Genomic DNA, 57,030 nt, shown 5'->3' with positions numbered 1-57,030 from the left:
GGCAGTTTGTGCTGCCGGCACGAAGGGAACGAAGTTACCCCCGCTGCGTGAAGCCAAGGCCACAGAAATACAGTGTAAAAAAAGCCAATAAAAACAATGCCAGTCAGGCTTAACTGACTGGCATTAGACCCTGAGGTCGCCTTTTTACGCTGTCATCCAATGTCACAGACGGCCTGGTCGTTTGCTCGTGCCACCCCACAGGAATGATACGAGTATCCTTGGCCCTGGCTCAACACGACGCTCAGGAGAGCTTGCCATCCAGCTCGGCAATCTTGGCCGACCAGTAGGCCGGGCCTGTTTCGTGGATATTGTTGCCTTGAGAATCAACAGCCACCGTCACTGGCATATCTTCCACCTCGAACTCGTAGATGGCTTCCATACCCAAGTCTGCAAAAGCCACCACCCGCGACTTCTTGATCGCCTTGGCGACCAGGTAGGCTGCCCCCCCCACGGCCATCAGATAAACGGCTTTATGCTGCTTGATACTCTCGACAGTTTTGGGGCCACGCTCTGACTTGCCGATCATGCCGATGAGGCCGGTTTCCCCCAGCATCATGTCGGTGAACTTGTCCATTCGGGTGGACGTCGTGGGGCCGGCAGGGCCAACCACTTCGTCACGAACCGCATCGACCGGACCAACGTAGTAGATGAAACGGTTGGTGAAATCTACCCCTTCCGGCAGACCCTCGCCATTTTTCAACATGTCGGCAATGCGCTTGTGGGCTGCATCACGACCGGTAAGGATCTTGCCGGAGAGGAGCACTGTGTCGCCGCTCTTCCAGCTGGCGAGCTCCGCCTTGGTGATACCGTCAACATTGACACGGCGCACATTGGCCCCGGCTTCGCGAGTGATCTCCGGCCAATCGGCCAGTTTCGGCGGGGTCAACTCGGCCGGCCCCGAGCCATCCAGCTCGAAGTGGACATGGCGGGTGGCGGCGCAGTTGGGGATCATCACCACCGGCTTGGAGGCGGCATGGGTCGGGGCACTCTTGACCTTCACGTCCAGCACTGTGGTGAGGCCGCCCAGACCCTGAGCACCGATCCCGAGCTTGTTGACCTTGTCATAGAGTTCGACCCGCAGCTTCTCTTCGGTGGTCTTGGGACCACGGGCGATAAGTTCCTGAATATCGATGTGCTCCATCAAGGCTTCCTTGGCCAGCACGGCCGCCTTCTCGGCGGTGCCACCAATGCCGATGCCCAGCATACCGGGCGGGCACCAGCCGGCGCCCATGGTCGGCACTGTTTTCAGTACCCACTCGACAACATCGTCGGATGGGTTGAGCATCACCATCTTGGATTTGTTCTCGGAGCCGCCGCCCTTGGCCGCTATGCTCACTTCCACCTTGTTGCCCGGGATCATGTCGATATGCACGACAGCAGGGGCGTTATCCTTGGTGTTCTTGCGGCTGCCGGCCGGGTCGGCCAGCACGGAGGCGCGCAGCGGGTTGTCCGGATTGGTGTAGGCACGGCGCGTCCCCTCATCCACCATCTCCTGCACCGTCATGTCGCTGTCCCACTGCACCTGCATGCCTATCTTGACGAAGCAGGTAACGATACCGGTATCCTGGCACAGGGGACGATGCCCTTCGGCTGACATGCGGGAGTTGATCAGGATCTGGGCCAGGGCATCCTTGGCGGCCGGGTTGACCTCACGGTCATAGGCAGCCTTGGCGGCATGGACGAAATCGAGGGGGTGATAGTAGGAGATGTACTGCAGGGCGTCGGCGACGGAATCGATAAAATCCTGTTTTTTAATGATGCTCATATCATCCTCACTGGTCCTTGTCTCCGTCGTGGTGACAGAGCAAGGGCTTCCATATGAGCCGTGCTTCGGTGTCATAGTGTCAGGCGATATGCCTGTCGGCCCGATAGACAACGGCGTGTTTGTTCTAAAAATTCCGATGCCTATGATACGCTTGCCCCCCCATACCGGCTAGGGAGCAGGGTGCAAACTGTTGCCTGTGTAACAAAAAATGAAACCAACTCTTCATATCCACCACTTTGATCACCAGACAGCGCTGCATGCGTTGTTTGCCCGTCTGCATCATCAGCCCTGGGCCATGTTGCTCGAATCGGCCGGCCCGCAGGGAGCGGACAACCGCTTTGACATCATCAGCGCCGACCCGCTGGCAACCCTGCAGACAGAGGGGCCACTGACCTGGATAACCCGGGGCGAACAGTGTCTGTCGTTTGACACGGATCCCCTGACCCTGCTGGCACAATGGCAACGGGATCTGCTGGGCGAGAAAGCACCGCACTGTGACGAATTGCCCTTTATTGGCGGCGTCCTCGGGCTGTTTGGCTATGATCTTGGCCGTCGATTCGAGCGATTGCCGACACTGGCCGCACAGGATGTGTCCGTGCCGGACATGGCAGTCGGCATCTATGACTGGGCCCTGCTGCGCAACGTAGCAAGCGGCGCCTGGCAGCTGGTGCATTGGGGCGATGAAGCAGGCCTCCATCGCCGGCTGCAGTGGCTGGCCGCGCAGCACGAGATGCCAACACCGCCATTTGCCCTGCAGAGCGAGTGGCGCAGCAACATGAGCCGCGCCGAGTACGGAGAGAAATTTGCGCGGGTACAGGCTTACCTGAGTGCCGGGGACTGTTATCAAATCAACCTGACCCAGCGCTTCAGCGCCGCCTATTGCGGCGATGAGTGGCAGGCTTATCAGGTGTTGTCCCGCGCCAACCGGGCTCCGTTCTCGGCCTTTGTTCGCCTGCCACAGAGCGCCATTCTAAGCCTCTCCCCCGAGCGGTTTCTGCTGCTTGATGATCGTCATATCGAAACCAAGCCCATCAAGGGTACCCGCCCCCGACTTGCCGATCCGCAGCAAGACCAGGCCAGCGCCCTCGAACTGGCTGGCGCCGACAAGGACAGATCAGAGAATCTGATGATCGTGGATCTGCTGCGCAACGATATCGGCAGGGTGAGCCGTCCGGGCTCCGTCAGCGTGCCCAGCCTGTTTGCCGTGGAGTCGTTCCCGGCGGTGCATCATCTGGTGTCCACCATCCACGGCGAGCTGGATAGCCGCTGGCAGGCGGTGGATCTGCTGCGCGCCTGTTTCCCGGGCGGTTCCATCACCGGCGCCCCCAAGATCAGGGCCATGGAGATCATCGAGGAGCTGGAGCCCCAGCGCCGCAACGCTTACTGTGGCAGCATCGGCTATCTGAGCCAGCATGGCCGGATGGACACCAGCATCTGCATCCGCACTCTGATAGCGGCAGACGGCCAACTGCACTGCTGGGCCGGGGGCGGTGTCATCGCCGACTCCGATGTGGACAGTGAATATCAGGAAACCTATGACAAGGTGGCCCGCATACTGCCGTTGCTGGATAAGCTGAGAAGCTGACAGAATGGCTAACGGAGTGACCATGAAAGAGGCCCAAGCGCAGGATTGAGAGACGATTCGAGAGAATAAACAAGATGGACCGCGCCGAACTGCTGACCCGCTTTTTACTGCAACGCCCTGCCCCAGCCCATCGCCTGACGGTGGCAGGGCTCAAACCTGCCGCTGTCTTGCTGCCGCTGGTGGAGCGGGCCGACGGCTTGCAACTACTGCTGACCCGCCGCAGCGCACACCTGCGACATCACGCGGGACAGATAAGCTTTCCTGGCGGTCGGCAGGATCCGGGCGATCACACCCTGATCCACACGGCATTGCGGGAGACCTGGGAGGAGCTGGGCATCATACCGGCTCAGGTCGAGATCATCGGTACCCTGGCCCCCCTCAATACAATTTCCCAATACGATGTGTTGCCGGTGCTGGGGCTGGTTGCCGCCGATTATCAGCTCACCTTGAGCCAGGATGAAGTGGCTCAGGCCTTTGAAGTACCACTCCATCATCTGCTGGACCCACGCCACCACATAGCCCTGACCATTCCAAGGGCCAATCAGCTGCACACCATCTACTGGATACCCTGGCAGGATCACTTCATCTGGGGGGCGACTGCCAGCATGATCCGCCAGCTATCCCACCAACTTGCCACGTAACATTTTGCAAACATATTTCAGTGCAATATTTGCGCGTTAACAATAAACTAACGTATAGATTTCTAAAAAAAAATTGATTTTTTATTCTTTCGATCACATTTCTATAAAAGTGTGAGGGTTTATCCCTCGCAAAGGTGAATTTGATCAACATTTTTGATTAAAAAAACCGTATCCTTGCGCCGACTCAACAAAAAACACACATTCGGGGTGAGACACATGTCAAATACAGTCACAGGCGCACAGGACGTTGCAGCCGCACAGGAGCAAGGAACGAGCTCAATCCAATCTCGCGGTTGGAGCAAACAAGACTCTACCTGGGTTATCAGCCTGTTCGGCACTGCCGTCGGCGCGGGTATCCTGTTTCTGCCCATCAATGCTGGTATGGGTGGCTTCTGGCCACTGGTGGTCATGGCGCTGCTGGTCGGTCCCATGACCTATCTGGCCCACCGTGGCCTGGCCCGTTTTGTACTTTCGTCCAAGCGACCCAATGCCGACATCACCGAAGTAGTGGAAGAGCATTTCGGGGTGGGCGCAGGTAAATTAATCACCCTGCTCTACTTCTTTGCCATCTACCCCATAGTGCTGATCTACGGTGTCGGTATCACCAACACGGTCGAAAGCTTCATGGTCAACCAGTTGCAGATGGCTGCCCCTCCGCGCTGGATCCTCTCCATCGTGCTGATCATGGGCATGATGTCTGTGATGCTGGCTGGCGAGAAGCTGATGCTGAAGGTCACAGAGTTCCTGGTCTACCCGCTCATCGCCATCCTGGTCGGTATCTCCTTCTACCTGATCCCTGACTGGACGGGTGCCGCCCTGTCCCAGGTGCCGTCTGCCAAGGATTTCGCCACTACCTTGTGGCTGACCATCCCGGTACTGGTGTTCTCCTTCAACCACAGCCCTGCCATCTCCAGCTTCTCTTTGGCCCAGCGTCGTGATCATGGCGAACATGCGGTCGAGAAGTCCGATGCCATTCTCAAGCGCACTGCCACCATACTGCTGGGCTTCGTGATGTTCTTCGTCTTCTCCTGCGTCATGAGCCTGACCCCGGCCCAGCTGGCAGAAGCCAAGTCACAGAACATTGCCGTGCTCTCCTATCTGGCGAACCAGCACGCAAGCCCCCTCATCTCCTACTTCGGTCCGCTGGTTGCGTTTGTCGCCATCGTATCCTCCTTCTTTGGCCACTACCTGGGTGCCCGTGAAGGTCTGAAAGGGATGATCGTCCAAAACATGCGCAAATCCGGCAAAGAGCCGAACCACAAGAAGGTGGAGATGTTCATCATCGCCTTCTTCGTCCTCACCCTGTGGGGCACGGCCATTGCCAACCCCTCCATCCTGGGCATGATTGAATCTCTGGGTGGCCCCATCATCGCCACCATTCTGTTCATCATGCCGATGTACGCCATCAAACGCGTGCCAGCCATGGCGAAATACCAGGGACACATCAGCAACGCGTTTGTTGCTCTGATGGGTACCATTGCCATCTCCGCCATCCTTTACCAGCTGTTTGGCTAATCAACAGACCATAACGGTAAAGCAAATGCCCGCCTGTGATGGCGGGCATTTTTTATGCACAAATAACCCATTCCTGCAATGGTAAACCGCACTCTCCAGCGGCAATGCCGCTATCCACGAACGCAATAGACCCAGCCCTTGGCGATGCGGGACTCGGCTCAGCCAGGGTGCCTTCGAGATACACGGCTCGGCCAGCTCTTACCGCATTGCCTGTCCGGCGCGCAGCTTGTCTCCCTTGAACACCCCAGCCACACTCCTTGCTCCTTTCATGACAGGATCCCCTGGCCGGACATGGAAAGCGGCTGACAGCTAGCCCATCCGGCGGGTATGTCTGTTGGCAAGCTAGCCCCTGTTTACGCCATGACCTTCAGCCCACACGCTTCCATCCCATCGAAGGGATCTCATATCCTGATGCACTCGGCCAGCGATAGCACACATAAAAAAACGCCCTCACAAGAGGGCGTTTTCAATGGTTTGATGAAGCTGACTATCAGGCTTCGCGGCTTGGCAGCGGCGCGGTATCCAGCAGGGTTTCATCTTCGGCCATACAGGCAGCTGCGGTGAACAGCACGTCGGTGGAGCTGTTGAGGGCTGTCTCGGCAGAATCTTGCAACACACCTATAATGAAGCCCACGGCAACGACCTGCATGGCGATGTCGTTGCCGATGCCAAACAGGCTGCACGCCAGCGGGATCAGCAGCAAGGAGCCACCAGCCACACCGGAGGCGCCACAGGCACTGATGGTGGCCACCACAGAGAGCAGCACAGCGGTAGCCAGATCCACTTCCATCCCCAGTGTGTGCACCGCCGCCATGGCAAGCACGGTAATGGTGATAGCGGCGCCGGCCATGTTGATGGTGGCGCCCAGCGGAATGGAGACCGCATAGGTATCTTCCGGCAGACGCAGTTTTTCACACAGCGCCATGTTGACCGGGATGTTGGCGGCGGAGCTGCGAGTAAAGAAGGCGGTCACGCCGCTCTCTTTGAGGCAGGTCAGCACCAGCGGATAGGGATTGCGTCTGATCTTCCAGAACACGATGAGCGGGTTGACCACCAAGGCGATGAACAGCATGCAGCCAATCAGCACCAGCAGTAGCTGGGCGTAACCGAACAAGGCATCGAAGCCGGTTTCGGCCAGAGTGGATGCCACCAGCCCCAGAATACCGAGGGGCGCGCAGCGGATCACTACCTTGACGATGGCAGAGACACCGTGGGAAAGGTCGGTGATCAGGGCCTTGCTGCTGTCATTGGCGTGACGCATGGCGATGCCCAGGCCGATGGCCCAGGCCAGAATGCCAATATAGTTCGCATCCATCAGCGCTTTGATCGGGTTGGTCACTATGTTGAACAGCAAGGTTTGCAATACGTCTGTGATGCCCCCTGGCGGCGTGATGTCCGCCGTGTTGGCCACCAGATGCAGGGTGGTGGGAAACAGGAAGCTCGCAATCACCGCCACCAGGGCCGCGGCGAAGGTACCGAACAGGTAGAGGGCCAGCAGCGGGCGAATATTGGTTTTCTGGCCCTGCTTGTGGCCGATGATCGCCGCCATCACCAGCACGAATACCAGCAGCGGCGCGACCGCCTTCAGTGCACCGACAAACAGGCTGCCGAGCAGACCGACTGCTTTGGCCCATTCGGGCATGAACATGGCAAGGAGGATACCGAATACCAGACCGACCAGGATCTGGCTTACCAGACTGGTGCTGTTGACCAGTCTCATGAGGGGGTGTTGTTGTGTCATCAAATAGTCCCTGAGCACCGAAGTGCGTGAATCATTAGTCCTGTTGGCAACCACTACACCAGGCGACACCCATGTCACAGGCTGGCGTCGTCTGCCCCGGCAAGCCTTCTATTGAGCCAGTCCGGAAACACACGGGGTTACGGACAAGGAATATCCCATCTGCAATCGCTTTTTTCCACATAATCACTGAAAAATATCCGGTTTACCTCACAAAAAAACCACAGCAATGCGATAACACAATATCAACAACGCCCAAATGGACGCTGTTTTCCTCTGAAGGGCCGTTCAGGCATTCCCCGGCGGTGATATCATGGCAGTTTTGCGCTGGAGTCCTTGCCATGATCTCATCCCTCTTGACCCGTCACTTCGGCTTCGACCAGTTAAGGCCCGGTCAGGAGGCGGTGATCAGCCGGTTGCTGGCAGGCCAGAGTGCGGCTGCCATCTTCCCCACCGGCTCCGGCAAATCCCTCTGTTATCAGCTGCCTGCCCTCGCCCTGCCCCATCTGACCCTGGTGATTTCCCCGCTGATCGCGCTGATGCACGACCAGCTCGCCTTCTTGCACAGCAAGGGGATCGCCGCAGCTACCCTGGATTCGAGCCAGACGCCGGAAGAGAGCCGCCGCGTGATGCAGCAGGTCAGTGACGGTCAGCTCAAGATCCTGATGATCTCGGTAGAGCGACTCAAGAACGAGCGCTTTCGTCGCTTCATCCAGCAGGTGCCGCTGTCGATGCTGGTAGTGGATGAAGCGCACTGCATCTCGGAGTGGGGCCACAACTTTCGACCCGACTATCTCAAGCTGCCCGCTTATCGCCACGAGCTGAAGATACCTCAGGTACTGTTGCTGACCGCGACCGCCACCCCGGCTGTCATGGCCGACATGCAGGCCAAATTCGACATCGAGGATGAGGGACTGGTCGTCACCGGTTTTTATCGCGCCAACCTGGATCTGGGGGTCGTGCCGCTGCCCGCCGAGGCGCGTGATGACTGGCTGCAAGCAGAAGTACGACGAGAGCCTACGGCCCCCACCATCGTCTATGTCACCTTGCAACACACGGCGCAGCATTGTGCCGACCTGCTGCGGCGGGCAGGGATCAGGGCAAGTGCCTATCACGCCGGGCTCGACTCGACCCTGCGCAGCCAGATCCAGCATGACTTCATGGCTGGCAAGGTGGACTGCATTGTCGCCACCATCGCCTTTGGCATGGGGATCGACAAGGCGGACATTCGCCGGGTCATCCACTATGACTTGCCCAAATCCATCGAAAACTACAGTCAGGAAATTGGCCGTGCCGGCCGGGATGGACACCCTTCCCGCTGCATAGTGCTGGCCAATCGCGCACAGCTCCCCGTGCTGGAGAATTTCGTGTACGGGGATACGCCCGATCGCGCCGCCATAGTGACGCTGCTCGAGATCCTGTCGCAAAGTGGCAGCGAGTGGGAGTTTGGTCTGCTGCGTCTCTCCAACGACACCAACATCCGCCAGTTGCCGCTCAAGACCCTGCTGGTCTATCTGGAAATGGCGGGTGTCATCATGCCGGCCTACAGCTACTTCGCCGAATATCGCTTCAAGTTCGTGCTGGACAAGGCCGAGATCCTGACCCGTTTCAATCCCGACCGACGCCAGTTTCTGGAGCAGCTGTTTGCCTGTGCACCGCAGGCCCGCAGCTGGTGCACCATGGACTTCGATGCCCTCTGGCAGGGTTATCAGGGGGAACGGCACCGTGCGGCAGCAGCCCTGGATTATCTGCAACAACAAGGCTGGATAGAGCTGGAGAGCAAGCAGATGACCGATGTCTATCGGGTGCTGCGCCAAGATGTTGATGTCAATGCATTGGCAGACGAGCTCTATGCCCTGTTCGAGAAGAAGGAACTGAGTGAACTGGCCCGGCTGCAAGCCTTGCTGGCCTTTTTTACATCAAGCCACTGCCTGAGTCAGGAGCTGGCCCGATATTTTGCCGACGAGCAGGCACCGGGCCAGTGCGGACACTGCTCCGTCTGCCGTGGCGAGGTTGCCGTACTGCCGCCATTGCCGACCCTCACCCTGCCCAACGAAAAGGGGTTGCGTGCCTGGTGTGATCCCCTGATAGCCTTGTGCCACACCAACCATCCTCGCATTCTGACCCGTTTTCTGTGCGGTATCGCCACGCCATTGACCACCCGGGTCAAGGCAAAAAGCCTGGCTGGATTTGGTCAGCTGGCGGCGCATCCATTCGCCGAGGTGCTGGCAGCGGTATCACGGTTCTACCCCACCCCTGACAGTTGATCATGCCAGTGCACATCTACAACCCGCTGAAAAAATAAGACCCTCGCATATGCGAGGGTCAAGCCAACGGAAACGTGCTTAAACAGAGCTTTGTATCAGCAGCCATCACTCTCTTGCTAAAGCGATGGCTGCCGACACAGGGCCAATCTAGAGCAGCAAAAATGTAGCGTCAATGTAAAAATTAGAGCTTTAACACCAAACAAGCATCATTCCGCTGACGTAAACGTAATGGTCATTTCCATTCGCTTTTCCTCCTTCCCTTGCCCCGTCTGCGTTACAGCCAACTGACCCGAACAATGCGTTGTCCTTTCCATTTTCTGGCAAACATTTATTTTTTATCTCTTTGACATTTACCTCACTATCGTGGCAAAAATAATTTAACAGTCAGTAACATAGGTGTGTCACTGATTGCGCCTTCCCGCATCAGGATCGGGAAGTACCCTTGCAAATTTAAACCAATAGATGGTGATGGATTACTGGGGGCTGTTGACTAGGCTTAATGAGGTAAACAGAACAAAAGTAGTGATCCACTCTTTTCAGGGTAAGCGACTATAACGAGGGCAAAGTTATGGGCATCTTCGAGCATTATCAACAGCGATACGAGAAAGCCAGGGAAGAGGAGTACAGCATCCAGGAATTTCTGGATATGTGTAAGCAGGACAAAGCCTGCTACGCCTCCGCTGCCGAACGCTTGCTGGTCGCCATCGGCGAGCCGGAAATGATCGATACTTCGGTCAATCCCAGACTCAGTCGCCTTTTTTCCAACCGCGTCGTTGCACGCTATCCCGCCTTCAAAGATTTCTACGGCATGGAGGAAGCCATCGAGCAGATCGTCTCCTACCTCAAGCACTCGGCCCAGGGGCTGGAAGAAAAGAAGCAGATCCTCTATCTGCTGGGGCCGGTTGGCGGCGGCAAATCCTCGCTGGCTGAGAAGCTCAAATCCTTGATGCAAAAAGTGCCTGTCTATCGCATCAAGGGCTCGCCGGTCAATGACCACCCCTTCTGTCTGTTCGACATCGAAGAGGATGGCGAGCTGCTGGAAAAAGAGTACGGCATACCGCGCCGTTATCTGCGCCCCATCATGTCACCCTGGGTGGCCAAGCGACTGCACGAGTTCGGTGGCGACATCTCCAAGTTCAAGGTAGAGAAGGTCAACCCCTCCATCCTCGATCAGATTGCCATCGCCAAGACAGAACCGGGTGATGACAACAACCAGGATATCTCCTCTCTGGTCGGCAAGGTCGACATCCGTATGCTGGAGCATTATGCCCAGGATGATGCCGATGCTTACTCCTACTCAGGTGCGCTGTGCAAGGCGAACCAGGGGATCATGGAGTTCGTGGAGATGTTCAAGGCCCCCATCAAGGTGCTGCATCCTCTGCTGACCGCGACCCAGGAAGGGAACTACAACGGTACAGAGGGGCTCTCCGCCCTACCCTTCGACGGCATATTGCTGGCTCACTCCAACGAATCAGAGTGGCAGCAGTTCCGTAACAACAAGAACAACGAGGCCTTCCTCGACCGGGTCTATATCGTCAAGGTGCCTTACTGCCTGCGTGTCTCGGAAGAGGTGAAGATATACGAAAAACTGCTGATCAACAGCGAACTGACCGATGCCAAATGTGCCCCGGGCACACTGGAGCTGCTGGGTCAGTTCTCCGTCCTCTCGCGTCTGAAAGAGCCGGAAAACTCCAGCCTCTACTCCAAGATGCGGGTCTATGATGGCGAGAGCCTGAAAGACACGGATCCCAAGGCCAAGAGCTATCAGGAGTACCGTGACTACGCCGGTGTGGATGAGGGCATGAATGGTCTCTCCACCCGTTTTGCATTCAAGATCCTCTCTCGCGTTTTCAACTTCGACCACGCGGAAGTGGCGGCCAACCCGGTACACCTTTTCTATGTGCTGGAGCAGCAGATAGAGCGCGAACAGTTCCCGCAGGAGCTGCACGATCGCTACCTTGAGTTCATCAAGGGTTATCTGACTCCGCGCTATGTGGAGTTCATCGGCAAGGAGATCCAGACCGCCTACCTCGAATCCTATTCGGAGTACGGCCAGAACATCTTCGATCGCTACGTCACCTATGCCGACTTCTGGATCCAGGATCAGGAGTACCGTGACCCCGAGACCGGCCAGCTGTTTGACCGCGCGTCGCTCAACAGCGAGCTGGAGAAGATTGAAAAACCCGCCGGGATCAGCAACCCGAAAGATTTCCGCAACGAAATCGTCAACTTCGTGCTGCGAGCCCGGGCCAACAATGCAGGCCGTAACCCCAACTGGACCAGTTACGAGAAGCTGCGCACCGTGATCGAGAAGAAGATGTTCTCCAACACGGAAGAGCTGCTGCCGGTTATCTCCTTCAACAGCAAAACCTCGGCTGAGGAGCAGAAGAAGCACGATAACTTTGTCGAACGGATGATGGAGAAAGGCTACACCCGCAAACAGGTGCGACTGCTCTCCGAATGGTATCTCAGGGTACGCAAGTCATCCTGACCCTGCCGTGGTTCAAGGGGGAGTTATGGCGCATTTTATCGACCGCAGGCTCAACGGCAAAAACAAAAGCGCTGTCAATCGGCAGCGCTTCATCCGCCGCTACAAGAAGCAAATAAAACAAGCGGTCTCGGATGCTGTCTCCAAGCGCAGCATTCAGGACGTGGACAAGGGCGAGAGCATCAGCATACCGACCAAGGATATAGGCGAACCTCATTTCCATCAGGGGCAAGGCGGTAAGCGGGAAATGGTGCATCCCGGCAATGACCAGTTCGTCTCCGGTGACAAGATTGACCGTCCCAAAGGAGGGGGCGGTGGTCAGGGTGCGGGCGAAGGTCAGGCATCCAATCAGGGCGAAGGCGAAGATGACTTCGTGTTCCAGATCTCCAAGGATGAGTATCTGGATCTGCTGTTTGAAGATCTGGAGCTGCCCCGCTTGCAGAAAACCCAGCTCAACCAGTTGATGGAGATGAAGACCTACCGGGCGGGTTACACCTCCAACGGAGTGCCAGCCAACATCAACGTGGTGCGTTCTCTGCAAAACTCGCTAGCGCGGCGCATGGCGCTGCAAGCCGGCAAGAAACGCCAGTTGCATGAACTGGAAGAGAGGATGGCTCTGCTGGCCACCGATCCCAACGAGCATTTCGCCGAAATCGCCCTGCTTGAGAAGGAGATCCGAGAGCTGAAACGGCGGATCTCAGCTGTGCCCTTCATCGACACTTTCGATCTCAAATTCAACAACTTTGTCAAACGGCCCGTACCGTCCAGCCAGGCGGTGATGTTCTGCCTGATGGACGTGTCGGGTTCCATGGATCAGGCCACCAAGGAGATGGCAAAGCGCTTCTATATCCTGCTCTACCTGTTCCTGAGCCGGACCTACAAGAACGTGGAAGTGGTCTACATTCGCCATCACACCCAAGCCAAGGAAGTGGACGAACACGAGTTCTTCTATTCCCAGGAGACGGGCGGCACCATCGTCTCCAGCGCACTCAAGATGATGAACGACATCATCAACGAGCGTTACCCGGCCAACCAGTGGAACATCTATGCGGCGCAAGCATCCGATGGTGACAACTGGGCTGATGATTCGCCGCAATGCCGGGAGATCCTGACCCGGGATATCATGCCGCGGGTGCGGTACTACTCCTATATAGAGATCACCACCCGCGCCCACCAGACCCTGTGGCACGAGTACGAGTCGGTGGCCAGCCAGTTCCCCCACTTCGCGATGGAGCACATTCGCAAGGTCGATGATATTTATCCGGTATTCCGGGAGCTGTTCAAGAAGCAAGCGGCGTGAGGGAAGTCATATGGTAGAAACCGCAAGAAAAATACCGCCACTGGACGATGGCCCGGATTGGAACTTCGATCTGCTGGAGACTTATCATCAGGAGATAGCCCGGGTCGCCAGGTTCTATCGACTGGATACCTACCCCAATCAGATCGAGGTGATCACCGCCGAGCAGATGATGGATGCCTACTCCAGTGTCGGTATGCCCATCGGCTATCAACACTGGTCATTTGGCAAACGCTTCATCCACACCGAGCGCAACTACAAGCGCGGCCAGATGGGGCTGGCCTATGAGATCGTCATCAACTCGGATCCCTGCATCGCTTACCTGATGGAGGAGAACACGATGCCGATGCAGGCACTGGTCATGGCGCACGCCTGTTATGGTCACAACTCTTTTTTCAAAAACAACTATCTGTTCAAAACCTGGACCGATGCCTCCTCCATCATCGACTATCTGCTGTTTGCCAAAAACTACATCACCGAATGCGAAGAGAAACACGGCATCGATGCGGTGGAAAAGTTGATCGACTCCTGTCATGCCCTGATGAACTTCGGAGTGGACCGTTACAAGCGGCCCCAGAAGATCTCGCTGGCAGAGGAGAAGCGTCGCCAGAAGGCACGGGAAGATTATCTGCAGACTCAGGTGAACGAGCTGTGGCGCACCCTGCCCAAGCAGCACAAGGCCTCCGGTGTTGAAGACAGACGCTATCCGGCTGAGCCCCAGGAGAACATTCTCTACTTCATCGAGAAGAATGCCCCTCTGCTCGAACCCTGGCAGCGCGAGATAGTGCGCATAGTGCGCAAGATCAGCCAGTACTTCTACCCGCAGAAACAGACTCAGGTAATGAATGAAGGCTGGGCCACCTTCTGGCACTACACCATCCTTAACCACCTGTATGACGAGGGCAAGATCAGCGATCGTTTCATGATAGAGGTGCTGCACAGCCACACCAACGTGGTATACCAGCCCCCCTACAACAGCCGCTACTACTCGGGGATCAACCCCTACGCCCTTGGCTTTGCCATGTTCACTGATCTGCGCCGCATTTGCGAAAACCCGACCGAGGAGGACAGATACTGGTTCCCCGATTATGCCGGCACCAACTGGGTCGATACCCTGCATTTTGCCATGCAGAACTTCAAGGACGAGAGCTTCATCAGTCAGTTCCTCAGCCCCAAGGTGATGCGGGAGATGAAGCTGTTCGCCATCGACGATGATGACTTGAAGAACTATCTCAAGGTATCTGCCATTCACAATGAGGAGGGTTATCGGCTGGTACGCAATACCCTGTCAGCTCAATACAACTTGAGCAACCTGGAGCCCAATATTCAGGTCTATAACGTGGCGGTCAAGGGAGATCGCTCATTGACCCTGCGCTATGTGCCGCACAACCGGATCCCCCTTGGAGATTCACGCCACGAGGTGCTCAAGCATCTGCACCAGCTGTGGGGATTCGATGTGGTGCTGGAGCAGGATAACGGCGATTTGCCTGCCGACATCATAGGTCGCTGCCCTGACAAAAAACCGCTCTGAGACCACATTCAACCATAAAAAAACGCGCCAGAAGGCGCGTTTTCTCTTTGCATCAACAATCAGTTGTCACACAGATTGCTCGGCATGTCCTGGCGCAGACGGGTCCACAACTTGCCAGACTCGATACCGTACTGGCGTACCGTCATGAACACGGCTTCATGATTCTTGGTCTCGGCCAACCCCAACAAGACCTTGTAGTAGGCATCCGCCGTTTCACGAGCCTGCTTGTCAGAGAAATAGTAACGCCCGACCCGGCTATACAATCCCTTGAAACCATTGAGGATCAGGGCATAGATAGGATTGCCGGAGGCAAAGGCGAGCTGGTGATGCAGACGATAATCAAACTCCGCATACGCTTCCGGGGTACTGTCTACCGCATTGGCACCGCGCAGTATCTCGGCTGCTTGATCCGGGTTGTTGCGAATGGCACCACGAATGAAGATGGTGCAGATATTGGTACGTGCCGACAGCAGCTGGGCCACCAGATCCGGCACCTTGTCCTGATCCAGACGGGCCAAGGTTTCCAGGATGTTGAGACCCGAGGTCTCCCAGAAATTGTTTACCTTGGTCGGCTTGCCATGCTGGATAGTGAGCCAGCCATCGCGGGCCAGACGCTGAAGCACTTCGCGCAAGGTAGTACGAGTCACCCCGATAAGCTCGGACAGCTCACGCTCGGCCGGCAGTATGGATCCTGGAGGAAAGCGATTGTTCCAGATGGACTCGATGATGTATTCCTCGGCAAACCCTGCAGGGCTCTGCGCTTTTATGACCATGTAGTGACTCTGTTTAGTGCGTAAAAAGGCCCACGAATAATAGCAAAGCAGAAAAGGCTGGCAAGCAGAAGGTCAGTCCTCTGCTCACATAAGCAGAACTTGATGTTAAATAAATGTATTGAATGTCGAGAAAGGTGCCAAGCAACGCCACCCCCTGTCGATAAAACAGACATTATCTTGGGCAAGGGGCACTATGTTATTTATAGTTAGTGCTCTTTTTGATTAAAATCATGAAGAATCAATCTGATATGGGACAGCATCCGGATATTTAAGGACGAGTCTGTCTTGACTGCACAGAAGCAGACACCAACAACGAAACAGAGATCCATTATTATGCCAATCAGCTTAGGGAACGCATTTGCCAAGAACTTTTTGGGTCATGCGCCAAAGTGGTACAAGAGCGCAATTCTGTTATTTCTGGTGATCAACCCGATCGCCTTTTATCTCGATCCCTTTGCTGCCGGCTGGCTGCTGGTCGTCGAATTTATCTTCACCCTGGCAATGGCGCTCAAATGCTACCCACTGCAGCCCGGCGGCCTGCTGGCCATTGAAGCCGTGCTCATCGGCATGACCTCGGCAGAGCAGGTCAAACATGAACTGGTTGCCAACATTGAAGTGCTGCTGCTGCTGGTATTTATGGTGGCAGGCATCTACTTCATGAAGCAACTACTGCTCTATGTGTTCACCAAGATGCTGATCCGGATCCGCTCCAAGACGCTGCTCTCTCTGGCGTTCTGTCTGGTGTCAGCCTTTCTGTCAGCCTTCCTTGACGCCCTGACCGTGATCGCCGTGGTGATCAGTGTGGCGACCGGTTTCTACGCTATCTACCACAAGGTGTCGTCTGGCAAGAGTTTTGGTCATGAACATGACCACACCCATGATCAGGAGGTACAGGAGGATCACCATCAGGCGCTCGAGCAATTTCGTGCCTTTCTTCGCAGCCTGATGATGCACGCAGCCATAGGGACGGCACTGGGAGGGGTTTGTACTCTGGTGGGTGAACCGCAAAACCTCATCATCGGCGAGCAGGCGGGTTGGTATTTTGGTGAATTCGCTATTCGTATGGCCCCCGTATCTCTGCCTGTTTTTATCTGTGGTCTGCTTACCTGCGTGCTGGTGGAGAAGATGGGATGGTTTGGCTATGGCGCCAAATTACCCAACTCGGTACGCATGATCATGGAAGAGTACAACCGTCATGAGGATGCCAAACGCACTCCTCAGGACAAAGCCAAGCTGATGGTACAGGCGCTGATTGCTATCTGGCTGATCATCGGCCTTGCCATGCATTTGGCCGCCGTTGGGCTGATCGGGCTGTCAGTCATAGTGCTGGCAACCTCACTGACCGGCATTACCGATGAGCACTCGCTGGGCAAAGCATTCCAGGAGGCGCTGCCCTTCACCGCCCTGCTCGCCGTCTTCTTCAGCGTGGTCGCCGTCATCATCGATCAGCAGCTGTTCAGACCGGTTATCCAGTGGGTACTGGCCGCAGAGCCGGACGATCAACTCGCCCTCTTCTATCTGGCTAACGGCCTGCTCTCCATGGTCAGTGACAACGTCTTCGTCGGCACTGTCTACATCAACGAGGTCAAGACAGCCCTGCTCAACAAGGCTATCAGTCGCGAACAGTTCGACCTGCTGGCGGTTGCCATCAATACAGGAACCAACCTGCCCTCAGTGGCGACCCCCAATGGTCAGGCTGCCTTCCTGTTCATGCTGACCTCGGCACTGGCACCCCTGTTACGACTCTCCTATGGTCGCATGGTGTGGATGGCGCTGCCCTACACCCTGGTGCTGGGGCTGGTCGGTTTCTTCGCGGTGGAACTGCTGCTTACACCTACCACAGAGTGGTTCTATCAGGCCGGGTGGATCCTGCCTCACAGCGTTGCACCTGCTGCGCTACCTGCACTGCACTAAAGACCAAGGGCCCCTGCGGGGCCCTTTCTTTTTTGGCTATGTCCCAATTACGTGTTGCACGGGGTGCCCCAGTACCTCGTGCAAACACGCTTTGATATTTCCCCCCTTCCGTAACGTTCCAGCATCCTGCGCCAACCCGGATAATTTCACAGGTAATGGGTCGCCACGCCATGGCATCACTCAATCCGTTCTTTCAACTGACGGTGCTACTTGTTCACATGTTGGATCTGGTATCCGCTCAACTTGACGGTTACGCGCTGTCTTCAAAGCAATCACCTGCCAAGATAAGCCTTACAACACACAATGGATTCGTCTCACCATGCGGGATTGGGACAGCACCTTTCTTTTTATCCCCTGCTCTGCTCTAATTCAGCCACTGTTTTTTCTGTGAGATCAACCAGATGATTGAGTTCCTGCGTCGTATTGCCGCCCATCGACTGGCATGGGGTCTGCTTGCCGCGTCCGCTTTGTTCCTTGAGTTGAGTGCCCTCTTCTTCCAATATGTGCTGGGTCTGCACCCGTGCGTCATGTGCGTGTACGAGCGCCTCGCCATCCTGGGTGTACTCTCGGCAGGCTTGCTCGGCATGGTGGCACCAGAGAAGTGGTATGTCCGCTGGAGTGCCCTCTTGCTCTGGGGCTACAGTGCCTTCCGTGGCCTTCAGCTGGCACTGAAGCACGTGGATTATCAGATGAATCCTTCCCCATTCAACGTCTGCAGCCCTTTTGCGGATTTCCCCAGCTGGGCTCCTCTCGATCAGTGGCTGCCCTGGCTATTCTTCCCGGATGGAGATTGCAGCGAGATCAGCTGGCAGTTCCTGAGCTTCTCCATGCCTCAATGGCTCGTTGCCATCTTCGCCGCCTACCTGCTGGTGTTTGTGGTCGTGGCCATCGGCAATCTGGTCAAGGGGCGATGCTGCAGCTAATGCCGAGTTGCATATATAAAGAGGGGAGCCATTGGCTCCCCTCTTCAATCAACGTCTATGACCTCATCCGCTGCCAACAACCCTTCTTCATGGGGCTGAATAGCATCTTTGCCGCCTGCCTCTGGCGTTTGTGATCCTGGCCATCGGCAACCTGCTCAAGGTGCACCACTGCGGCCGAGCCAGTGTTCACACAATAAAAATGGGAGCCAGTGGCTCCCATTTTTATGACCTGCCCGTCAGCGATGCGCCGATCAGGATGCTGCCTTGCTGGCGTGCATCCTGGCCTTTGCCATGCCGATGACCATGGGCAACAAGGAAATAAAGATGATGCCGAAGATGAGCAGCGTAAAGTTCTGACGCACCACGGGCAAGTTGCCAAAGAAGTGGCCGGCATACACGAAGGAAATAACCCACAGCAGCCCCCCCACCAGGTTGAATACCAGGAAGCGCGGATAGGTCATGGCCCCCATGCCTGCAACGAAGGGAGCAAAAGTGCGCACGATCGGCAGGAAACGGGTGATGATAATGGTCTTGCCACCATGGCGGTCGTAAAAGGCGTGAGTCTTGTCCAGATAATCCCGACGGAAGATTTTGGAGTCAGGGTTACGGAACAGCTGCTCGCCGAAGAAGTGACCAATGGTGTAGTTGACCACGTTGCCCAGCACGGCAGCGATGATCAGCAGGGCCGCCAGGGTATGTACATCCAGCACACTGCCCACTGTGAGGGCACCGGCAGCAAACAGCAGTGAGTCACCCGGCAGGAAGGGAGTGACCACCAGCCCTGTCTCGCAGAAGATGATCAGGAACAGGATGGCATAAACCCAGACGCCATAGTTTTCAAAAAGCTCTCTCAAATGCACGTCAACGTGCAGAATAAAGTCAATCGCAAACAGGATCAGATCCATTTTTTCATACTCATGAAGTGAACGGCGTGGAGTCTACGCCAATGCATTCAGGGTCACAATCCTTCCCATTGCGCTCTTTTTAATCAACGAAAGGCGAAACTCAATCGATTCCCTTTTTATCCAAAAAATCATAAATAACCAACGCCTGTTCACCCCTGATTAAGAGGGAAACTGATTCAGTCTCGTTTATCCAGTGTCAGCCTGACATGTTCGGGCAGGCACTTCTCCCATCCCCACAATAAAAGCAGCAGCAGGGTCAGGTCATCGCACCAGCCAAGCAGGGGGATCACATCGGGGATGAGATCCAGCGGGCTGAGGCCATAGAGCAGTATGAGGATCACCAGCCCCTTGGCCCACCAGGGAGTGGCAGGATGGCGAAAGCCCTGATAGAGACGGCGCATGCGCCGCCAGATGAGCCAGCGTTTGCCATTCGGCTTATTGTTCAACTCTCGATCAACTCGTGGCGCAACTGCTGGATCTGGTCTCGCAGCGCCGCTGCCTGTTCGAACTCCAGATCCCGCGCATGCTGGAACATCTGCTCCTCCATCCGCTTGATCTCTTTTGCGATCTCGCTGGCGGAGCGAACATGGTACTCCCCTTGTGGCTCGGCAGCCTTGCGACCTCCCCTGCCCGTCTTGCCTGCACTGCGGCTGCCCCCCATGTCCATCACATCCCCCACCGACTTGTTGAGCCCTTTTGGGGTGATGCAGTGTTCGAGGTTATGGGCATGCTGCAGGGTGCGACGACGCTCCGTCTCCTCAATGGCTACTCTCATGGAGTTGGTGATGGAATCCCCGTACAGGATCACCTTGCCGTTGAGGTTGCGGGCGGCGCGGCCAATGGTCTGAATGAGGGAGCGCGTGGAGCGCAGGAAGCCCTCTTTGTCCGCATCCAGGATGGCCACCAGAGAGACCTCCGGCATGTCGAGGCCCTCTCGCAGCAGGTTGATGCCGACCAGCACGTCAAACTTGCCGAGGCGCAGATCGCGAATGATCTCCACCCGCTCTACGGTGTCGATATCCGAGTGCAGGTAGCGCACTCTAACGTCATGATCCGCCAGATATTCGGTCAAATCCTCCGACATTCGCTTGGTGAGGGTCGTCACCAGCACCCGCTCCTCCACCGCGACCCGCAGCCGGATCTCGGAGAGCAGATCGTCCACCTGGGTGGTCACCGGGCGCACTTCTATCTCGGGATCGAGCAAACCGGTCGGGCGCACCACCTGCTGCACCACGTCATCGCCAGATTTGCCCAGCTCGTAGGGGCCAGGGGTAGCCGAGACAAACACCGTCTGCGGCATCAGGGCCTCGAACTCATCGAACTTGAGGGGCCGGTTGTCGAGTGCCGAGGGCAGACGAAAGCCGTACTCCACCAGCGTCTCCTTGCGGGATCTGTCCCCTTTGAACATGGCGCCGATCTGCGGCACCGTCACGTGGGATTCGTCGATGATGAGCAGGCCATCCCCTGGCAGGTAGTCAAACAGGGTGGGCGGCGGCTCCCCCGGTGCACGACCGGAGAGGTAGCGGCTGTAGTTCTCGATACCGGAGCAGTAGCCCAGCTCCTGCATCATCTCCATGTCGAACTGGGTGCGCTGGCTGATGCGCTGCTCCTCCACCAGCTTGTTGAGAGACAGCAGCTGTTCCCGGCGGCTTTTCAACTCCTCCTTTATATGTTCGATGGCACCCAGAATGGTTTCGCGCGGGGTGGCGTAGTGGGTCTTGGGATAGATGGTGTAGCGCACCACCGTCTGTTCGATGGCACCGGTCAGGGGATCGAACTGGGAGAGCCGCTCCACCTCTTCATCAAACAGCTCCACGCGCAGCGCCAGCTTGTCCGACTCGGCAGGATAGATGTCGATGACCTCCCCCCTCACCCGAAAGGTACCGCGCTGGAATGCCATATCATTGCGGGTGTATTGCAGCTCGGCGAGACGACGCAGTATATCCCGCTGGTTGATCACGTCCCCGACTTTGAGGTGCAGCATCATGCTGAGGTAAGCCTGGGGATCTCCCAGACCATAGATGGCCGACACGGACGCGACTATGATGACATCCCGCCGCTCCAGTAGCGCCTTGGTGGCCGACAACCGCATCTGTTCGATGTGATCATTGATGGAGGCATCCTTCTCGATGAAGGTGTCCGTGGTCGGTACATAAGCCTCGGGCTGGTAGTAGTCGTAGTAGGAGACGAAATACTCCACCGCATTCTCGGGGAAAAACTCCTTCATCTCGCCATAGAGCTGGGCAGCCAGCGTCTTGTTGGGGGCCATGATCATGGTGGGGCGGTTCAGGGTCGCGATCACGTTGGCCATGGTGAAGGTCTTGCCCGAACCTGTCACCCCGAGCAGGGTCTGATGGGCCAGGCCGGACTCGATGCCATCAAGCAGACGGGCGATCGCCTCTGGCTGATCCCCTGCGGGTTGAAACTGGCTGGCCAACTGAAATAACTTGCTCATGACGACTCCCGGCAAAAAACGGCAAGGAAGAAGTGTACTCCGAGTTGGGGTGGCCTGGGTATCCACTCTCCTGCCCAAGCGGCTATTGACCTCAAAAAGCGACCTCTGTATGATGCCCCTCCTTGCCTGATGTTCCCCCGTAGTTCAGTCGGTAGAACGGCGGACTGTTAATCCGTATGTCACTGGTTCAAGTCCAGTCGGGGGAGCCAATTCCTCACCATCTCGGTGCAAGTTATCCACTTTAGTGCTTTCCTCTGCCGATTTTAATGCACAAGCCGCTCACTGCGGTGACATCCCCCATTTGTCTCCCTGTCCATGCCAGTAGCGTTTTGTTCTGTTGCGCCTAACTATTTGATTTTTATAGAAACATTTTTCTTCCGGTATTTTTTGAACAGCCCTTGCAACCCAGTATTGGCGCGGCCTGCAGCCTGATCGCCAAGTTTCACACACAGGGTTATCCACAGAATCTGTGGGTAAGTCAGTCAAACCCAGTCACTGCCTAGCTTGGCAGGCCATTGCCATCGACCGGCTCCGATTTCTCTTCCCAACCTCATTTTCTGCTGTTTTTGAATGCCCCCCTAAATGGGTCGACACTCCGGCCATCAGATGCCTTTTCCAGATATCTTTTCGCTATCCCGCGAACAGTGGGTCAGCATCCGTACCTGCCCCTTGAACCGGTTCCTGACTCCTCCCCCGCTCTTCAGTCAGATATGCTGAAAAACCGCGAAACGACTCTCCCAAACAGCAGGGAATAAATTTTCAAGCCGGTCATGCGGACAAGGATCACAGATAGCAGGAATCACTCATTGACAGCGGGGCAGACAGCGCGAAATAGAGCGGATCTTCCTGGTTGCCCCGTGTTTTCCCTCAACCAAGGGGCAGCAAGGCAGCTTGCTACCGATTAATCCTCCTTTGGCGCTTCTTTATTGGTAAGGGATCCGGCACAATATCGACCCCACTTTTTTCCTCGGTTTTTCCGGGCATGACCATAGATTTCGTGACACTGTTACATCAAAGCGACTCCCTGCTGCTGTTCGTGGTACTGGCCTTCGGCCTGTTGCTCGGCAAAGTCAGGCTCGGCAATTTCCAGATTGGCAACACCATAGGCGTGCTGTTTACCGCCCTGCTGTTCGGCCAGATGGGTTTCGAGTTCACCGCCACCACGGAGAACGTCGGCTTCATGCTGTTCATTTTCTGCGTGGGGATAGAGGCGGGGCCGCACTTTTTCAGCGTCTTCCTGCGGGACGGCATTCACTACATCACCCTCACTCTGGTGATCCTGCTGACGGCACTGCTGCTGACAGTGGGGCTGGCCAAGTTCTTCAACCTGGGGCCAGGCATGGCCGCCGGGATCCTGGCGGGCTCGCTCACCTCAACCCCGGCCCTGGTTGGTGCGCAGGATGCCCTGCGCAGCGGCCTGCTCAACCTGCCTCACAAGACAGACATGCAGTCCGTGCTCGACAACATGGGCATTGGCTATGCGCTGACCTATCTGGTCGGCCTGGTAGGCCTGATGCTGGTGGTGCGCTACCTGCCTTCACTGGCCAGGCTGGATTTGAGCACAGAAGCGCAGAAGATCGCCCGTGAACGTGGTCTGTCGGACAACGAAAGCCGCAAAACCTACCTCCCCATCATCCGTGCCTATCGGGTCGGCCCCGAGCTGGCAGCCTGGATTGGTGGTCGTACTCTGCGGGAAACCGGTATCTATCCCCACACTGGCTGCTATGTGGAGCGGATCCGCCGCAACGGCATACTGGCAAGCCCGGATGGTGATGCCGTCATCCAGGAAGGGGACGAGATCGCCTTGGTAGGCTATCCGGAAAGCCACGAGAAACTCGACGTCAATTACCGTAACGGTAAAGAGGTATTCGACCGCAACCTGCTGGACCTTCAGATAGTTACCGAAGAGATAGTGGTGAAAAACGATGGAGTAGTCGGGCGCCATCTGGTGGAGCTCAACCTCACCGAGAAAGGCTGCTTCCTCAACCGGGTGGTACGGTCCCAGATAGAGATGCCGTTTGATCGCAACATCATGCTGCAAAAGGGTGACGTGCTGCAGATCAGCGGCGAGAAGCAGCGGGTCAAGCTGCTGGCCAACAAGATCGGCTTTATCAGTATCCACAGCCAGACCACGGATCTGGTCGCCTTCACCACCTTCTTCGTGCTGGGTTTGCTGATTGGCTCCGTCTCCCTGGTATTCGGCCAGCTCGAGTTTGGTCTGGGTAACGCCGTCGGCCTGCTGCTGGCAGGGATCCTGATGGGCTACCTGCGCGCCAACCACCCCACAGTCGGCTATGTGCCGCCCGGGGCATTGCGTCTGGCCAAGGATCTGGGGCTCGCCGTCTTCATGGTGAGCACGGGTCTGAAAGCCGGTGGCGGCATCCTCGACCACCTGAGTGAAGTGGGTATGGTGGTGCTCTTCTCCGGCATGCTGGTGACCACCTTGCCGGTGCTGGTGGGCTATCTGTTCGGGGTCTGGGTGCTGAAGATGAACCCGGCACTGCTGCTGGGTGCCATCACGGGGGCCCGCACCTGCGCCCCGGCCATGGACGTGGTGAACGAAGCGGCCAACAGCTCCATTCCGGCGCTCGGTTATGCGGGTACCTATGCGGTGGCCAACGTCATGTTGACCCTGGCGGGGTCCTTCATCATCGGCTTCTGGTTCTAACGCCACATCGGATTTGCTGCAATAAAAGGGGAGCCGTTATGGTTCCCCTTCTACATTTCACTGTTTTCCCATTCCCTATCCTCTGCCAGATACCGCAACATCTCGTGTCCGCAATCATCCGCATCACACCTCTGCCCCAACAGGCATGCTTGACCATCTCGAACGAGACGGCTGCAGCACCACAAAATAGAGCCAATGGTGCTATCTGACACATTGGGCCAAATTCAATGAGCTAAGTAGCCCCTTGCCTGCCACTTACACTCAATGAAAAGAGTGAGGTACTCATCATGAAAAGGTTATGGATCATCCTGGGCTGGATGCTCTGCTGCCTGGCGCCGGCCACGGCGGCTGAATCGACTGCAGCGCCCGACGAAGTGCCGGCGTCCCTGGCATTTAGCGCAGAGGAACTGTCCCGCCCCCTGTTTGGCGACCTCGATGACATGCTGGAACGACGCACCATCCGGGTTCTCACCACCTACAACAAGACCGGCTACTTCATCAACAAAGGGGTCCAACGGGGCGTAACCTACGATGCTTTCATGCAGGTAGAAAAACGGCTCAACGATCAGCTGCGCAAACAGAAGGCCATCAAGCGCCACCTCAAGCTGCAGTTCGTCTTCATTCCGGTTGCCCGTGAAGCCCTGCTGCAAGCCCTGATCGACGGCAAAGGTGACATAGCGGCAGCCAACCTCACCATCACGGATCAGCGCAAGAAGCAGGGCGTGGAGTTTACCAATCCCTTATTGGAAAACGTGCGGGAACTGCTGATCTCGGGGCCTCACTCACCCAGGGTGGAGAGTGTCGCCGGACTCGGCAGCCAAACTGTCCATGTGCGCCCCTCTTCAAGTTACTTCGAGAGCCTCATCGCCTATAACCAGGCCCGCAAAACCGCGGGTGAGCCCCTCATCGACATAAAGCCTGCCCCGGAATCCCTGGAAGATGAGGATCTGGTGGAGATGGTCAATGCCGGCCTGCTGCCCTTCATCGTCATGGATGAGCACAAGGCTCGCTTCTGGAAGAAGATTTTTCCCGCCATCCAGATCCACGAACAACCCGCATTCCGTGAAGGGGGGGTCATCGCCTGGGCAGTACGCAAGGAGAGTCCCAAGTTGCTCGCCATGCTCAACGAGCAGATAGCAGCCCAGCGGGGCAAGGCCACAGGAGAGGACATCCTGGCCCGTTATCTCAAGCAGAACAAATTCGTCAAGAGCGCTGCCGCCGAGACTGAGCGCAAGAAATTCCTGCAGCTGGTAGACCTGTTTCGCCAGTACGGCGATCGTTTCGATGTGGACTGGCTGCTGATCGCGGCTCAGGGCTATCAGGAGTCGGCACTCAACCACAAGGCGCGCAGCCCGGTCGGCGCCATCGGCATCATGCAGATCATGCCCGCCACCGGCAAAGGTCTGAAGGTAGGCGACATTCGCCAGCTAGAACCCAACATCCACGGTGGCGTCAAATACATGCGCTGGATGATCGATCACTACTACGCCGACGAGCCCATGACGGCCCTCGACAAGGCCTTGTTTTCATTTGCTTCCTACAATGCCGGCCCCGCCCGGGTGGCACGACTGCGGACAGAGGCCAAGAAACGGGGACTGGATCCCAACATCTGGTTTCATAACGTCGAGTATGTGGCGGCTGAGAAAATAGGCCCAGAAACAGTGACCTACGTGGGCAACATCTACAAGTACTACATCGCCTACAAGCTGGTGATGGAGCAGCTGCAGCGCAAACAGCAGGCCACTGAAACCACCAAACAGCAGGAGACCATCGGCGACAAGGTTTCCTCAGCGGCAAAAACGTAGCGGCGACCAAGCCGCTGCCAGCACGAACCAGGCTCCCCACTTTTTACGCGGGGAGCCTAATGTTTTTTACCTCCAGCGCCTTGCCAACGCGACATCAAGCCATCTTTCAGCAACAAAGCATCTGCCCATGACCAAAATGCACAAAATGACCAGAACAGCCTTAATAGCCATTACGGTCAGATTGTTCTCCAACCCGACATGATTAATTAACCTCTTTGCAACAATCACAAGGAGTACATCATGTTGCAAGGAACCCTCAAGCGCACCCTGCTCTGCTGCCTGCTTGGCGCCAGCCTCGGCGTACAGGCCAAAATAGATGACATCCACTTTCTGATCCCCGGCGGTGCCGGCGGTGGTTGGGACAACACGGCCCGCGGCACCGGCGAGGCGCTGACCAAATCCGGCCTCATCACCACCGCCTCTTACCAGAACATCTCCGCCGGTGGCGGCGCAAAAGCCATCGCCCATTTGATCGAAACGTCGGCCCAGTCCGACAAGACACTGATGGTCAACTCCACCCCCATCATCGTCAAATCCCTCTCCAAAGAGTTGCCGCAGTCCTTCCGGGATCTCACCCCGGTCGCCGCCATCATCGCCGATTATCAGGCACTGGCCGTACCGCTGGACTCCCCCTACCAGAATTGGTCCCAACTGTTGGCAGCCTATGAAGCCAACCCGGCCAAGGTGAAGATAGCCGGCGGCTCCGCCCGTGGCAGCCTGGACCATCTGGTGGCCGCCATGACCTTCAAGAATGGGGGAGCCGATGCCAGCAAGCTGCGCTATGTGGCCTATGATGCAGGCGGCAGCGCCATGGCCGCAGTACTGGCAGGAGAAACCCAGGTGCTCTCCACCGGGTTTGGCGAGGCGATGGAGGCGGTCAAATCGGGCCAGATGCGGATCCTGGGCGTGACTGCCGCCGAGCGGATGCCGGGGGCCAATCAGGTGCCCACCTTCAGTGAGCAGGGCAACCCAACCGTGTTTGCCAACTGGCGCGGTTACTTCGCCTCTCCCGACATCAGCCCGGAGAAATCCGCCGAGTTTGCCGCCCTGCTCAAGCAGATGTATGACAAGCCGGAGTGGGAAGTGGTTCGCGCCCGCAACAGCTGGACCAATCTCTATCAGTCCGGCCCCGACTTTACCGCCTTCCTCAACAGCCAGGAGCAGCAGATCGGCGGCTTGATGCGCGAGCTCGGCTTCATCAAGTAATCCTCGTTGTCACATCACAGGCGGGCCTGGCGCCCGCCGTCCATGCTGGAGAGACAGACATGAATATCACCAAGGAGCGACTGGGAGGCCTGCTGTTTTTGCTGCTCTCCCTAGCCTATGGCTATTACGCCACCAAGATCCCCGGTTACCCCGGTGACGAATATGAACCCTTCACCGCCAGCACCCTGCCCTATGCCCTGGCCGGGCTGGGTGCCCTGTTCTCCCTGCTGCTGGTTCTCTCCCCGGGCGGCGAGCCCCTGCGCAGGGAATCCGGTGACTGGCGCCGGGTCTTCATCCTGCTCGGACTCATGGTCATCTATGGCCTGGGATTGACCTGGTTTGGCTTCGTGCTCTCCACCATCGCCTTCCTGACCGTGGGCATACGGGTATTGGGTAAGCCCAGCCTGCGCTATGGCCTGATGATCAGCGTCCCCTTTTCCATCGGTTTCTGGGCACTGCTCACCAAGGGACTCAATGTCTATCTGGAGCCGGGTCGGCTGTTTACCCTGCTCGGGTTTTAAGGAATCACCATGTTAGACGGAATCTTGCAAGGACTCGGCACAGCACTGCTGCCAGTCAACCTCATGATGGTGGTGCTCGGCTGCTTCGTCGGCACCTTTATCGGCATGCTGCCGGGTCTGGGCCCGGTCACTGCCATCGCCCTGATGATCCCCATCACCTACGGGCTGGATCCAGCCTCCGGCATCATATTGATGGCCGGCGTCTATTACGGCGCCATCTTTGGCGGCTCTACCTCCTCCATCCTGATCAACGCCCCCGGCTGCTCGGCCACAGTGGTGACCGCCTTTGACGGCTACCCCCTGGCGTGCAAGGGCCAGGCGGGCAAAGCGCTGGCCATCGCCGCCTACGCCTCCTTCACTGGTGGCACCCTCTCGGCCATCATGCTGATGGTGGCGGCGCCGCTGCTCGCCAAGGTCTCCCTCTCCTTCCAGTCGGCGGACTATTTCGCCCTCATGGTGCTGGGTCTGTCGGCCGTGGCCGCCTTTGCCGGCAAGGGACAGGTACTCAAAGCGCTGATCATGGCGTTGTTTGGCATCATGATCTCCACCATCGGCATCGACCGCAGCGTCGGGGTGGACAGATTCACCTTCGGCCTGCCGGATTTGCGCGATGGCTTCTCCTTCCTGCTGCTGGCCATGGCCACCTTCGCCCTGGCGGAGATACTGATGACGGTCCTGCGTCCGGGCAAGGACAATAGCGAAGAAGAGGCTAGGCAGATGAAGCATCTGGGCAGCCTCAAGCTGAGTCGGGAAGAGATACGCGAGATAGCACCGCCCATTGCCCGCTCCTCCGTACTTGGTTTCCTGATCGGCGTCTTGCCGGGGGCCGGTGCCACCATAGCGGCCTTCATGGCCTATGGTGCCGAGCGCAACATCGCCGGCAAGCAACATCAGGATCAGTTCGGCAAGGGCAGTCTGCGCGGCCTGGCCGCACCGGAAGCAGCCAACAATGCCGCCTCCACCGGCTCCTTCGTGCCACTGCTGACCCTGGGGATCCCGGGGTCCGGTACCACGGCGCTGATCCTGGGAGCCCTGGTTGCCTACGGCATTCAGCCGGGCCCTCGCCTTTTCATGGAACACCCAGAGGTGTTCTGGTCGGTGATCATCTCCATGTATCTGGGCAACGTGGTCCTGCTGGTGCTCAACCTGCCACTTATTCCTTACCTGGCAAGGGTACTGGCAGTGCCGCGCCCCGTGCTCATTCCCATGGTACTGCTGTTCTCTCTGACCGGTGTCTATCTGGTCTCCTTCAATACCATGGACATTCATGTGATGGCACTGGTGGCGCTGATCGCCATCGGCCTGCGCCTGCTCAACTTCCCCATGGCCCCCATGCTGCTCGGCTTCATTCTGGGTGGCATGCTGGAAGACAACCTGCGCCGCGCCCTGGTCATCAATGACGGCTCCCTGAGTTTTCTGTGGGAGCGTCCCATCACCCTCGGCTTCACGCTGGTGACCCTGATGATGCTGCTGTTGCCGGTGTGGCGGTGGTGGCAAGCGCGCAGGGCGCCTGTGGAGACGCTGTACTCGGAGCTGACCTGATCCCCATGAACCCGCAATGAAAGAGAGCGCCAAAAGGCGCTCTCTTTATGACATCAAGGACGAACACAAGATATTGGCGCGTCAGCATTGACGGTAGCGCCGCTCCGGCCGACCAACTGTGCCGTATTCCAGCTCAGGGCTCGCCAATTGCTGGCCCACCAGAAACTCCAGATAACGGCGCGCCGTGGTACGGCTCACCCCCACCCGGTTGCCTATCTCCTCGGCACTGGCTCCCACCCCCGTCAGCGCCGCCAATACCCGTTGCAGGGTGAGTGCATCTATCCCCTTGGGCAGGCCGCCGGCCGCCACCTGTTGCAGCGGAGTACCGAACAGGGCATCCACCGCCTGCTGATCGATGTCAGCCAGCGCCGCCAGCGCGGCGCGGCTCTGACAATAGTTCTCAAGGGTATCGCGCAGCCGTTCGAACACCACGGGTTTGAGGATGAAGTCAACCACCCCGAGCCGCATCGCCTCCTGCAAGGCGTTGGCCTCACGGGCGGCAGTGAGCAGGATGACATCCAGGCTTGCCCCGGCCTGACGCAGCTCACGCAGCAGGGTAAAGCCCTCACCATCGGGCAGCCACACATCCAGCAGCACCAGATCGGGTTTGAGAATGTCTATCTGCTCTCTGGCATCAAACAGGGTGAGCGCCACCCCCAGCACCTCGAAGCCCGCCAGCCGCTGCACAAAGCGACGGTGGATCTCGGCGATGGCCGGATCATCTTCGACGATCAGGATCTTGATCACTCACACCTCCTTGGGAATGTAACAAACGACGCAACTTCCCTGCGTCGTGGCTTCTATGGTAATGGTCCCCTGCAGGGCATCCAGCGTCTTGCGCACCAGCGCCAGCCCGATACCGTGACCGGGCTCGACCTTGCTGCTGACCCCGCGCTCGAACAATCTGTCCGCCAAGGTAGGGTCTATACCACCCGCCCCATCCTCCACCTCCAGGATGAGATCCTGGCCAAGATCGCTCAATGAGACCCGGATCGGCTGGTAAGGCGCGCCGTGGCGACGGGTCGCCTCGAAGGCATTGTCGATGAGATTGCCCAGCAGTGTCACCAGCTGGGAGCCGCTCACACGAAGGGGTATGTCGTGCAGACGGGCGTCTGGGTCCACCACCAATACCAGCCCCAGCTCATGGGCCCTGTGATACTTGCCAAGCAGCAGGCCTGCCACCTTGGGCTTGGCAATGGCCCCCATCAGGAAGCTGAGCAAGGTTTGTTCGGTAGCAGCTTCCCGCCCGATGAAGGCGAGCGCCTCCTGGGTAGCACCGAGTTCTATCATGCCGGCTATGGTGCCGAGCTGGTTGTTGTGTTCGTGGGTCTGTACCCGCAACAGGTCACTGTATGCCTGCACCTGGGAGAGCTGGGCGCTGAGCTCGGCCAGCTCATCCTTGCGCCGAAAGCTCGACACGGCGCCGATCAGTTTGCCATCCCGCACCAGCGGCAGCCGGTTGACGATGAGCTGCTGGCCATTGAGCACTATCTCTTCGTCATACTGGGGGCGCGGATCCTGAATGAGGGAGAGCATGCGGCTTTCAGGCAACAGTTGGGTGACGGGTTGGCCGATGGCCGCCCTGGCAGCCTGCTCATCGAGGCGCAGCAGCCGGATGCCGTTCGGGTTGAGGGAGGTAAGTCGGCCTTGCTCATCTATGGTGAGGATCCCCTCGCGTACGGTGCGCAGGGTGCAATCCAGCTCGGCATAGAGGCGCCCGATCTGCTCGGGTTCGAACCCGAGAATCGCCCGCTTGTAGCGCCGCGCCAGCCAGGCGGCAGCAGCGCTGTTGAGCAAGACGATAATCAGGGTCATTCCCAGACCGAAGCGCAGAAAATCCTGCAGATCTGCGTCTATGTCGCGCACCAGATAACCGACCGACACTACGCCGATGACCTGTCCCATCTCGTTGCGGATCGGCCCCTTGCCGCGCACCGAGACACCGAGCGACCCCTGGGCACGGGAAATATAGGCCTCTCCTTGCAGGGCTCGGGCAGGATCGTCCCCCACCATGGGCTTGCCGATACGATCCGCATTGGGGTGCACCAGCCGCCGCGCCTCGCTGTCACCGATGACAATGTAACTGGCGCCGACCTCGGCGCGGATCTGCTCAACCAGCACATTGAGCCGGGCTGTGTCGCCCCGCTTCACCCCGGCAATGACGCCGGGCTCACGGGCCACCAGTCGCGCCACGTCAAGGGCCTGATCGCCTACCTCCTGGTAGCGCTGCTCGGAGACGTAGTAGTAACTGGCCCCGCTCAGCAACACCAGTTGCAGCAGACTGACCAGACAGAGCATAAGCAGGAAGCGTCCTTGCAACCCGAGCGTCATGCCTCCTTGTCGCCTCGCAACAAGTCCAGCAGCAGACTGCCATCGCGCAGGGCCTTGTGCACCTGTACCGAGGTGGGCTTGGTGGGATCTTCGTAGAAATGGGTGGATTCGATTTGCAGCCGCACCAGGTATTCGGCTGGCAACTGGCTGGCCAGGGACTGGTGCAGCATGGGGAACAACAAGCGATCGGCGCGGGTTATTTCCCCCCCCAGCAGCAGCTTGCCCGGATTGAGCAGACAGATGAGGTTGGAGAGCACCCGGGAGAGACGACCGGCCGCCTGATGGAGAATGTCCTGACACAGGCTGTTACCCGCCAGCGCCAGCTCGCACAACTCGCGGATGGTGACACTTTCCGGCAAGTCATACTCCTGCATGCGCTCGCGCAGCTCCCGATATTGCGCCTCCAGCGCCTGATTGGTCACCAGGGTACAGGCGCAGCCAAAGCCGCCGCAGTAGCAGCGCTGACCATAGGGTTCGAGCTGCAAGTGGCTGAGATCGCCGAGCAGGGCCGACTCACTCTCGATAAGCTGACCATTGACCACCATGCCGACCCCTATGTCGTTGTGGACGAACACCAGCACGGCATCGGCACAATTTTTGGCTGCGCCCCATTCACGCTCGGCCTGGATCCAGGTGCGCACGTCGCCACTAACCAGCACGGGCACCGCGAACGCCTGCTGCAGGGTCGGGCCAAGGGGCCAGTTGCGCAGATCATAGAAAGGGAAGTGTTTCACCATACCGGAGTGGCGCTCCACCTGCCCGGGCAGACAGAGGGCGATACAGGCAAGGCGCAACGCCTTCTTTGGCAGGAAACCCTCAATGGCTCGCACCAGACTGGCCAGCAGATCGGCACGTTCCACTTCGCTGAACGTATGACGATGACGGGCGAGAGAGCGACCGGCCAAATCGAACAGGGCCATGTCCACATAGCCACGGCCGAGGCGCATGGAGAGAAACTGGAAGCGGCGTTCGTTGATGCGCAGCAGGGTCTGACGGCGACCACGCCCCACCGAGCTTTCGCCACAGGTCACCACCAGACCGCCATCGAGCAGTTCACGGGTGATCTTGGTGATGCTGGCCGGAGAGAGGCCGGTCAAACGGGACAGATCGGTACGGGACAGCTCCTTGTGCTCCTCCAGGCTGGCGTAGACCAGGCCATAGTTGAGCTGACGGATCAAATCGATACTGCCTTTCACGATCTCATTCATAGGGTACGGGTTAACGAAAGGAACGGATGGCAGCAATTTTCCCACATTCTCTGCCGATCCCCAAATTTGCCGTCTGGAAATGACATCCAGACGGCAAAAATGCGATCAATAACGGAATTGGGAGACGAGTTTACGCAATTTGTCACCCGTGCTGGCCAGGTCGCGGGTGGTGCTGTTGGACTCCACAGCCGCATCGGTCAGCTCGCTGACGATCTGCTGGATAGCCACCAGGTTCTTGTTGATCTCTTCTGACACCGCATGCTGCTCCTCGGCGGCGGTGGCAATCTGGATATTCATGTCGTTGATGGTGCTGACCGCCATCACCATGCTGTCGAGAGAGGTGGCGATATGGCTTGCCTCCTGTACCGTCTCCTGGCTGCGCTCCTCGCTGGCCTGCATCACGTCTACCGCCTGTTTGACGCCACTTTGCAGCCGTTGAAGCATCTCGTTGATCTCCTTGGTGCTCTGCTGGGTTCGGCCCGCCAGGGAGCGCACTTCGTCCGCAACGACCGCAAAGCCGCGCCCCTGCTCACCGGCCCGGGCCGCTTCGATGGCGGCGTTGAGCGCCAGCAGGTTGGTCTGCTCTGCAATGCCGCGAATGACCTCCACCACAGAGCCAATCTTGCCGGTTTCATGGGCTAGCTGCTCGATGACCCCGGAGGCGGTATGCACTTCCCCCACCAGCCGGTTGATGCTGTTGATGGCGGTGCCCACCACGCCACGGGCAGCGTCGGACTCCCGTGCCGCGTCGCTGGTGGCCGTCGCCGCGTTGGAGGCACTGGCCGCCACTTCCTGCGCAGTGGAGCTCATCTCGGTCACGGCGGTGACCACCTGATCCGTCTCTCTGCTGTGGCCCTGCATCTGGTGATCATAGTGTTCGCTCAAGCTGTGCAACTTCTCCACGGCACTTAACAGATGGTTGCTGGTTTCCCCCACCTGGCTTACCACCGACTGGATCCGCTCGACGAAGCGGTTGAACGCCGTGGCCAGCTGGCCAATTTCATCATTGCTCTGCACCTTGAGGCGCTGGGTCAAATCCCCCTCACCGTCTGCGATGTCATTAAGTGCCTGAACTGCATCTGCCAGCGGCCGGGTAACCCGGTTGCCTATCACCACTGTCGCCACCAGAGTGATACCCAGTATCACCAGGATCAGCAGCACACTGCTCTGCAGGGAGCCGTGCATGTTGTTCTCGCGCTCGGTGCGCAGCGCCGCCAGCTCGTTGTCTATGTCGTCGATATAAAAGCCGGTGCCGATAATCCACTCATATTTGTCGAGCACCAGGTTGAAGGAGAGCTTGGGCGCATCCCGCCCGATAGAAGGCTTGGCGGTCCAGTATTCGGAGAAACCATCTCCCTGACGGGCGGCTTTGACGATCTCCTGGATCAGCAGCTTGCCCTTGGCATCCTTGTCCTGCCAACGGTTCTTGCCTTCCATATCGGGGCGAGTCGGCAACAAGACGGTATTGCCCTGAAAGTCGTAAACGAAGAAATAGCCATCGCTGCTGTAGCGCAGCGGCCGCAATATTTCGGCTACCTGCTTGCGCACTTCCGGGGTATCTGGCTGATTGTAGACAGTGTCGACAGCCGTCTTGGCGAGCATCAGATAGCTGCTGAGCAGCGCCTTGCGCTCCTTGATCGCATTCTCCCGCGCAACGATCAGATCGGCTTCGAGATCGCTCTTGGAGATCATGTAATTGCTGAGGTTGACGACCAGAGCCATCAGGAGCACGGGGACGGCTCCCAACAACAGAATTTTCTGTTTTAGCGTCATTTTTCACATCCTTGCTGCTGTTTTTATTGGTGTTCCGTTCCTACCTGACCAGTATAGGACGCTGGTCGACGGGGACCCGCTTTCGCTACAATCCCCGCACCTTTATCTATCGACCCTGATGGGCTGACACATGAACAAATGTCCTTGCGGTTCCACTCTTTCTCTCGAACTGTGCTGTGGATCACTGCACCAGGGGGCCGAGGCCCGCACACCGGAGCAGCTGATGCGCTCCCGTTACAGTGCCTTCGTGCTGGGGCTGGGCGACTATCTGGTACACAGTTGGCACCCTGATAATCTGGGTGGGTTGACGGCAGATCAACTCTCCCAGACCGACACCCGCTGGGACGGGTTGGATATCCTCGCCGCTCAGGGTGGTCCGCTGGACGACACCGGCATGGTGGAATTCAAGGCCTGGTTCCGGGAGGGAGATGAGCGTCTCTGCCTGCATGAGCGTTCCCGCTTCGTGCGCCATCAGGGGCGCTGGGTCTATGCCGATGGCGAGCAGGATCCGGCACCGCTGCAGGCAGGGCGCAACGATCCCTGCCCCTGTGGCAGCGGCAAAAAGTTCAAGAAGTGCTGCGGTTAAAGGCTCGACCATCCAGCTTTTGGGGCGCTCGGCGCCCTTTTTCTTTGTTCACCGGTGACGCCTGCGGCTGTCTCTTGTGACTCCCGTCACATAATGCTCATATCCTTGTCATTTATGCGCGTTTACGAACATTAATTTGGCCCATATCAAACATTTCATCCCATGAGTAAGGGACACTGTTCCCATCTGGAAGAGATGAGACGGGCAAGAATGAAAAGAATAACCACACAAGTCGTCATCATAGGGGGTGGCGCAACCGGAGCCGGCATCATGCGCGATTGCGCACTGCGCGGCATCGACTGCATCCTGCTGGAGCGCGATGACATCGCCGCCGGCACCACAGGCCGCAACCACGGTTTGCTCCACTCTGGCGCCCGCTATGCGGTGACGGATCCGGAATCCGCCCGCGAGTGCATTCAGGAAAACCGCATCCTCAAGCGGATCGCCAGCCACTGCGTCGAGGACACGGGCGGCCTCTTCGTCACCCTGCCGGAAGATGACATCCATTTTCAAAAAACCTTTATGGATGCCTGCGCCCTAGCGGGCATAGATACACGCCAGCTGGATCCGGCCGATGCGCTGCGCCTCGAGCCCAACGTCAACCCGGCCCTGATAGGGGCTATTCAAGTACCGGACGGCACTGTGGATCCTTTCCGCCTCGCCGCCGCCAACGTACTGGATGCCAAGGAACACGGCGCGCGCATTTTCACCCACAGCAAGGTGCTGGGGCTGCTGCGCAATCAGGACAGGGTCTATGGCGTCAAGGCCATCAACACCCGCACCGGTGAAGCCTTCGAAGTGGAGGCCCAGGAGGTGGTGAACGCTGCCGGGATCTGGGGCCAGCAGATCTGCGAGTACGCCGATCTCGGCATCCGCATGTTCCCGGCCAAGGGTTCGTTGCTCATCATGGATTACCGCATCAACCAGATGGTGCTCAACCGCGCTCGCAAACCCGCGGATGCGGACATACTGGTGCCTGGCGATACCATCTCCCTCATCGGCACCACCTCAAGCCGCATCGACTATCACAAGATTGACCAGCTCACCGTGGATCCGGACGAAGTGGAGGTGCTGCTGCGCGAGGGGATCAAGCTCGCCCCCATCATGGCCCGCACCCGTCTGCTGCGCGCCTACGCTGGGGTTCGCCCCCTGGTGGCGGTGGATGGCGACGAGACCGGGCGCAACATCAGCCGCGGCATAGTGCTGCTCGATCATGCCGAGCGCGACGGGCTACAGGGTTTCAACACCATCACCGGCGGCAAGCTGATGACCTACCGGCTGATGGCCGAGTGGGCCACCGATCTTATTGCCAGGAAGATAGGCAACACCAAGCCGTGCCGCACCGCCGAACTCAGCCTGCCCGGCTCGCGGGATCCGGAGAAGGTCTCCGCCCCCGGTCTGTCGGCCCCGGCAGAAGGCTCGGCCCAGTATCGCCACGGCGAGCGGGTCATCGCCTTCTTTCGCGACAACCCCAAGGCCAACGCCCTCATCTGCGAATGCGAGATGGTGACAGCCGGCGAAATCGAATACGCCCTGCGGGAGCTGGACGTGGACAACCTGGTGGATCTGCGCCGCCGCACGCGCCTCGGCATGGGCCCTTGTCAGGGTGAGCTGTGCGCCTACCGGGCCGCCGGCCTGATGCAGGAGTATGGCAAGGCCGATGGCCGCGAGGCCTGTGTCATGTTGCGCCAGTTCCTGGAAGAGCGTTACAAGGGTACCCGCCCCGTGCTGTGGGGCGATGCCCTGCGGGAAGCGGAATTTACCTACTGGATCTACGAAGGGCTGTTTGGTCTGGGAGAGTGGACGGCGCCCCATCTGGTGGCCGAGCCCCCCTTTCCCCTCGACCCTGTGACCAGGACAGAGGATCACAGCCAGGCCACATTGACTCAAGGAGTGCAGTCATGAAATTCGACAGTATCGTGATAGGTGGCGGCATGGCGGGTCTCTCGGCGGCGCTGCGCCTCGCCGAAGCGGGTCAGAAGACGCTGCTGATGGCCTCTGGCCAGAGTGCCTTGCACTTCTCTTCCGGCTCCATCGATCTGCTCGAGACCGAGGGGGATCCCCGCGCCGCCCTGCCTGCCTTCATGGCCGAGCACCCGGATCACCCTTACAGCAAAGTAGGTCTGACCAACATAGAGGCGAGCCTTGCGGATCTGCAGCGCCACTGCCACGAGCAGGGGCTGCCCCTGTTTCGCCAGGAGACCAACCACCAGCGGCTGACCCCCATAGGCACCCTGAAATCCACCTGGCTGTCGCCCCACACCTGCGCCTGCCAGACGGATGCGCCGGCCCCCGATGCCATCTTGCTGGCGACCCTGGAAGGGTTTCGCGACTTTCACCCGGCGCTCGCGGCCGCCAATCTGGCGACCCATCCGCGCTTCGCCAATTGTCGCATCATGACAGGGGAAATTCGCCTGCCCCAGCTAGCCGAGTTCAGCCGCAATCCCCACGAGTTTCGCTCCGCCGACATAGCCCGCCTGTTTGACAAACAAAAGGGCGACCAGCCCGATCTGCTGGCAGATCTGGCCCGCGAAATCTGCCGCATGGTGCACGAGAGCAGCGATCCCGGCTGCCGCCATGTGGTGCTGCCCGCCTGCCTGTCACTGGGGCTGGTCGGCCCCCGTCTGGCGGAACTGGAAAAACGCACCGGCTGCACCATCAAGGAGGTGGCGACCATGCCGCCGTCGCTCATCGGCATGCGTATGCAAGAGGCGCTCAAGCGTCGCTTCCAGGCCCTGGGCGGTACCTTCCTCACCAGCGAGCGGGTGCTTGGCGCCCGTTACGAAGGGGACAAGGTGCTCGGTGTGCACAGCCAGAACGGCGACGATCAACTGTTTGAAGCAGATCACTTCGTGCTCGCCTCCGGCAGCTTCTTCAGCCGCGGCCTCGAATCCCGTCTGCGCGGCATTCGCGAGCCCATCTTCGATGCCGATGTGCTGAGTCTGGAGGAGCGCGATGCCTGGGCTGGTCGCCGCCTGTTCGACCACCACCCCTTCATGGGCTTCGGGGTCAAGACCGACGACAACCTCAGAGTGCTGCGCGGCGGCAAACCGCTCACCAATCTCTATGGCGCGGGCAGCCTGCTGGCTCACTATGACCCCATCAAAGAGGGCTCCGGCTCCGGCGTGGCGGTTGCCACCGGCTGGCAAGCCGCTGGCCATATTCTGGCGGGGGTGTGAGATGAGCCACACACCTTCATTCGCACAACACAACGTGCTGGCCCACTACGATGCCCAATCCCGTGAAGGTTCCGGCTCCGGCGTCGCCGTTGCCACCGGCTGGCAGGCCGCTGGCCATATTCTGGGCGCGGCCCAATGATTACTTCGTCCCATATCCCGTGTCTTCATCATCGCCGGGAGGAGAACTGACATGCTACTGGATCACGCCAACCAAACTTTCGATCAGTGCATCAAATGCACCGTCTGCACCGCCTACTGCCCTGTGGCCAAGGCCAATCCCGCCTACCCTGGCCCCAAACAGGCGGGCCCGGATGGCGAGCGGCTGCGCATCAAGAGCCCGGAGCTGTTCGACAGCGCCCTCAAATACTGTACCAACTGCAAGCGCTGTGAAGTGGCCTGCCCGAGCGGCGTGCGCATCGGCGACATCATCGCCAAGGCCAAAGACAAGTACAGTGGCTTCAAACCCGGGATCCGCGAGTTCGTGCTCTCCCACACCGACCTGATGGGCGGCATGTCCACCCTGATGGCCCCCGTGGTCAACTTCACCACCGGCCTCAAGCCCATGAAGCAGGTGCTGGACAAGGCGCTGGGGGTCTCCTCCCACCGTGACCTGCCCAAATACTCTCAGGGCACCTTCCGCGGCTGGTACAAGAAGCAGAAAGCCACACAGGCCCAATATGAGCGCCAGATAGCCTATTTTCACGGCTGCTACGTCAACTACAACCACCCGCAGCTCGGCAAGGAGCTGGTGCAGGTGCTCAACGCCATGAACATTGGCGTGCAGTTGCTTGAGCGGGAGAAGTGCTGCGGCGTACCGCTGATTGCCAACGGCTTCATGGATAAGGCCAAGCAGCAGGCGGCTTTCAACATCAGGCAGCTTGAGAACACCCTGCTCGGCAACGAGATGCCGCTGCTGGCCACCTCCTCCACCTGCGGCTTCACCCTGCGGGACGAATACCCCCACCTGCTGGAGCAGGACAATCACAAGGTGCGGGATCGCATCTCGCTGGTGACCCGCTTCCTGTGGAACGAGTTTTACAAGGGCAACAAACCGGCCATGAAGCCGCTGGACCTGCACATCGCCTACCATACTCCTTGCCACATGGAGAAGATGGGCGGCGTCATCTATACCCTCGAATTGCTGCGCGCCATTCCCGGGGTCAAGGTGACGGTACTGGAGTCCCAGTGCTGCGGCATCGCCGGCACCTACGGCTTCAAGTCCGAGAACTACGAGACCAGCCAGGCCATAGGTGAAGGGTTGTTTGATCAGATAAACCGCCTCAAGCCTGATCTGGTCATCACCGACTGCGAGACCTGCAAGTGGCAGATCGAGATGAGCACAGAGTTTCGCTGTGAACATCCCATCCACTTGCTTGCCCAGGCGCTGGCATAAGAGAGCAAAGTGACAGATGGATATAGAGATGAGCACTCCGACTTTCCGCTGTGAACATCCCATACTACTGCTTGCCCGGGCGCTGGCATAAGGAACCACAGTGGGGGATGCAACACGCTGATGGATACAGAGATGAGCACTCCGATTTCCCGCTGTGAACATCCCGTCCATCTGCTTGCCCAGGCCCTGGTCTGATCGCAGATCACCAAGACAGACACGCAATGAGCCGGCCATGCCGGCTCTTTCATTTCAGCAGGTCCATCAAACGTACCCGGTGCGAATAAACTGCCGCGAATGACAGGCAGAGGCGAGATGATTGAATCTGGTTCTCCTGTGCCTCTCACCGGGTTCAAAACCCACCCAAATACAGAATAAATATTCACTGCCCAATCTATACCCATAAATAGATAAGTCACATGCTCGATTTCAAGCCAACCCTTGCCACATCAGGCATACCAGCCAACATTGCCAACAGGGCACAACGACATGCTGGCAAAGCGCGTCAATAAGTTGAGTTTCCTCATTATTTAACCGGGATCTCATTTCCGGCACTTGCTCCCCCAGGCAATTGATCTAGCGCAAGCTCAGTCCTGATAAATCATCATCCATTTTACCCATTTGGTAATATCCAACCCGAGCAATCGCATAATTACATGGGTTTTATTCACTAATAACAATTAATCGGCCTGCCTGCTCCTGCCTAGTGCGGGGGCTGATGCCCACATCCAGGATGGAACGGTCAGGCTTGGCAATGAGATCGATTCGGGAGTGATGATCGTGAGTTCACACAACAGACTGACCAGACTGGGCCTCGCCGCCCTGCTGCTTACCACCTGCTTTGGCGCCAGTGGCTTGGCACAGGCCGATGAGGCCAACTCCAAGGGCAAGATAGAGGCACGCAGCGAGCTGTTCGCCAAGGATCACGTCGACCAGTTCAGTAGCTGGAAAAGCACCAGCGAGAGCGCGACGCGTACCGACGCCCTGGCCGAAGATCCGCAGATGGTGGTGCTGTGGGGGGGGTATCCCTTCTCCAAGGATTACAACAAGCCCCGCGGCCATTTCTATGCCCTGACCGACGTACGGGAAACCCTGCGCACCGGCGCTCCCAAGACCGCCGAGGATGGCCCCCTGCCCATGGCCTGCTGGAGCTGCAAAGGCCCGGATGTGGCCCGCGTCATCGATGAAAAAGGCGAAGATGGCTACTTCAAGGGCATGTGGGCCAAGGGTGGGCCGGAAATCGTCAACACCATAGGCTGCGCCGACTGCCACGACACGGCGTCGAAAGAGTTCAAGGAGGGCAAACCCGCCCTGCACCTCTCCCGTCCCTATGCCGACCGCGCCATGACCGCCATCGGCAAGCCGTTCAAGGAGCAGAGTCGTTTCGATCAACAATCCCAGGTGTGTGGCCAGTGCCACGTGGAGTACTACTTCAGCGGCCCCACCAAGGCGGTGAAATTCCCCTGGGACAAGGGCACCACGGTTGAGCAGATGGAGCAGTACTACGACGAGATTGGTTTCGCCGACTGGACCCATGCCCTCTCCAAGACCCCCATGCTCAAGGCCCAGCACCCTGAATACGAAACCTGGCGCGCCGGCATTCACGGCCAGAACAACGTCGCCTGTGTCGACTGCCACATGCCCAAGGTGCAAAACGAGCAGGGCAAGGTCTACACGGATCACAAGGTCGGCAACCCCTTCGATCGCTTCGAGCAGACCTGCCGCAACTGCCATACCCAGAGCAAGGAGATGCTGCAAGGCATAGTCCAGCAGCGCAAGGATGCGGTGACCGAGATCAAGTTGAAGGTCGAGAAGCAGCTGGTGCACGCCCACTTCGAGGCCAAGGCGGCCTGGGATGCAGGCGCCACCGAGACGCAGATGAAAGACATACTGCAAGACATCCGTCATGCCCAATGGCGCTGGGACTTCTCCATCGCTTCCCACGGGGTGCAGATGCACGCCCCGGAAGTGGCACTGCGCATGCTGGGCACAGCTCTGGATAAAGCCGCCGATGCCCGCACCAAGCTGGCACGCCTCTTGGCGACCAAGGGGATAAGCCACGAGATCGCCCTGCCGGACATCTCCACCAAGGAGAAGGCGCAAGCCGCCCTTGGCATGGATATGAAACAGATGAACTCAGACAAGGCCCAGTTCCTCAAGACCACAGTTCCCGCCTGGGATGCCGAGGCCAAGGCGGCCGGACGGCTGGCACAGTAACGGCGCCTGCGGGCCCGGCCCCAAGTCGGGCCCGCAGCTGATGGAGGCTTCCTATGGGTGATTTAACAATGGATTTTTTACGACTGATGCTGATGGCAGCCATGCTGCTCACCAGCCTGCAGGGACAGGCGGGCGATGCCGCGAGCGAGCCCGCCGCCATGCCCGCGACGCATGAAGTGGAATTTTTGCGCAGCCCCGACAAGGCCTGCACCGACTGCCACAAAGAGCAGGCAAGCGGCATGCACGGCAAACATGGCCAGGCAACCAACCCCAACAACCTGGCGCCGGTCACCTGCACCAACTGCCACGGCCAGCCCTCCCCCCAGCACAGGGAAGGGGTCAAGGATGTGATGCGGTTCAGTGACAGCTTCAACCCTCCGCAAGGCAAGGAAGCTTACCCCCTCGCCGAGCAGAACGGGGTCTGCATGAGCTGCCACGAACCCAAGCCATTGCGCGAGGCGCTCTGGGCCCACGACGTACACGCTACCAGGCTCACCTGCACCAGCTGCCATGCGCTGCACCCGGCCAAGGAGCCCATGGTGGGCATACCGGAAAAGTCCCGTATCAAGCTCTGCGTCGACTGCCACAGCAAGCAGCATGAGGCCAAGGCAACCGCTCAGCAGGCGAGCGTGAGCAAGGAGGCACAATGAGCTGCTCTCGTCGTGACTTTATGGCGGGCATGAGCGCGGGGGCGCTGATCATGATGGCAGGCCCCGTGCGTGCCAGCACGGCCATCCTCGCCCACAGCCAGACCATAGACGGGGTACGCTACGGCATGATCCATGACGAGGCGGCCTGCATCGGCTGTACCGCCTGCATGGATGCCTGCCGGGAGGTGAACCAGGTGCCGGAAGGGGTCTCGCGGCTCGAGATCATCCGCTCCGGCCCCATAGGCACATTCCCCGATGCCGAGTACCACTTCTTTCGCAAGTCCTGCCAGCACTGCGACAACGCACCCTGCGTGCATGTCTGCCCGACCGGTGCCTCCCATATCAGAGCGGAAGATGGCATCGTCGATGTGGACCCGGACCTCTGTGTCGGCTGCATGTATTGTCTGGCCGCCTGCCCCTATCAGGTGCGCTTTATCAACCCTGTGACCAAGGTCGCCGACAAGTGTGATTTTTGCCGCAAGACCAACCTGGCCCAGGGCAAGGAGCCGGCCTGCGTGGCCTCCTGTCCCACCAGGGCGCTGGTGTTCGGCAATCTGGATGATCCGGACAGCCCCATCGCCAAACGGCTGGTGAAAGAGACCACCTATCGCTACAGGCAGGCGCTCGGTACCTCGCCCAAGATGTATCGCGTGCCCAAAGGGGAGATAACGTCATGACCATGCAAGCGGCAGTAACCCAGGGAGGGAATGACTATGTGGCATGACGCATTTCATTTTCCTTCCCTTGTCTGGGACTGGCCCATCGCCATCTACCTCTTTCTGCTCGGCATCTCCGCCGGGGCCACCAGCCTCTCGGTGTTGTTGCGCCGCAAAGGGGCTGGCAGCGAGAGCGGCATCATCAAGGCGACCGCCATTCTGGCACCGCTAAGCGTGATATTGGGGCTCTTGATCCTCATCTTCCACCTGGCCCGCCCCTGGACCTTCTGGAAGCTGATGTTCCACTACCAGTTTGACTCAGTGATGTCGATGGGGGTCATGCTGTTCCAGGTCTACATGGCGGTGCTGTTTGCCTGGCTGGCAGTGGTGTTCAGAGCCGACATTGAGGCGGTGCGCCGTCGCCTGCTCAAGGAGAGGTTCGCCTTTGTCGATGGGCTGATTGCTTGGCTTGCCCGCTTCGAGCCACTGCTGGCGCCACTGCTGTTGCTGCTCGCCGTGCTGCTGGGGGCCTATACCGGCTTTTTGCTCTCGGCGCTCAAGACCTATCCGCTGCTCAACAACCCTGTGCTGCCGGTGCTGTTTCTGGTCTCCGGCATCAGTTCAGGCATCGCCTCCACCATCCTGCTGGCTGTCACCCTGTTCAAAGAGAACCACCACAGCCAGGGGGTGAGCTTTGTGCACGGCTTCGAGCGACCCGTGCTGGCGGTGGAGGTGCTGCTGCTGGTCTGCTTCTTTACCGGCCTCTACTTTGGTGGCGGCCAGAAAGAGGTGGCCATGTGGGCGGCCATCGGCAGCGGCTTCTGGGCCCAGGTGTTCTGGCTTGGTGTGGTGGGTATCGGCATGCTGCTGCCCCAGTTGCTCTCTCTGCTACCAGCACAAATACGCCAGCGCAACGGTCATCTGGTGCTGGTGTGCAGCCTGACCCTGATGGGCATACTGCTGTTGCGCTACTTCGTGCTCTATGCAGGTCAGATGACGGTGGTATAAGAAACAGGTCACAAGCGCCAGCCGCCTTGGACGACTGGCGCTTGTTTGTTCTAAGCGAATGGTTTTCTGGTTATACCCCAACGCCCTCCTGCTGCGGACGCTGCGGCATAACATGAACCCATGATGGAACCGGAGGTTGTGTGCTGGCGGAGTTCGGCTATCTCTCACTGTTGCTGGCAACGGCGCTCTCTCTGGTGCAAGGCACCCTGCCCTGGCTGGGCCTGAGGCTGGCATCGCCCCCTCTGCTCGGCTGCGCCAAACCGCTGGCGCTGATCAATACCGCCCTGCTCGGGGCTGCCCTGCTGCTGCTCGCCAGTTGCTTCGGGCTCGATGACTTCACCCTGGTCTATGTGGCCCAGCACGCCAACAGCGCCCTGCCCATGGGCTTCAAGCTGGCGGCGGTCTGGGGCGGCCATGAAGGCTCCATGCTCTTCTTCGTGTTTGCGCTGGCGCTCTGGGGCGCCCTGGTAGCGCTCTGTTCGCAGCGGGTCGACTCGCTGATCCGTGCCAGGGTGCTCGCCATCTTGGGGCTGATAGTGGGGCTGTTTGGACTCTATACCCTTGTCTTCTCCAGCCCATTTGACCGGCAGTTCCCTGGGCCCCTGGAGGGGCGCGATCTCAACCCCATGTTGCAGGACATAGGCCTCATCATTCACCCGCCCCTGCTCTATCTCGGCTACGTGGGCTTTGCGGTCAACTTCGCCTTCGCCATGGCGGCGCTGCACTCGGGCAAGCTGGACGGCGCAGTGGCCCACTGGAGCAGACCCTGGGCGCTGGGCTCCTGGGTGTTTCTCACCGCCGGCATCCTGCTCGGCTCCTGGTGGGCCTATTACGAGCTCGGCTGGGGTGGCTGGTGGTTCTGGGACCCGGTGGAAAACGCCTCCCTGCTGCCCTGGTTGCTCGGCACCGCCCTGCTTCATGCCCTCATCGTCTGCGAAAAGCGCGGCGCTTACGGCCACGGCGTGCTGCTGCTCTCCATCTTCACCTTCGCCCTGAGCCTGCTCGGCACCTTCGTGGTGCGCTCCGGCGTGCTCACCTCGGTGCACGCCTTCGCGGTGGATCCCAATCGCGGCCTCACCCTCTTGCTGCTGCTCGGCCTGTTATTGACCACGGCGCTCACCCTGTTTGCGCTGCGGGCCGATACCCGCGCCCCCTACGCCCGCTTCGGCTTCTGGTCAAAAGAGGGACTCTTGGGCGCCGCCATCCTGTTGCTCAGCGTGGCCTGCGCCTGCGTGTTGCTTGGCACCTTCTACCCCATGGTGTTCCAGTCGCTTCATCTGGGATCGCTCTCGGTGGGGGCGCCATATTTCAACACTGTTTTCGTGCCGCTGGCCCTGGTGCTGATGGCACTGATGACCCAGATCCCGCGCCTGCGCTGGCAATGTCTTGCGGCCAGCCCCCCCATCAAGCGGATAGTGCCGCCTCTGCTCGGCCTGCTCGGGGGCGGCCTGCTCAGCCTGGGGTATCGCGATCTTGGCGCACTCAGTTGGGTTGGCCTTGTCGCCAACGTGCTGAGTCTCTGGCTGGTGGCAAGCCTGTTGCTCAACTTCTCATTCAAGACCCATGGCCTGAGTGCCAACCGGCTGGGGAGTGTGCTCGCCCACTTGGGAGTCGCCATATGTGCCCTTGGCATCAATCAGGTGAGCCACTACAGCCAGGAGGGGGGCACAGTATTAAAAGCGGGCAGCCCCTACCAGCTTGGCGCCTATACCTTTCGCTATGAGGGGAGCGAGCCCATGCTCGGCCCCAACTACACTGCCGAGCGCATTACGCTGAGCGTGCACAAAGGCGCCAAGGAGGTGGCGCGGCTGATGCCGGAGCGGCGCCACTACAGCGTGCGCACCATGAACATGAATGAACCGGGCATCGCGTGGGGGCTGTTTGGCGATCTCTACGTGGTGCTCGGCGAGAAGATGGGGCCGGACGCCTACGCCATGCGCCTTCACTACAAGCCACTGGTGCGCGGGATCTGGCTGGGGGGCATGCTGATGATGGCGGGGGGAGCACTGCGTTTGCTGGGGCGCCGCCCTTTGCTGGCGACCCAGCCAACCTCCGTCACCGTCCCGCACAAGCAGCTCGAACAGGAGCCATCATGAGCGCCCGCCTGCGTCTTTTTATCCCCTTGCTGCTGACCCTGGGCCTCGGCACCCTGCTTTGGCTGGGGCTTGCCAACAATCCATACCGCCAGGACGAGGCGACCCTGGGGCGTACCCTGCCCCAGTGGCAGAGCGAAAACCTGCTGGATGGGGGGCTTGTCCACACCGACCAGCTCAAGGGAGAGCCCTTTGTGCTCAACGTCTGGGCCAGCTGGTGCCCCAACTGCCGCGCCGAGCACCCGCTGCTCGCCGAGCTGGCCAGCACGGTTCCCCTCTATGGGCTCAACTACAGAGACAAGCACGAAGCGGCACGCGCCTGGCTTGGTGAAGCAGGCAACCCCTATCGCACCGTACTGGCGGACTCGGACGGCAAGCTGGCGCTGGAGCTCGGCGTCTACGGCACGCCGGAGACTTATCTGTTTGCCGCCGATGGCACCCTGCTCAGCCGCCACACGGGCGAGCTGACTGCCGATATCTGGCAGCGCCAGTTTGCGCCCAAACTCAAACAAGCCCGCACTGCGCCCTTGCCATCTCCCGCGCCCGCCCGGCAGGAGGGCAAACCATGAAAACCCCTGTCATCCTCTGCACCCTGCTGCTTGTACTCGGTATGAGCGTGGGCACCCTGGCCAGCGGGGTCGATACCTATCAGTTCCAGCACCCGGAGCGACAGAGCCGCGCCCAGGATCTCGCCCGCGCCCTGCGCTGCCCCCAGTGCCAGAACCAGAACCTGGTGGAGTCCAACTCCCCCATCGCCCGGGATCTGCGGCTCGAGGTCTACCGCTGGGTGGACGAGGGGCAGAGCGACGAGGAGGTGATTGCCCGCATGACCAGCCGATTTGGCGACTTCGTGCGCTACGATCCCCCCTTCAAGGCCAGCACCCTGCTGCTCTGGGCTGGTCCCCTCCTGCTGCTGGGACTGGCGCTGACCACTCTGGGACGCCGTCTGAAGGCCAAAGGGGATCAGGCCATCCCGCTCAACGGCTCTGCCAGCAGGCAATCCGCCGACCCGCGCAGTGAGTTGAATCGCCTGATCATGCTCAGGGAGCAGATCTGTCTTCCCCCAGAACATCCCCTCTATCAGAAGCTGACCGCAGCCAATCTTGACAATGCCACGCCGGCAGCGGAACTGGCCCTGCGCGAGCGGCTGACCCACCGATCTGGTAACTCCGGCAGCCACACGCAGCACACGGGCATCCTTCTGCTGCTCGGAATCGTGATGGTCGGCGGGCTCGCCGCCTTTTATGCCGGCAGCGGCCGCTATCAGGCATGGCAGGCTTATCAGTCACGCCCCGATCCGCTGGCGGGGCTGAGTCCGCGGGATCTGCAGGACAAGGAGCTGGGGGATCTGCATCAAACCCTGCAGCGCAACCCGCAAGACCTCGACAGCTGGGCTGCGCTGGGTCAGCTCTATCTCTATCGGGATGAATACGACAACGCCTGGCTTGCCTATCAGCGCCTCGCCCTGCTTGAAGGGGGCGTCAGTGCCGCCACCTTGGCCGCCCAGGCGACTGTGCGCTACTACCAGGCAGGCCAGCAGATCACCCCAGAGGCTCGCCACTTGCTCGACAGCGCCCTCAAGCAGGATAAAGGGGAAGTGAGCGCCCTGATGCTGCTCGCCTCCGATCACTTCCTGCACGGCCGCTACCGCCAGGCCATCGCCCTGTGGCAACAACTGCTGGATAGCGAGCGCCCCCGTATCAACCGTGCGACACTGATTGAGGCGATCCAGACGGCGAGAATGATGGGGGGCTGACGGGTTGGAGGAGCCATCCTTCACCCTGTTGTCCAGGCCAATATCAACAGGAAATGGCTTGCCATCACACCAATCCAGGACAAACAATACGAGCCCCTTTATTCCACCGCCGGAGCCTTCCCCATGATCCCCATTCGCTGTCACGCCGTCTCCGGTGTGGCGTTATCGGAAATCGATGGCCAGGCCAAAATACTGCTGATGAAGCGGGTCAAGGGCGGCTTCTGGTGCCATGTGGCGGGCACGGTTGAGGCGGGTGAAACCGGCTGGCAGACCATTATTCGCGAGATGGGTGAAGAGACAGGCATCGCCGTCACAGCGCTATACAGCGGCGAATACCTTGAGCAGTTTTACGAGTCGGCCTCGAATACCGTGATGGTGGTGCCGGTCTTTGTGGTCTATTGCCCACCCAATCAAGCGGTCACCCTCAACGACGAGCACACCGAATATCGCTGGTGTTCGCTGACCGAAGCCAAGTCGCTGGTGAGCTTTCCCGGGCAGAAGGCGCTCTATAACCACATCTGGCACTATTTTGTCGAAAACAGCCCCTCGGCACTGATGAAAGTGACTATCCCTTCGTAACCGCAGAGGGGCTCTTCTCGTCTGCGCCATCACACAACTCCGACGATGAGATACCGCCAGCGGCCTGCCTGTTGAGCGTTGCCCGCTGGTACCGTTTTACCCGGCGCCAGGGTGATAAACAGGCTGTCGGGAGCGACAGCCCCCTCCAGGGCACAAAAAAGTGGTAACGAATGGCCATAACAGGCATATAGTGCGCCACCATAGCACGTCACAATGACAGCGGGTTCTGACGACCATCAGACCCATACATGGCTCGATACTTCATGGAACTGGTCGCGATATAGCCCCGAACGTGGGTATATCAAGGCGCAAGGCCCCATAAAAATGAAATATCGGGCCGTTAAACGTTGTGAAGCGTCAATTACCGTCATATAACTAGCCAAATACCCCTGTCAGTCGTACGGAAGCGTCAAATCATGATTATTCGCCCTTTTCTTACCCTGTTGCTCGGTGCCTTCCTCGTTCCCGTCAGCATGGAGAGCGTCCAGGCCAACCCGTTTTCAGCAGCATCTCCCTCCCCCAATCGCTTTCTCGAACAACGCAGCGATCTGGCCCTGAGTTCGGCCTCCTTCGTGGTCGCCAACCCGCGCACCGGCGAGGTTCTCTCCGAGCGCAACGCCAACCGTGTGATGCCGATTGCCTCCATCACCAAATTGATGACGGCACTGGTGGTGCTCGATGCCAATCAGCGTCTCTCCGAGACGCTCACCGTTACCATGGCCGACGTAGATCGCCTCAAGGGCACGGGTTCACGGTTGGCGGTAGGTTCACGCCTCAGCCGCGCCGACATGCTGCATATCGCCTTGATGTCGTCGGAAAACCGCGCCGCCTCGGCCCTGGCAAGACACTACCCGGGAGGACAACGCGCCTTTATCGAAGCGATGAATGCCAAGGCCAGCATGCTTGGCATGTGGAGCACCCAGTTTGCAGACAGCACTGGCCTCAATCCGCGCAATGTCTCCAGCGCCCATGATCTGGCCAAGCTGGTAGCGGCCGCTTCGGCCTACCCGCTGATCCGGCAATACTCCGCCACAGAGCAGCGCATGGTACGCAATGGCAAGCGCCAGCTGCACTATCTCAACTCCAACCGACTGGTGCGCGAAGGCAGCTGGCTGGTCACCCTCTCCAAGACGGGCTACATCCGCGAGGCGGGTCGCTGTCTGGTGATGGCAACCCAGATCAACCGCGAACCGGTGATCCTGGTGCTGCTCAATGCCGATACCCCCAATGCCAGGGTGGCGGATGCCAAGCGTATCAAGTCCTGGCTGGAGAGCTCGGGGCGCACCAGCCTGACGGCTCAATCCAGCCCCCAGACCAAGTTGTTCAGCAGCCAGTAATCCGCGTCCATCCCAAAATGTAAAAAGCCCCCGCACCACTGGTGCGGGGGCTTTGCTGTTGCGTGGCCAATGGTGCCGGTCAAGAAACCGGCCCTGTTTAGACCGGCTTGAGCCGGGCTGTGAAGTGGCGCAGCAGCGGCGGTTCATAGTCGAAGGTGAGACCGCGGATCTCGCTGGCCCTCGCCTTGACCGCTATGAGGCAATCAGCCACATAGTCCATGTGATCCCGGGTATAGACACGGCGCGGAATGGTGAGACGCAATAGCTCGAAGTCCGCCGCCTCCTGCTTGCCGGTGGCCGGATCGCGCCCCAGCAGCAGTGAGCCTATCTCCACCCCGCGCACGCCCCCTTCCAGATAAAGCGCGCAGGCCAGGGCATGGGCCGGGAACTGCTCCCCCGGTATATGGGGCAGCAGCTTCTTGGCATCCACAAAGACCGCATGACCGCCGGTGGGCGTCTGGATTGGGATTCACGCCTCGGCCAGCCGCTCGCCGAGATAAGCCACCTGACCGATGCGATAGGTCAGATACTCCTCGTCCATCCCTTCCCGCAGGCCGATGGCCAGCGCCGCCATGTCACGGCCGGCGAGACCGCCGTAGGTAACGAACCCCTCCATCGCCACGCAGCGCACTTGCACCGAGCGGAACAGGTCGAGATCCTCCTTGAAGCAGCAAAGACCGCCGATATTGACCAGCCCGTCCTTTTTGGCCGACATGGTGAACATGTCCCCCAGGTCAAACATCTGGCGCACTATCTCCTTGATGCTGCTCTTGGCGTAATCCGGGTCGCGCTCCTTGATAAACCAGGCATTTTCGGCAAAGCGGGCGGCGTCGATCACCACAGGAATATGGTGACGACGTGCAAGCTCGGAAACAGCCTGCATATTGCCCATGGAGACCGGCTGACCGCCAGCACTGTTGCAGGTGACAGTGATGATGACAGCGGCCACGTTGTCAGCCCCCAGCGTCTCTATGGTGTCGGTCAGGCGACCGAGATCGAAATCCCCTTTCCAGGCATAAGGGGCCGTGGTGTCGAGGGCCTTCGGTGTGAGCAGGTTGATGGCCCGCGCGCCCGCCAACTCTACATGGGCCTTGGTGGTGTCGAAGTGGTAGTTGGAGATGAAGACCGGCGCCTTGCCCTTGCAACGCTTGACCAGCTCGGGAAAGAGGATCTGCTCGGCCCCTCGCCCCTGGTGGGTGGGCATCACATGCTGGTAGCCAAACAACTCGCGCACGGTACGCTCCAGCTCGACGAAGTTGCGGCTGCCCGCATAGGCTTCATCCCCCATCATGATGCCGGCCCACTGGCGATCGGACATGGCGCCCGTGCCGCTGTCGGTCAGCAGATCGATATAGACATCTTCGGCCAGCAGCAGGAAGGGATTCCAGCCAGCGGCCTCAAGGGCGGCGCGGCGCTCGGCGCCAGTGGTCTGTTTGATGGGCTCGACCATCTTGATACGAAAGGGTTCGGGTATACGACGCATATAAGACTCCTCACCGGCGCGAGGCCAGTGTTGCAGACACATTGAAGTTCAAGAGGTTGTCAGAGGCGAGCTGCGCTCGCGCCAGGCATGGCCGGGTGTCAGCGGTGAGGAAAATCGAAGGTGAGAATGGGATCTCGGGTATACCAGTGGGCGAGCAGGCAAGCTGCCCGGGGCCTAGCTGTCATGACAGGCATCACTCCCCTCCGTATTGGTTGCAAACTGTGTCGGTGGCAAACCATCTTGATTGCCAAGCAGTGCTGCCAACTGGCAGCCTCGCCACGTTAACGGCTGGTTAACCCGTAGACAACGGGTACGCTGACGCGCTGTGCGCCTGCTCACAAAGTACGCATGCGTGCGGCAAGCCAGGGTTGTAGATGATCCGCCCACCCTCCTTGTTCGTTAAGCTCCCTACGTGCAACCCATATCAGTCATTACCCAAGGCCCGGAAGCCATCATGCATCGCAAACCCCATCTGCCCGAGAAAATATGCCCCGTCTGCCTGCGGCCTTTCGCCTGGCGACGCAAGTGGGCCCGCAACTGGCAGGAGGTTCGCTATTGCAGCGAGCGCTGTCGCCACCAGAAAGGAGCCAAGACCTGATGGAACTGCGTTTAATCCTCGGCGATCAACTCAACGCCAGTCACAGCTGGTTTCGTACCCCGGATCCCGACGTCTGCTATCTGCTGGCGGAGCTGCGCCAGGAGACCGACTACTGCCGCCACCATCGTCAGAAGGTGCTGGCCTTTTTCGCCGCCATGCGCGCCTTCGCCGCGGCCCTCACCAAGGCGGGTCACAGAGTCTGCTATCTCACCCTGGATGAAACCAGGCACTGGCCGAACCTGCCGGCCCTGCTCGATGCCCAGATTATCCACCACCAAGCCAGCCGCTTTGCCTGGCAGAACCCGGATGAGTGGAGGCTGGCCACGCAGCTTGAACAGTGGGCCGCGGGGATCGCCATGCCTGCCCATCAGGTCGACAGCGAACATTTCCTCACACCGAGGGATGGCTGGCAGCGCTATCCCCACAGCCGGATGGAGTTCTTCTACCGCGCTCTGCGCAAGCAATATGGTGTGTTGCTCGATGAAGGGGGCAAGCCCCTTGGCGGGCGCTGGAACTTTGACAGCGAAAACCGGGCCAAACTGCCCGAGCGCCAGCCCATCCCGGCCCCGCTCTTGTTTGCCAACGATGTGCAGGATATCGATGCCATGCTGTTGCATCACGGGGTGAACACCCTGGGCTCGGCCGATGCCAGCGCCCTCCCCTGGCCCATCACCCGACGCCAGAGCCGCGAACTGCTCGATCACTTTCTGACCCACTGCCTGCCACACTTTGGCCGCTATCAGGATGCCCTGAGCGAGCGGGGCTGGAGCCTGTTTCACAGCCGCTTGTCGTTCTCCCTGAACAGCAAGATGCTCCATCCCCTCGAGGTGATCCGTGCGGCCGAAACCCACTGGCAGGCCAATCAGGCCACCATCTCGCTGGCACAGGTCGAAGGGTTTATCCGCCAGATCCTCGGCTGGCGCGAGTTTGTCCGCGCCCTCTACTGGGAAAAGATGCCCGAGTATCAACGCACCAATTTTATGGGGGCCAACCGGCCGCTGCCCGGCTTTTTCTGGAGCGGCGAAACAAACATGGCCTGCGTGGGGCACGCTATCCGGCAATCTCTGGAACACGGCTACGCCCACCATATCCAGCGGCTCATGGTGACAGGCAACTTTGCCCTGCTGGCGGGGATCAATCCGGACGAGGTCGATGAGTGGTATTTGGGGATCTACGTGGATGCCATCGAGTGGGTGGAGCTGCCCAACACCCGAGGCATGAGCCAGTTTGCCGATGGAGGCCTGATGGGCAGCAAGCCCTACGCCAGCAGCGGCGCTTATCTGGATCGGATGGGTCACTACTGCAAAGGGTGTCACTATGACGTCAAGGCCCGCAGCGGTGACACCAGTTGCCCGTTCAACAGCCTCTACTGGCACTTTTTATGGCGCAATCGGGACAAGCTTGGCAACAATCCTCGCCTCGCCCTCCCTTATGCCAACTGGGATGGTCAAACGGAAGTGCAGCAGCAGGCCATCCTGACAACCGCGGCCCATCATCTGATCCATATCGAGCAGCTTTGATGCCACAGTTAATGCCACCAAACCAGTCGATTCCGACATTGAAAACCAGTTAAATAATTGTAACCAGATGTATATTCCGATTATATCTATACCCGTTGAATATCCTGTGGCGGCTGATTATGGTGATGGCCCCAGTCAAGGAGAGACAAGATGGACATAGTGGTACTCGGTGGTGGCGTGGTCGGTGTGACCAGCGCCTGGTATCTGGCCAAAGCGGGCCACAAGGTGACCCTGCTGGAGCGACGGGACGGGGTGGCGCTGGAGACCAGCCATGCCAACGCCGGCCAGATCTCCCCCGGCTATGCGGCACCCTGGGCGGCGCCCGGCATTCCCCTCAAGGCCGCCAAATGGCTGCTGCAAAAGCATGCGCCTTTCACGGTGCGCCCGACCTCGGATCCTTTCCAGCTGCGCTGGATGCTGAAGATGTTCGCCAACTGCACCCCGGCGGCCTATGCCACCAACAAGGGCCGCATGGTGCGCCTCGCCGAATACAGCCGCGACTGCATGAAGACGCTGCGAGACGAGCTGGCACTGGACTACGAAGGACGCCAGCTCGGCACCTTGCAGCTGTTTCGAAGCGAGATCCAGCTCGATGCCAGCAAACGGGATATCGAGGTGCTGGAAGAGTATGGCGTCCCCTATCAGTCACTGGATGCCAGTGGTTGTGAAGGGGTTGAACCGGCATTGGCACGGGTACGTGGCAAGATAGTAGGCGGCCTGCGCCTGCCGGGAGATGAAACCGGCGACTGTTTCCGCTTCACCAAGGCACTGGCCGCCGAGGCGCAAAAACTCGGGGTGGAATTTGTCTTCAACTGCGCCATCGACGAGATTGAGCTCTCTTTGGGGCGCGCCGTGGCGGTACGAGCCGGTGAGCAGCGTTTCAAGGCCGATGCCATCGTCTGCGCGCTGGGCAGCTATGCTACCGGCTTCCTTCGTCCGCTTGGGATCGATCTGCCCGTCTATCCGGTCAAAGGTTACTCCCTGACCCTGCCCATGACAGATGCCGATGCGGCGCCCCGCAGTACAGTGCTGGATGAAACCTACAAGGTGGCCATCACCCGCTTTAACGAGCGGATCCGGGTCGGTGGCATGGCGGAGCTGTCGGGCTTCAACCTGGCACTCAATCCCAAGCGTTATGACACCCTGGCCATGGTGGTGGGGGATCTTTTCCCAGAAGGGGGCGATATCAGCCGCGCCGAGTTCTGGACAGGACTGCGACCCATGACACCGGACGGCACTCCCCTGGTGGGGCCAAGCCCGGTGCCCGGACTCTGGCTCAATACAGGCCACGGCACCCTGGGCTGGACCATGGCAGCCGGCTCGGGTCAGCTGCTGAGCGATCTGATCAGCGGCAGCTCGACGGCCATCAGCGACGAGGGGCTGACCCTGGCCCGCTACGGGTAACCCTGCGTCCGTCACGACCGTCGGCCAGACACACAAAAGAGGGAGTGCATGGTCACTCCCTCTTTGCATTTAGCCACTATCAGTCAGCAGCCTTGACCATCAAACCCGGCATGGCCTGCCACACCCTGGCGGGGTCTGGCTCGGCAATGGCCGTCGCCACCAGCTGTTCCAGCCACTGGCGATGCAATAGCCACATCTGCGGCCCCTCTCTTCCCTGCTCCTTGGCACACTGCTTCACCACATCTGCCGTCCGGTAGAGGTATCGCACCAGAGCGGTCAATTCGGGCTCGGGCCAACGGCAACCGAAATGGCTCAGCCGCTCGGACCAGAATGCCACCTGACCTCGTTCATGCTCACGCTCCAGCTCATGCAGTGCCGGTACCAGGTCCATCGCTTGCCACAAGGCGCCATAGCCGACGAAGCGGGTATCCAGCTCATCCAGCGCCTGATCCAGCAGTTGCAAGGTTTGTGGCCAGCTGCTGGCCTCCTGGCGGATCACTTCCTGCGCCGCGCATACGGCCGCCAGCCAGTCCATGGCCAACCGGCAGATGATGGCCTCCTTGTTGGGAAAGAGATGATAGAGCGACTTGATCCCTACCCCGGCTCGCGCCGCTATGGCGTTGGTATTGATTGCCAGAAATCCCTGCTCCTGCAACAGCGCCAGGGTGGCCTGCTCTATCCGGGTCACCGTCTCCTGACTGCGCTGCTGCCTGGGCTGGCGCCGCATACAGAGATCGGTGGGCAATGGCGGTTCTGACATGGGTACTCCCTCACCTTGGTCACCAAGCATGGTTTTATAACTGCATGATGAAACAAGGAAAATATAAGTCAAAAAGAATATTTTCAGTAATTACTGGCATTTATCCCGGAAGCTGCAATAAACAGAGGTGCTCATATTTGCAGTAAAAACTGCATTCTAACCAGGGAGAAAAATCGCATATGGATGGCAAGCAACAAAGTTTTACACTGAGCGCGGCGCTGCTGCTGATGGCCGGACTGCTGACCGGCTGCAACCAGGAGAGCACGGAGCCAGCAGCAGAACGCACCCTCTATCTCAACGGCAAGATCCACACTCAGGATGGGCAACGCAGGGTCGCCGAGGCCATGGTGGTTGCCGATGGCAAGTTTCTCTATGTGGGCACACTGCAAGGGGCCAAGGCCTATCAGACGGTCGGCAGTCAGTCGGTGGATCTGAAAGGCCGGATGGTATTGCCCGGTCTGCACGACAACCATATCCATCTGCTCGGCACAGTGGCACTGGATATGTGCGATCTCGATGGTCAGAGCGTCACGCTGGATCAGCTGGCGGACAAGATAAAAACATGTCTGCCCCGTTATGCCCCGGGCAAGGGAAGCTGGCTGGTGGTCAATCAGTGGTCGCCCTACGACGGCAATACGCCGACGGCGACCCATGCCACCCTGCTGGCCGCGCTGGATGTCGCGGCGCCAGACAATCCGGTGGTGCTCTTTGGAGTCGATGGTCATGCCAGTGCCTACAACTCGCAAGCGCTGGCCAGTGCGCAGGATCAGGATGGCAATACAGTGGGTTTCAACGATGTGACCCTGGCACCGGGGGGCGTGTTTGCACATTTTCAGCCCTACGTTGACCTGACCAGTGGCGTGATCAGGGAGGGGGCTCGCAGCGCCATTCCGGTGCCGGAAACCACAGTGCTCAACGCCAGCGATGAACAGGCGGCAGCAGAGTATGACAAGATATTGCCTG

The 57,030-nt window shown here is 59.1% G+C and carries 43 protein-coding genes, 1 tRNA gene and 2 pseudogenes (1 of these 46 only partly in view); 33 read left to right on the top strand and 13 right to left on the bottom strand.

The genetic code is table 11. The features are described 5' to 3' along the window. Positions 1-241 precede the first annotated feature (241 nt). Positions 242-1,765, bottom strand: a complete 1,524-nt coding sequence (locus GWQ29_RS07555; RefSeq protein WP_005311025.1) for a fumarate hydratase — start codon at positions 1,763-1,765, stop codon at positions 242-244. 295 nt (positions 1,766-2,060) lie between these two features. Here GWQ29_RS07555 and pabB point away from each other — a divergent pair, with 295 nt between their 5' ends. From pabB to GWQ29_RS07540, 3 genes are all read left to right on the top strand, one after another. After that, on the top strand, positions 2,061-3,350 hold the full coding sequence (gene pabB / locus GWQ29_RS07550) for an aminodeoxychorismate synthase component I (RefSeq protein ID WP_275919126.1): 1,290 nt from the start codon (positions 2,061-2,063) through the stop codon (positions 3,348-3,350). 74 nt (positions 3,351-3,424) lie between these two features. Beyond that, on the top strand, positions 3,425-3,991 hold the full coding sequence (locus GWQ29_RS07545; RefSeq protein ID WP_265421436.1) for a CoA pyrophosphatase: 567 nt from the start codon (positions 3,425-3,427) through the stop codon (positions 3,989-3,991). A 216-nt stretch (positions 3,992-4,207) separates the two neighbouring features. Further along, a complete protein-coding gene (locus GWQ29_RS07540; protein ID WP_034523441.1) occupies positions 4,208-5,506 on the top strand; it encodes a serine/threonine transporter in 1,299 nt (432 codons plus the stop codon). A 490-nt stretch (positions 5,507-5,996) separates the two neighbouring features. On the opposite strand, the gene sstT is transcribed toward GWQ29_RS07540, so the two are convergent. Then, on the bottom strand, positions 5,997-7,247 hold the full coding sequence (gene sstT, locus GWQ29_RS07535) for a serine/threonine transporter SstT (protein ID WP_275919121.1): 1,251 nt from the start codon (positions 7,245-7,247) through the stop codon (positions 5,997-5,999). Positions 7,248-7,585: 338 nt separating this feature from the next. Between sstT and GWQ29_RS07530 the strand changes: the two genes are divergently transcribed. From GWQ29_RS07530 to GWQ29_RS07515, 4 genes are all read left to right on the top strand, one after another. Beyond that, entirely contained in the window at positions 7,586-9,511 is a 1,926-nt protein-coding gene (locus tag GWQ29_RS07530) for a RecQ family ATP-dependent DNA helicase (RefSeq protein ID WP_275919120.1), read from the top strand. Positions 9,512-10,079: 568 nt separating this feature from the next. Beyond that, positions 10,080-12,002: a PrkA family serine protein kinase gene (locus tag GWQ29_RS07525; RefSeq protein WP_021138270.1), complete on the top strand. Its 1,923-nt coding sequence runs from the start codon at positions 10,080-10,082 to the stop codon at positions 12,000-12,002. 25 nt (positions 12,003-12,027) lie between these two features. Continuing rightward, positions 12,028-13,299 (top strand): YeaH/YhbH family protein, encoded by a 1,272-nt coding sequence (locus tag GWQ29_RS07520; protein ID WP_275919119.1) that lies wholly within the window; start codon positions 12,028-12,030, stop codon positions 13,297-13,299. A 10-nt stretch (positions 13,300-13,309) separates the two neighbouring features. Then, positions 13,310-14,827 carry a SpoVR family protein gene (locus GWQ29_RS07515; RefSeq protein ID WP_005311011.1) on the top strand — a complete coding sequence of 506 codons (1,518 nt, stop codon included), beginning with the start codon at positions 13,310-13,312 and terminating at the stop codon, positions 14,825-14,827. Positions 14,828-14,886: 59 nt separating this feature from the next. Here the strand turns inward: GWQ29_RS07515 and fadR are convergent, their stop codons facing one another. Further along, positions 14,887-15,600: a fatty acid metabolism transcriptional regulator FadR gene (gene fadR, locus GWQ29_RS07510; RefSeq protein WP_059113755.1), complete on the bottom strand. Its 714-nt coding sequence runs from the start codon at positions 15,598-15,600 to the stop codon at positions 14,887-14,889. Positions 15,601-15,933: 333 nt separating this feature from the next. Here fadR and nhaB point away from each other — a divergent pair, with 333 nt between their 5' ends. Then, a complete protein-coding gene (gene nhaB / locus GWQ29_RS07505; RefSeq protein ID WP_275919118.1) occupies positions 15,934-17,514 on the top strand; it encodes a Na(+)/H(+) antiporter NhaB in 1,581 nt (526 codons plus the stop codon). Positions 17,515-17,550: 36 nt separating this feature from the next. Here nhaB and GWQ29_RS07500 read toward each other — a convergent pair. Continuing rightward, positions 17,551-17,747, bottom strand: a pseudogene (locus GWQ29_RS07500) (IS1595 family transposase); the annotation flags it as partial. Between the two features lie 168 nt (positions 17,748-17,915). On the opposite strand from GWQ29_RS07500, the gene dsbB reads away from it, so the two are divergent. Continuing rightward, the gene (gene dsbB / locus GWQ29_RS07495) at positions 17,916-18,437 is read left to right on the top strand and encodes a disulfide bond formation protein DsbB (RefSeq protein WP_159166291.1); all 522 of its coding nucleotides are present in this window, start codon (positions 17,916-17,918) and stop codon (positions 18,435-18,437) included. Positions 18,438-18,688: 251 nt separating this feature from the next. Here the strand turns inward: dsbB and GWQ29_RS07490 are convergent, their stop codons facing one another. From GWQ29_RS07490 to uvrB, 3 genes are all read right to left on the bottom strand, one after another. After that, the gene (locus GWQ29_RS07490; protein WP_021138264.1) at positions 18,689-19,342 is read right to left on the bottom strand and encodes a DedA family protein; all 654 of its coding nucleotides are present in this window, start codon (positions 19,340-19,342) and stop codon (positions 18,689-18,691) included. A gap of 176 nt (positions 19,343-19,518) precedes the next feature. Beyond that, positions 19,519-19,743 (bottom strand): DUF1232 domain-containing protein, encoded by a 225-nt coding sequence (locus tag GWQ29_RS07485; protein WP_275919125.1) that lies wholly within the window; start codon positions 19,741-19,743, stop codon positions 19,519-19,521. Between the two features lie 41 nt (positions 19,744-19,784). Beyond that, positions 19,785-21,797: an excinuclease ABC subunit UvrB gene (gene uvrB, locus GWQ29_RS07480; RefSeq protein ID WP_275919117.1), complete on the bottom strand. Its 2,013-nt coding sequence runs from the start codon at positions 21,795-21,797 to the stop codon at positions 19,785-19,787. Positions 21,798-21,930: 133 nt separating this feature from the next. On the opposite strand from uvrB, the gene GWQ29_RS07475 reads away from it, so the two are divergent. The 6 genes from GWQ29_RS07475 to GWQ29_RS07450 all read left to right on the top strand — a co-directional run bounded on the left by GWQ29_RS07475 (position 21,931) and on the right by GWQ29_RS07450 (position 29,539). Continuing rightward, a tRNA-Asn gene (locus tag GWQ29_RS07475) sits at positions 21,931-22,006 on the top strand. Positions 22,007-22,779: 773 nt separating this feature from the next. After that, positions 22,780-24,465: an aspartate:alanine antiporter gene (locus tag GWQ29_RS07470; RefSeq protein WP_021138261.1), complete on the top strand. Its 1,686-nt coding sequence runs from the start codon at positions 22,780-22,782 to the stop codon at positions 24,463-24,465. A gap of 287 nt (positions 24,466-24,752) precedes the next feature. Continuing rightward, positions 24,753-26,270: a lytic transglycosylase F gene (locus tag GWQ29_RS07465; RefSeq protein ID WP_275919116.1), complete on the top strand. Its 1,518-nt coding sequence runs from the start codon at positions 24,753-24,755 to the stop codon at positions 26,268-26,270. 240 nt (positions 26,271-26,510) lie between these two features. After that, positions 26,511-27,476 carry a tripartite tricarboxylate transporter substrate-binding protein gene (locus GWQ29_RS07460; protein ID WP_059113414.1) on the top strand — a complete coding sequence of 322 codons (966 nt, stop codon included), beginning with the start codon at positions 26,511-26,513 and terminating at the stop codon, positions 27,474-27,476. Between the two features lie 59 nt (positions 27,477-27,535). Further along, positions 27,536-27,997, top strand: a complete 462-nt coding sequence (locus GWQ29_RS07455; protein ID WP_271770843.1) for a tripartite tricarboxylate transporter TctB family protein — start codon at positions 27,536-27,538, stop codon at positions 27,995-27,997. A gap of 9 nt (positions 27,998-28,006) precedes the next feature. After that, a complete protein-coding gene (locus tag GWQ29_RS07450; RefSeq protein WP_265421431.1) occupies positions 28,007-29,539 on the top strand; it encodes a tripartite tricarboxylate transporter permease in 1,533 nt (510 codons plus the stop codon). An 81-nt stretch (positions 29,540-29,620) separates the two neighbouring features. Here GWQ29_RS07450 and GWQ29_RS07445 read toward each other — a convergent pair whose 3' ends face one another. The 4 genes from GWQ29_RS07445 to GWQ29_RS07430 all read right to left on the bottom strand — a co-directional run bounded on the left by GWQ29_RS07445 (position 29,621) and on the right by GWQ29_RS07430 (position 34,851). Then, positions 29,621-30,286, bottom strand: a complete 666-nt coding sequence (locus GWQ29_RS07445; protein ID WP_265421430.1) for a response regulator — start codon at positions 30,284-30,286, stop codon at positions 29,621-29,623. After that, complete coding sequence (locus GWQ29_RS07440) at positions 30,287-31,870, bottom strand: sensor histidine kinase (RefSeq protein WP_275919115.1); 1,584 nt, start codon at positions 31,868-31,870, stop codon at positions 30,287-30,289. Continuing rightward, positions 31,867-33,078: an ROK family transcriptional regulator gene (locus GWQ29_RS07435; protein WP_265421429.1), complete on the bottom strand. Its 1,212-nt coding sequence runs from the start codon at positions 33,076-33,078 to the stop codon at positions 31,867-31,869. The genes GWQ29_RS07440 and GWQ29_RS07435 overlap by 4 nt, the downstream gene beginning before the upstream one ends. Positions 33,079-33,183: 105 nt before the next feature. Then, positions 33,184-34,851: a methyl-accepting chemotaxis protein gene (locus GWQ29_RS07430; protein WP_265421428.1), complete on the bottom strand. Its 1,668-nt coding sequence runs from the start codon at positions 34,849-34,851 to the stop codon at positions 33,184-33,186. A 130-nt stretch (positions 34,852-34,981) separates the two neighbouring features. On the opposite strand from GWQ29_RS07430, the gene GWQ29_RS07425 reads away from it, so the two are divergent. The 14 genes from GWQ29_RS07425 to pbpG all read left to right on the top strand — a co-directional run bounded on the left by GWQ29_RS07425 (position 34,982) and on the right by pbpG (position 50,302). Next, complete coding sequence (locus GWQ29_RS07425; RefSeq protein WP_265462891.1) at positions 34,982-35,437, top strand: YchJ family protein; 456 nt, start codon at positions 34,982-34,984, stop codon at positions 35,435-35,437. A gap of 210 nt (positions 35,438-35,647) precedes the next feature. Then, positions 35,648-37,342, top strand: a complete 1,695-nt coding sequence (gene glpA, locus GWQ29_RS07420; protein WP_059167534.1) for an anaerobic glycerol-3-phosphate dehydrogenase subunit A — start codon at positions 35,648-35,650, stop codon at positions 37,340-37,342. Next, the gene (gene glpB, locus GWQ29_RS07415) at positions 37,339-38,616 is read left to right on the top strand and encodes a glycerol-3-phosphate dehydrogenase subunit GlpB (protein ID WP_275919114.1); all 1,278 of its coding nucleotides are present in this window, start codon (positions 37,339-37,341) and stop codon (positions 38,614-38,616) included. Before glpA ends, glpB begins: the two co-directional genes overlap by 4 nt. A gap of 1 nt (position 38,617) precedes the next feature. Next, positions 38,618-38,755: a hypothetical protein gene (locus GWQ29_RS07410; RefSeq protein WP_159166280.1), complete on the top strand. Its 138-nt coding sequence runs from the start codon at positions 38,618-38,620 to the stop codon at positions 38,753-38,755. Positions 38,756-38,806: 51 nt separating this feature from the next. Then, a complete protein-coding gene (glpC, locus tag GWQ29_RS07405; protein WP_275919113.1) occupies positions 38,807-40,009 on the top strand; it encodes an anaerobic glycerol-3-phosphate dehydrogenase subunit GlpC in 1,203 nt (400 codons plus the stop codon). Positions 40,010-40,780: 771 nt separating this feature from the next. Then, positions 40,781-42,223 carry an ammonia-forming nitrite reductase cytochrome c552 subunit gene (nrfA, locus tag GWQ29_RS07400; protein WP_275919112.1) on the top strand — a complete coding sequence of 481 codons (1,443 nt, stop codon included), beginning with the start codon at positions 40,781-40,783 and terminating at the stop codon, positions 42,221-42,223. 53 nt (positions 42,224-42,276) lie between these two features. After that, complete coding sequence (gene nrfB, locus GWQ29_RS07395; protein WP_275908875.1) at positions 42,277-42,873, top strand: cytochrome c nitrite reductase pentaheme subunit; 597 nt, start codon at positions 42,277-42,279, stop codon at positions 42,871-42,873. Next, complete coding sequence (locus GWQ29_RS07390) at positions 42,870-43,550, top strand: 4Fe-4S dicluster domain-containing protein (RefSeq protein ID WP_275919111.1); 681 nt, start codon at positions 42,870-42,872, stop codon at positions 43,548-43,550. The genes nrfB and GWQ29_RS07390 overlap by 4 nt, the downstream gene beginning before the upstream one ends. Before the next feature lie 36 nt (positions 43,551-43,586). Then, positions 43,587-44,537, top strand: coding sequence for a cytochrome c nitrite reductase subunit NrfD (nrfD, locus tag GWQ29_RS07385; protein ID WP_275919110.1), 951 nt, complete (start codon positions 43,587-43,589; stop codon positions 44,535-44,537). Between the two features lie 140 nt (positions 44,538-44,677). Next, complete coding sequence (nrfE, locus tag GWQ29_RS07380) at positions 44,678-46,633, top strand: heme lyase NrfEFG subunit NrfE (RefSeq protein WP_275919109.1); 1,956 nt, start codon at positions 44,678-44,680, stop codon at positions 46,631-46,633. Next, complete coding sequence (locus tag GWQ29_RS07375; RefSeq protein WP_275919108.1) at positions 46,630-47,199, top strand: DsbE family thiol:disulfide interchange protein; 570 nt, start codon at positions 46,630-46,632, stop codon at positions 47,197-47,199. The genes nrfE and GWQ29_RS07375 overlap by 4 nt, the downstream gene beginning before the upstream one ends. Then, a complete protein-coding gene (nrfF, locus tag GWQ29_RS07370; RefSeq protein ID WP_275919107.1) occupies positions 47,196-48,386 on the top strand; it encodes a heme lyase NrfEFG subunit NrfF in 1,191 nt (396 codons plus the stop codon). Before GWQ29_RS07375 ends, nrfF begins: the two co-directional genes overlap by 4 nt. Positions 48,387-48,509: 123 nt before the next feature. After that, positions 48,510-48,965, top strand: a complete 456-nt coding sequence (locus GWQ29_RS07365; protein ID WP_275919106.1) for an NUDIX domain-containing protein — start codon at positions 48,510-48,512, stop codon at positions 48,963-48,965. A 416-nt stretch (positions 48,966-49,381) separates the two neighbouring features. Beyond that, positions 49,382-50,302, top strand: a complete 921-nt coding sequence (gene pbpG, locus GWQ29_RS07360; RefSeq protein WP_005310945.1) for a D-alanyl-D-alanine endopeptidase — start codon at positions 49,382-49,384, stop codon at positions 50,300-50,302. 97 nt (positions 50,303-50,399) lie between these two features. On the opposite strand, the pseudogene GWQ29_RS07355 reads toward pbpG, so the two are convergent. Then, positions 50,400-51,785, bottom strand: a pseudogene (locus GWQ29_RS07355) (tryptophanase). 454 nt (positions 51,786-52,239) lie between these two features. Here GWQ29_RS07355 and GWQ29_RS07350 point away from each other — a divergent pair. From GWQ29_RS07350 to GWQ29_RS07340, 3 genes are all read left to right on the top strand, one after another. Continuing rightward, a complete protein-coding gene (locus GWQ29_RS07350; protein ID WP_265462882.1) occupies positions 52,240-52,383 on the top strand; it encodes a DUF2256 domain-containing protein in 144 nt (47 codons plus the stop codon). Further along, entirely contained in the window at positions 52,383-53,903 is a 1,521-nt protein-coding gene (locus tag GWQ29_RS07345; RefSeq protein WP_275919105.1) for a cryptochrome/photolyase family protein, read from the top strand. Before GWQ29_RS07350 ends, GWQ29_RS07345 begins: the two co-directional genes overlap by 1 nt. Before the next feature lie 150 nt (positions 53,904-54,053). Continuing rightward, positions 54,054-55,307: a D-amino acid dehydrogenase gene (locus GWQ29_RS07340; RefSeq protein WP_021138237.1), complete on the top strand. Its 1,254-nt coding sequence runs from the start codon at positions 54,054-54,056 to the stop codon at positions 55,305-55,307. Positions 55,308-55,386: 79 nt separating this feature from the next. Here the strand turns inward: GWQ29_RS07340 and GWQ29_RS07335 are convergent, their stop codons facing one another. After that, positions 55,387-56,067 (bottom strand): TetR/AcrR family transcriptional regulator, encoded by a 681-nt coding sequence (locus GWQ29_RS07335; protein WP_265421417.1) that lies wholly within the window; start codon positions 56,065-56,067, stop codon positions 55,387-55,389. Positions 56,068-56,246: 179 nt separating this feature from the next. On the opposite strand from GWQ29_RS07335, the gene GWQ29_RS07330 reads away from it, so the two are divergent. Beyond that, positions 56,247-57,030, top strand: partial view of an amidohydrolase family protein gene (locus tag GWQ29_RS07330; RefSeq protein WP_275919104.1) — the 5' portion only. The gene runs 1,148 nt beyond the window's last position; 784 of the gene's 1,932 nt are visible here — the first part of the coding sequence; the start codon lies at positions 56,247-56,249; its stop codon lies off the right edge, out of view.

Source organism: Aeromonas sp. 2HA2, from assembly GCF_029237345.1.
Lineage (GTDB): Bacteria > Pseudomonadota > Gammaproteobacteria > Enterobacterales > Aeromonadaceae > Aeromonas > Aeromonas salmonicida.
The sequence above is the reverse complement of the archived record's forward strand: the minus strand, read 5'-3'. Positions and strand labels throughout refer to the sequence as shown.

Bases quoted from the DNA above. Each gene is read 5' to 3' on its own strand.
- GWQ29_RS07555 (WP_005311025.1), bottom strand. From the start codon at position 1,765: ATGAGCATCATTAAAAAACAGGATTTTATCGATTCCGTCGCCGACGCC.
- pabB (WP_275919126.1), top strand. From the start codon at position 2,061: ATGTTGCTCGAATCGGCCGGCCCGCAGGGAGCGGACAACCGCTTTGAC.
- GWQ29_RS07545 (WP_265421436.1), top strand. From the start codon at position 3,425: ATGGACCGCGCCGAACTGCTGACCCGCTTTTTACTGCAACGCCCTGCC.
- GWQ29_RS07540 (WP_034523441.1), top strand. From the start codon at position 4,208: ATGTCAAATACAGTCACAGGCGCACAGGACGTTGCAGCCGCACAGGAG.
- sstT (WP_275919121.1), bottom strand. From the start codon at position 7,247: ATGACACAACAACACCCCCTCATGAGACTGGTCAACAGCACCAGTCTG.
- GWQ29_RS07530 (WP_275919120.1), top strand. From the start codon at position 7,586: ATGATCTCATCCCTCTTGACCCGTCACTTCGGCTTCGACCAGTTAAGG.
- GWQ29_RS07525 (WP_021138270.1), top strand. From the start codon at position 10,080: ATGGGCATCTTCGAGCATTATCAACAGCGATACGAGAAAGCCAGGGAA.
- GWQ29_RS07520 (WP_275919119.1), top strand. From the start codon at position 12,028: ATGGCGCATTTTATCGACCGCAGGCTCAACGGCAAAAACAAAAGCGCT.
- GWQ29_RS07515 (WP_005311011.1), top strand. From the start codon at position 13,310: ATGGTAGAAACCGCAAGAAAAATACCGCCACTGGACGATGGCCCGGAT.
- fadR (WP_059113755.1), bottom strand. From the start codon at position 15,600: ATGGTCATAAAAGCGCAGAGCCCTGCAGGGTTTGCCGAGGAATACATC.
- nhaB (WP_275919118.1), top strand. From the start codon at position 15,934: ATGCCAATCAGCTTAGGGAACGCATTTGCCAAGAACTTTTTGGGTCAT.
- dsbB (WP_159166291.1), top strand. From the start codon at position 17,916: ATGATTGAGTTCCTGCGTCGTATTGCCGCCCATCGACTGGCATGGGGT.
- GWQ29_RS07490 (WP_021138264.1), bottom strand. From the start codon at position 19,342: ATGGATCTGATCCTGTTTGCGATTGACTTTATTCTGCACGTTGACGTG.
- GWQ29_RS07485 (WP_275919125.1), bottom strand. From the start codon at position 19,743: ATGCGCCGTCTCTATCAGGGCTTTCGCCATCCTGCCACTCCCTGGTGG.
- uvrB (WP_275919117.1), bottom strand. From the start codon at position 21,797: ATGAGCAAGTTATTTCAGTTGGCCAGCCAGTTTCAACCCGCAGGGGAT.
- GWQ29_RS07470 (WP_021138261.1), top strand. From the start codon at position 22,780: ATGACCATAGATTTCGTGACACTGTTACATCAAAGCGACTCCCTGCTG.
- GWQ29_RS07465 (WP_275919116.1), top strand. From the start codon at position 24,753: ATGAAAAGGTTATGGATCATCCTGGGCTGGATGCTCTGCTGCCTGGCG.
- GWQ29_RS07460 (WP_059113414.1), top strand. From the start codon at position 26,511: ATGTTGCAAGGAACCCTCAAGCGCACCCTGCTCTGCTGCCTGCTTGGC.
- GWQ29_RS07455 (WP_271770843.1), top strand. From the start codon at position 27,536: ATGAATATCACCAAGGAGCGACTGGGAGGCCTGCTGTTTTTGCTGCTC.
- GWQ29_RS07450 (WP_265421431.1), top strand. From the start codon at position 28,007: ATGTTAGACGGAATCTTGCAAGGACTCGGCACAGCACTGCTGCCAGTC.
- GWQ29_RS07440 (WP_275919115.1), bottom strand. From the start codon at position 31,870: ATGACGCTCGGGTTGCAAGGACGCTTCCTGCTTATGCTCTGTCTGGTC.
- GWQ29_RS07435 (WP_265421429.1), bottom strand. From the start codon at position 33,078: ATGAATGAGATCGTGAAAGGCAGTATCGATTTGATCCGTCAGCTCAAC.
- GWQ29_RS07430 (WP_265421428.1), bottom strand. From the start codon at position 34,851: ATGACGCTAAAACAGAAAATTCTGTTGTTGGGAGCCGTCCCCGTGCTC.
- GWQ29_RS07425 (WP_265462891.1), top strand. From the start codon at position 34,982: ATGAACAAATGTCCTTGCGGTTCCACTCTTTCTCTCGAACTGTGCTGT.
- glpA (WP_059167534.1), top strand. From the start codon at position 35,648: ATGAAAAGAATAACCACACAAGTCGTCATCATAGGGGGTGGCGCAACC.
- glpB (WP_275919114.1), top strand. From the start codon at position 37,339: ATGAAATTCGACAGTATCGTGATAGGTGGCGGCATGGCGGGTCTCTCG.
- GWQ29_RS07410 (WP_159166280.1), top strand. From the start codon at position 38,618: ATGAGCCACACACCTTCATTCGCACAACACAACGTGCTGGCCCACTAC.
- glpC (WP_275919113.1), top strand. From the start codon at position 38,807: ATGCTACTGGATCACGCCAACCAAACTTTCGATCAGTGCATCAAATGC.
- nrfA (WP_275919112.1), top strand. From the start codon at position 40,781: ATGATCGTGAGTTCACACAACAGACTGACCAGACTGGGCCTCGCCGCC.
- nrfB (WP_275908875.1), top strand. From the start codon at position 42,277: ATGGGTGATTTAACAATGGATTTTTTACGACTGATGCTGATGGCAGCC.
- GWQ29_RS07390 (WP_275919111.1), top strand. From the start codon at position 42,870: ATGAGCTGCTCTCGTCGTGACTTTATGGCGGGCATGAGCGCGGGGGCG.
- nrfD (WP_275919110.1), top strand. From the start codon at position 43,587: ATGTGGCATGACGCATTTCATTTTCCTTCCCTTGTCTGGGACTGGCCC.
- GWQ29_RS07375 (WP_275919108.1), top strand. From the start codon at position 46,630: ATGAGCGCCCGCCTGCGTCTTTTTATCCCCTTGCTGCTGACCCTGGGC.
- nrfF (WP_275919107.1), top strand. From the start codon at position 47,196: ATGAAAACCCCTGTCATCCTCTGCACCCTGCTGCTTGTACTCGGTATG.
- GWQ29_RS07365 (WP_275919106.1), top strand. From the start codon at position 48,510: ATGATCCCCATTCGCTGTCACGCCGTCTCCGGTGTGGCGTTATCGGAA.
- pbpG (WP_005310945.1), top strand. From the start codon at position 49,382: ATGATTATTCGCCCTTTTCTTACCCTGTTGCTCGGTGCCTTCCTCGTT.
- GWQ29_RS07350 (WP_265462882.1), top strand. From the start codon at position 52,240: ATGCATCGCAAACCCCATCTGCCCGAGAAAATATGCCCCGTCTGCCTG.
- GWQ29_RS07345 (WP_275919105.1), top strand. From the start codon at position 52,383: ATGGAACTGCGTTTAATCCTCGGCGATCAACTCAACGCCAGTCACAGC.
- GWQ29_RS07340 (WP_021138237.1), top strand. From the start codon at position 54,054: ATGGACATAGTGGTACTCGGTGGTGGCGTGGTCGGTGTGACCAGCGCC.
- GWQ29_RS07335 (WP_265421417.1), bottom strand. From the start codon at position 56,067: ATGTCAGAACCGCCATTGCCCACCGATCTCTGTATGCGGCGCCAGCCC.